Consider the following 56,603-nt stretch of genomic DNA (forward strand, 5'->3'; position numbering starts at 1 on the left):
GCCTCGCGCGCCCCGGGCCCGGGGGCGGGCCGGGGGGCCGGGGGGGGGGCGCCTCCCGTCACCCCCCGCGCCCATCTTTCCCGACACCCGGGCGCGGGCCCCGCCCTACCGCCCGCCCCCGGCTGCCGTCGGTATGGGGATGTCGTCAGGCCTGCGCGCTGCCCGCGCCGTCCTCGCCCGCCTTGGCCTGCTGTTCGGCGATCGACTTGCGCACGTCGTCCATGTCCAGCTTCCTGGCCTGGCCGATCACGTCGTCCAGGGCCTCCTGCGGAAGCGCCCCGGGCTGGGCGAACACGGCGACCTGGTCACGGACGATCATCAGCGTCGGGATCGACTGGATACCGAACGCCGACGCGAGCTCCGGCTGGGCCTCCGTGTCGATCTTCCCGAAGACCAGGTCCGGGTTGGCTTCCGCAGCCTTCTCGTAGACGGGCGCGAACTGCTTGCACGGCCCGCACCACGACGCCCAGAAATCGATCAGCACGAACCCGTTGTCCGTGACCGTCTGGTCGAAGTTCTCCTTGGTGAGCTCCACGGTGGTGCTGCTCATGATGTGCCCTCTTCCTGCTTCCTGGTTGCGGTGCTGAAGCCGCTGTTCACAACAGTCCCTGTAACGGACGTATTCCGCGCACGTACCCGTGTGGCCCTGGCGCACACCTGCGACCACACTGGTGCCCATGACGGATGAGAACACATACGACGTGGTGGTTCTGGGCGCCGGGCCGGTCGGGGAGAACGTCGCGGACCGGGCACGCGCGGCGGGCCTCAGTACCGCGGTGGTGGAGAGCGAACTGGTCGGGGGCGAGTGCTCCTACTGGGCGTGCATGCCGAGCAAGGCCCTGCTGCGCCCCGTCATCGCCCAGGCCGACGCGAGGCGCCTGCCGGGCCTGCGGGAGTCCGTGCAGGGTCCTCTGGACGCGCCCGCCGTCCTCGCTCGCCGTGATGAGTACACCTCACACTGGAAGGACGACGGCCAGGTCAGCTGGCTGGAGGCCATCGGCGCCGACCTCTACCGGGGCAAGGGCCGCCTCGCGGGCCCCCGCAGGGTCACCGTCACCGGACCCGACGGCACGGAGCACGTCCTCACCGCCCGCCACGCCGTCGCGGTCTGCACGGGCACGCGCGCCGCGCTCCCCGACCTCCCCGGCCTGGCCGACGTCGAGCCGTGGACGAGCCGCGAGGCCACCAGCGCGCAGAAGGTGCCGGGCCGCCTCGTCGTCGTGGGCGGCGGAGTCGTCGCCGCGGAGATGGCCACGGCCTGGCAGGCCCTCGGCTCGCAGGTCACGATTCTCGTACGGGGATCGGGGCTGCTGCCCCGGATGGAACCCTTCGCCGGTGAGCTGGTCATGCAGGCCCTCGTCGAGGCGGGCGCGGAGGTACGGACCGGCGTCTCCGTGAAAGGGGTCACCCGGGCGGGCGGCACCGTCGCCACCACTCTGGACGACGGTTCGACCCTGGAGTCCGACGAGATCCTCTTCGCCACGGGCCGAGCGCCCCGCACGGACGACATCGGCCTGGAGACCGTCGGCCTCGAACCCGGCTCGTGGCTCCCCGTCGACGACAGCCTCCGCGTCGAGGGCAGCACCTGGCTGTACGCGGTCGGGGACGTGAACCATCGCGCGCTCCTCACCCACCAGGGCAAGTACCAGGCCCGTATCGCGGGCGCGGCCATCGCCGCCCGCGCCCAGGGCGTCCCGCTCCTGGAGACGGACCGCTGGGGCGCCCACGCGGCGACCGCCGACCACTCCGCCGTCCCGCAGGTCGTCTTCACCGACCCCGAGGCGGGCTCGGCGGGGCTCACCCTCGCGGAGGCCGAGGCGGCGGGCCACCGCGTCCGCGCCGTCGACTACGACATCGCCTCGGTGGCGGGCGCCGGCCTGTACGGCGACGGCTACCGCGGCCGCGCCCGCATGATCGTCGACCTCGACCGCGAGATCCTCCTGGGCGTCACCTTCGTCGGTCCGGGCATCGGCGAACTCGTCCACTCGGCGACGGTCGCCGTCGCGGGCGAGGTTCCGATCGACCGCCTGTGGCACGTGGTCCCGTCGTATCCGACGGTGAGCGAGGTGTGGCTGAGGCTGCTGGAGACGTACCGTGGCTGAGGGATGTCCCTTTGTGCGTGGCTGTCCGGGCGAGACACGATGCCCCCCGCCCGGACAGTCTCACCCCGCGGTCAGGGCGCGGAGAGTTCCCCGCGGACCGTACGGGCCGCCGCGACCAGGTTCTCCAGGAAGGCGCGGGTCTCGCGCCGACCACGGGTCTCCGGCCCGCAGTCGGGGTTGACCCACAGCCGCCGGCGGGGATCGCCTCAAGTCCCTTGCGCAGCAGGGCCGCCGCCTCGTCGACGCCGGGCACGCGCGGCGGTCCGGCGCGAGCCCGCCCCCACTGCGGACAGCGTGCGAGAAGGGGCCGCGGTCTGATTTCGGGTGCCGTGGTAGCTTTCCAAGGCCAGTCGAACTCATGCCCGTCCGCCCCGTATTGCGGGAGCTTGGACAGGTATGTGTCAGGGAATCCGGTGCGAATCCGGAGCTGACGCGCAGCGGTGAGGGTGACGGGCGGGGCATCGGCCACTGGACCACACGCGGTCCGGGAAGGCGCCCCGTCCGCAGGATCCCGAGTCCGAAGACCTGCTGGCAGCCTTCGTGGGCCCCGGTCGGGGCGGCGAGGGAGACCGTGCGACCGGGCTCCGCGCATGAGCCCTCGACATCGAGGAAATCCCCGTGCCCTTCGCGTACTCCGCCACACCCCGTGGCTCCGTTCGCCTCATGCCCAGTGCCGCGCTCTGTCTCGCCGGGATACTCATCCTGGCCGCCTGCGGCAGCGGCGGATCCGCCCGCACACCCGCAGCCCGGGAGAGCGCCGCCGGCTATCCGGTCGTACTCGACAACTGCGGTACGCGGGTCGAGGTGAAAGCGGCGCCCGAGCGTGCCGTCTCTCTCGATCAGGGCTCGACCGAGATCATGCTCGCCCTCGGCCTCGGCGACCGCATGGCTGGCACGGGGACCTGGACGGACCCTGTGATGAAGGGACTTGAGAAGGAGAACGCGAAGGTCGAGCGGCTCGCCGACCGCTATCCGTCCTTCGAGAAGGTCCTGGACGTCGAACCCGACTTCGTCGCCGCCTCGTTCGGCGCCACGCTGAGCAAGGGCGGAGTGGCGCCACGCGACCAGTTCGGGAAACTGGGCGTACCGGCGTACCTCTCGCCCTCCGACTGCGTCGGCAAGGACAGCAGCGGCGGCGGCGACGGCGCCCGCACCATGACCCTCGGCATGCAGAGCGTCTACGGCGAAGTCCGCGACCTCGCCGCGGTCTTCGATGTGCGGGAGCGGGGCGAACGGCTCGTCTCCGCGCTCAAGGCCCGGGTGAAGAAGGCCACCGGCGGCATCGACGCCTCCCGGACGACCCTCCTGTACTGGTTCGCCAACTCCGACTCCCCCTACATGGCGGGCTGTTGCGGAGCTCCCGGCGTCATCACCCGAGAGGTGGGGGCGAAGAACGTCTTCGACGACACCCGCGACGAATGGCCCCAGATCAACTGGGAAACGGTCGCCGACCGGGACCCGGACGTCCTCGTCATCGGCGATCTCACGCGCCGCTCGCAGACCGCCGAATCCGCCGCCAAGAAGATCGAGTTCCTTGAGTCCAACGCCGTGACCAAGAACATGACCGCGGTGAAGAAGAAGCGGTATGTGCTGCTCAGCGGGCAGGCCATGAACCCGACCATCCGTACCGTGGAAGGCGTGGAGCAAGTCGCCACGAAACTGCGGGCGTTCGGCCTCGCCGGATGAGCGTGGAAGCGACGCCGTCCCCGGCCATCGGGAGGCGGCTTCATGCGGTGTGCGGTGTGCTCGCCTGGCCGGCGGGCTTCGCGGTGCTCCTCGCCTCCGTGGCCCTGGCCATCACCATCGGCCCGGCCGACATCGGGATGACCGATGTCTGGTCGGCCGTGGCCGCCCACCTCGGCCTTGGCGAAGCGGAGTTGACCCCCATCCGCGACGGCATCGTGTGGAACCTGCGGCTGCCGCGCACCCTGTTGGCCGCGGTGTGCGGCGCGGGGCTCGCGGTGTGCGGCGCCGTGATGCAGTCGCTGCTGCGCAACCCGCTCGCTGACCCCTTCGTCCTCGGCGTCTCCTCCGGCGCCTCGACCGGCGCGGTCCTGGTCGTCGTACTCGGCGTCGGCGGCGGTGCCCTGTCGGTCTCGGGCGGCGCCTTCCTGGGCGCGGTCGTGTCCTTCGCGCTCGTACTGGCGCTCAGCCAGGCACTCGGCGGCTCCACCGACCGTGTGGTGCTGTCCGGGGTGGCCGCCATGCAGCTGTTCTCCGCACTCACCTCCGTCGTCGTCCTGACCGCGGCGGATGCCGAGACGACCCGCGGTGTCCTGTTCTGGCTGCTCGGCTCGCTCAGCGGGGCGGGCTGGACCGATGTCCGTATGTGCCTGGCGCTGCTCGTGGCGGCGTTCGTGATCTGCGTCGCACACGCCCGTACGCTCGACGCGTTCGCGTTCGGGCAGGACGCCGCCGCGTCGCTCGGCGTGAACGTGGCCCGCACCCGCCTGGTCCTGCTGTGCACGACCGCCCTGCTCACGGCGGCGCTGGTCAGCTCGGCCGGCGCGATCGGCTTCGTCGGCCTCGTGCTGCCGCATGCGGCGCGGGCCCTGGCCGGTCCGGGCCACGCCCGGCTGCTGCCGGTTACGGCCCTGGCAGGCGCGGTCTTCCTCGTGTGGGTGGACACGCTCGCCCGCACCGTCCTCGACCCGCAGGAAGTGCCGGTCGGCGTGGTGACCTCGCTGATCGGCGTACCGGCCTTCGTCCTCGTCCTGTACCGCACCCGGAGCCTGCGCCGATGACCGTTCCGACGATGCGCACAACCACCGACGACGGGCTGCGGGCCGACCGCGTCCGCCGCGAAACCGGCGGACACCTCATCCTGGACGGCGTGAGCGTGCACCCCGAGCCCGGAGGCATCACGGGCCTCATCGGACCCAACGGCTCGGGCAAGACGACTCTCCTGCGCCTGCTCGCGGGCATCCTCACCCCTCAGGCCGGAGTGGTGACCCTGGACGGCTCACCGCTGAGCACCGTCGGCCGCAGGGACTTCGCGCGCCGCGTCGCCGTGGTCGAGCAACAGGCCGACACGCAGGTCGAGTTGACGGTCGATGACGTCGTACGTCTGGGCCGCATCCCGCACCGCAGGGCATGGATGCCACCATCGGCGCAGGACGAGGAGGCCGTACGTTCCGCGCTCGCCCGCACCGATCTGACCGACCGGGCGCACCGGCACTGGCACACCCTCTCCGGCGGTGAGCGCCAGCGCGTCCAGATCGCCCGCGCCCTCGCGCAGCGGCCACGCGAACTCCTCCTGGACGAACCGACCAACCACCTCGACATCCAGCACCAGTTGGACCTCCTCGACCTGCTCGCAGAACTCCGGCTCACCAGCGTCATCGCCCTGCACGACCTCAACCTGGCCGCGATGTACTGCGACCAGCTCGTCGTGCTCCGGCAGGGGCGTGTGATCACGGCCGGCGCCCCCTGTGACGTACTCACCGAAGAGCTCATAGCGCGGGTCTACGGAGTGCGCGCGACCGTTTTCCCGGCCGCCGAGCCGGGGGAGCGCCCGTACATACGGTTCCTGAGGACGTCAGCCTCCTCATGACCAAGATCACTGCGGATGGCCCGGTCTTGGCCCTGCGCCCCTTACGCGGTACGGTCTGACCGATATTGACGACGGCAACGCGGAAGCCGGTGGGAATCCGGCACGGTCGCGCCACTGTGAGACGAGCCACTCGCCCGGACGGGCGGGGACCTCGCGAGTCAGACCCGCAGCTGTCGTACTTGTGCACCACCGAGATGGGACGCGAACTCCCAGAGGAGGTCCTGCCATGGCGCAGACCGTCGCTCAGCCGACAGCCACCACCCCCGTTCTTCCCGCAGCGCTGCCCCTGAAGGCGATTGCCCCTTGGGCGGCCTTCTTCGGCATCCTGATGCTGGTCCTGCTCTACTTCGTCGGCGCCGAACAGGGCGCCACCGCCGTCGTCTCCGGCGAGAGCGTTCATGAATGGGTGCACGACGCCCGCCACCTGCTCGGCTTCCCCTGCCACTGACGAGGGACGCCGCAAAGCTCATGAACTCCGCAACAGTGAGAAACCTCCTCGTACGGGGCATGCTCGCCGGCCTGGGTGCCGGTCTGCTCGCCCTGGTCGTCGCCTACCTCCTCGGCGAACCCAGCGTCGACAGTGCCATCGGCTACGAGGAGGCCCACGCACCCGCGCACCACCACGAGGTCGAACTCGTCAGCCGCAGCCTGCAGTCCACCGCCGGCCTCGCCACCGGCATCCTGCTCTACGGCGTCGCCTTCGGCGGCATAGCCGCCCTCGCGTACTGCTTCGCGCTCGGCCGCGTCGGCCGCTTCACCCCGCGCGCCACGGCTCTCCTGCTCTCCTGCACGGCCCTGCTCGCCGTGTACGTCGTGCCGTTCCTGAAGTACCCCGCCAACCCGCCGTCCGTCGGCGATCCCGGCACCATCAGCAAGCGCACGACGCTGTACTTCCTGATGATGCTGCTCAGCGTGCTCCTCGCCGTCGCCGCGGTGATCGTCGGGAAACGGCTCGATCCCCGCCTGGGCACCTGGTACGCCACCGTGGCAGCGGTCGCGTTCTTCGTCCTCGCGATCGGGCTCGCGTACGCGTTCCTGCCGACCATCAACGAGGTACCGAAGGACTTCCCCGCAGCGCTGCTGTGGCGCTTCCGCACCTCGGCCCTCGCCATCCAGCTCACTCTGTGGACCGGATTCGGCCTGATCTTCGGCGAGTTGGCGCAGCGTCAGCTGGCTCCGCGCACCGAGGCGGCCCCGGCCGGCCAGGCAACTCCCGTACCCCACTGAGAGAACCGCGCCACAAGACCCAGGCAGGCGATCAAGCGCAGAGGGCCGCCGGAACCATCCGGCCGGCCCTCTTGCCTTCTTCCGAGGGCGGAGACCCGCGTGGCCAGACACCCCCAACCGCGCCACATCACACTCGGCGGCCGCGAGGCGGTCGCGCTGAGCCTGGAGGAGTACGAGCAACTGATCGCCAGCAGACGGCAGATCGGCGGTCAGAGTGCCCGTGTACGCGTCCTGGCGCAGCGGGCGAAGGAGAGCGAGGAGGTGCTGAGGGAGATCGAGGCACTGGTCGGCTGCCCGTCGCACGGCTGCCACGGCCTGCCGGACCGAAGGGCGAGCGAGGGTCGGGGCGGCGAGGCGGGCGAACCCGCGGGAGCGGCGGACGGCGACTGTCTGCGGTGTGCTCTCGCGGCACTGCTCCTTCGCCATCGGGAGTCAACGGGCAGTCCACCGGGGGTGGTTGGCGAAGAATGCTGCTCACCGTCGAGCCAGTAGGGACGGAGTCACGGGCTACTACGGGTCAGCCCCCGGCGCCGTCCTCCGACGGGCCCAGCGCTCGCCCGAGCCGAAGGTTCCAGCGTCCGGAGCGTCCGCTGACATCGGTTGCCGTCAGGGGCGGTACGTCGAGCCGCCAGAACGCCGACCCGGGCGCGTCGAGGATCTTGACGGCCATCGCCCGCACAACCTCCGGCTCCACCACGGCGAGCGTCCGTCCGTCGAACTCCGCCGATGCCTCCAGCCAGCGCGCGACCCGTTCGCACAGGGCACGTACGGACTCCCCGCCGTGCGGCGCGGCGCCGAGGTCGGAAAGCCAGAGCGCGATGCCGGCCGGGTCCTCGGCGCTCACCGCGTCGAGTGTCAGGCCCCGCCAACGGCCCACGTCGAGCCCGGCCAGCTCCGGCGTCTCGACGGCATCAAGGCAGAGGGCCTTCGCCGTCTCCCGGCAGCGCACGGTGGGGGACACCAACAGCCGGTCGGCCGGGGGAACAGCACCGGCCGCCGCCCGCGCACGTGCCGCGGCGCTCGCGTCGAGCGAGCACCCGTCGTCGAACCGGGCCTCCCGCAGAGCCCGGCTCGTGGCGGCAGAGATCAAGGTGACGCGGCTGGTCACGGGTTGAGCCCCCTCCTAGCTGTGTGCCCACGCGTCCACCCCCTCGTGGCGCGCGGCGCGCCTACGAACGCGTCTCGCGTTCCTTCTTGACGGCGCGCAGGACCACGAACTTCGGGTCGCTGGCGATGAGTTCACTGTTGCCGAACAGGCGTCGCAGCTTCACGTGGTAGCCGAGGTGGCGGTTGCCGATGACCCACAGCTCACCGCCCGGACGCAGCGCGTCCCGCGCGTCGGAGAACATGCGCATGGCCGTGGCGGCGGTCGTCGCCTGGTGCGAGTGGAACGGCGGATTGTTGAGGACGAGGTCCGCACTGCCCGCGGGCAGCTCCGCGAGACCGTCGCCCACGAGGAACTCCGCCCTCGCCTCGGGGTGTTCAGAGGGATCGATGTTCGCCCGGTAGGTCGCCTCGGCCGACGCCACCGCCTGGAACGACTCGTCCGTGAACACGATCTCCGCGCGCGGGTTCTCCAGCGCCATGGCCGTGCCGACGACGCCGTTGCCGCAGCCCAGGTCCACCACGCGCTCGGCGCCCTCGCTGCGGGGCAGGTGCTGGAGCAGGAACCGGGTGCCGATGTCGAGGCGCTCGGCGCAGAACACACCGGCGTGGTTGGTGACGGTCCGGCCCGACACGGGGCCGACCCCGTCGGGCAGAGCGTATGTGTGCGGCCACGGGTTCCGCGGCCGCACGAGCGCCGGGTACGGCGTCGTGAAGATGAGCCGCGCCTTCTTCTCGGCGAGGGACGTGCGCGTCGGGCCGATGATCCGCTCGAACAGCTTCAGCGTCGAGGTGTGGATCTCCTTGACCATGCCGGTCCCGATCACCACGGTGTCGTCGTGGACGCCGGGCGCGATGCGGTGCAGCTGGTCCTCGAGGAGCGCCAGGCTCTTGGGGACGTGTACGAGCAGCACGTCCACGCGCTCCGGCGGGGTGTCCTGGGTGGTCAGCAGGCGTACCGCGTTCTCGTCGAAGCCGGCCCGGTCGAGGTTGGCGCGGGTCGCGCGCTGCCCGAGGTACGAGTCGGAGATCGTGGTCGGCCGGTCGCAGTGCCCGGCCAGGGCCGTGGTGAGGGCGCCCCACCGGTCGCCGATCACGACCACCGACCCCGACAGATCGGCGGCGCTGTCGGCGAGATGCCGCAGCAGATACTCGTCCGCGGCATCCCATGCGCGCAGCGTGTCGCGGGGATCCTCGGGGAAGCGGGCGAGGTCGAACTCGCCCCATGACGTCTCGAAACGGTTGCTCATTGTCCCGCCAGGCTAGCGGAGGCGCAGATCAGCGGGGCCGGGGGCGTGGCCGAAGCGTCGCCGAATCGGGGCCGACCGGCCCAGCGGCCGGCCCCTGCCGTACGGCTCAGGCGTCCCCGGCCGTACGGCTCAGGCGTCCCGTGCCGTGCGGCCTCAGGCGTCGCCGAAGTCGCCCGCGAACGCGGCCGCCATCCGCAGATGCGGTCCCGCCTCCTCGTGACGGCCCTGGCGCTCCAGAGTGCGGCCCAGCATCAGACGGGCGTAGTGCTCGACCGGATCACGCTCGACGACCGTGCGCAGCTCGGCCTCGGCGCGGCCCAGCTGGGCCGAGTGGTAGTACGCGCGGGCCAGCAGCAGCCGCGCCGCCACCTGCTCGGGGATCTCGGCGACCAGGTCGTCGAGGATCTGCGCCGCGAGCGTGTACTCCTTGGCGTCGAAGAACTTCCGCGCGCGCTCCCAGCGCTCCGCCGGGGTGCCCTGCGTGTAGTAGTTGTTGGTCGTGTTCACCACTGGTGCCTCCTCGACCGCTCTCAACGGCACGGACCCGGCGCATATTCCGTCCTGGTGAGCGCGCGGGTCCACCCGTACGCGTGCCTGACGGGACGGCCTTGACGGGGCTAGGTTGTGAGCCATGAGCAATCTTGATCGCGAGGCGGTGCCGACCATGTGCGGCGGCCGGGGCTTCGTCGTGGCGGAGCCCGTACGTGAACTCCTCTCCCCCCGGCGCGTGAAGCTCGGCGGGTCCACCGAGGTCCGCAGGCTGCTTCCGAATCTCGGCCGTCGCATGGTCGGAGCCTGGGCCTTCGTCGATCACTACGGGCCCGACGACATCGCCGACGAACCCGGCATGCAGGTGCCGCCCCACCCTCACATGGGGCTGCAGACGGTGAGCTGGCTGCACGAGGGGGAGGTCCTGCACCGCGACTCCACGGGCAGTCTCCAGACGATCAGGCCCCGCGAGCTGGGACTCATGACGTCCGGGCGTGCCATCAGCCACTCCGAGGAGAGCCCGCGCCCGCACGCCCGCCTTCTGCACGGCGCGCAGCTGTGGGTCGCCCTGCCGGACAGCCACCGTCACACGGACCCGCGCTTCGAGCACCACGCCGACCTGCCCGAGGTCACGGCCCCCGGCCTGAGCGCGACCCTGATCCTCGGCGAGCTCGACGGCGCCGCGTCGCCCGGCACGACGTACACGCCCATCGTCGGAGCGGACCTCAGCCTCACGCGCGGCGCGGATCTCAGTGTCCCTCTCGAGCCGGACTTCGAGTACGCGGTTCTGTCCATGTCGGGCGAGGCCCACGTCGACGGCGTCCCCGTCCTGCCCGGCTCCATGCTCTACCTGGGCTGCGGCCGCACCGAACTCCCCCTGCGCGCCGAGTCCGACGCGTCCCTCCTGCTCCTCGGCGGCGAGCCGTTCGACGAGGAGCTGATCATGTGGTGGAACTTCATCGGCAGATCGCAGGACGATATCACCCAGGCCCGGGAGGACTGGATGAGCGGGTCGAGATTTGGGGAAGTGAAGGGGTACGACGGGGGTCCGTTGGCTGCGCCCGAGCTGCCGCCTGTGCCGCTTAAACCCCGAGGTCGGGTACGTTGAACTGCCTCTTCGTGGTGTGACCTATGCGGGGCCGGGCGCACGGCGAAGTCGGTTCGCCCGGCTTCCCTTCACTGCGATTGCAAATGCTGTTCGGGGACTGTGACCCCACGTTCGCGAGTCGCAGGTTTCGTCACCCATGGGCAGCTCTCATCAGACTTATGCTGACCGCATGCTGACTTTCCTGACGCTACGTCAGGTCCCCGCCGGTGCAGAGTCTCGGTCGACGCCCGGCCATCTGAGCTCCCGTTTCAGGGCCCCTGGCCGGGTGCCCCAACGCAGGGCGCAGGCGCTCATCCCCATGAAGCGCGATTCCTCGCGGAGCCTTGCTGACTCGAAGGGGCGTTTGTACGGTTCCCATAGATCGCCGCACCTCCATCCCGCTCCGTCGACACTCTTCACGAATGGCACTTGTGCCAGGTGAGGTCCTCCCAGTCGGCGATGATGTCGGTCTGTGCCCAGGCCGGGGTGACATGCCATTGCAGCGTGGGCAGATTGATGACACCGTCACGCGGAAGCACATGGGGATTCTGTGCAGCGACGTGTATGGCCGCCTGCTCGGCCTTCGACTTGTATGCCTGGGCTTTGAGGTACCGGCGTTGGCAGTTGGGTCGGCGCGCGATTGTTCGTCGCGCACGGGGAGCCCAAGTTCCACGATTTGGCACCTGCGGCGGTCGCGCTCCCCGCTGGCGAGGACAACGTCATCGGTCACGGTGCGGGACAGATTTATGGCGGCCGAGCCGCCGAGTTCGACGACGCGGGTGCGGGCGGCAACCGCCTCGTCGGGGCCCAGGACGAGCACACGGTGCGCCGCTGGTGTCCCCCGCCGGAGATCCGTTGGCAGAAGTGAGGATCTACCATCTTGAATTCGCTGGTCACGGGGCCGGTGTGTGTGGTGGGTTGTGTACTCGCGCTGGTCGGGGGCGATTGTCTGGCGTCTAGATCGTCTGTCAGCGCGCGATCTCGATGTTGGTCAGTACGAGCGGGGCGCGCAGGAGCGTGGTCGGGTGACGGACGTGCAGGCGGAGCTTTGTGAGGATGCGCCAGTTCTTCAGGTGGGCCACCTCGAGATCGCCGTCAAGTACGTGAAAGCCGCACCCCCAAACGGGGCGCTGCCCCGGATCCGCTGACCAGGCGAACCGCCCACTGCCATCACCCCGCAGTGGAAGACATCGACCATGCCCTCGGCTTGTCACCGCCGGAGCCGACGCTCGCCACGCCCACCTCGGACCCCGTGCTCCTTCCGGATTACGAACCCAACGTATGGCCAGGGTTGCTTGCCGTCGCCCGTTGCCCACGTCCAACACCGAAGCTCAGGGCCTGGATTGGCGGCGTGAGCGCGACGGTTCCATGACCGATGGGCGTGGTTCGGTGTCAGAGGGTTCTCGCCGCAGCGGCGTCGCGGAGGAGTCCGGCGAAGGTCAGGGCGGCGGGGGTGAGCGAGTGGTCGGCCATGCGAACCAGGAGGATGCGGCGGATGGGGGCCGGCGGCTGGAGGCGCAGGACGTTGACGCCGGGTCGGATACCCTCCAGCGCCAGGGTGGGGGCGAGGGCGACGCCGATGCCGGCGGCGACCATGGCCTGGGCTTCCTGGTAGTCGTGGGCCTCGTAGGCGATGTGGGGCTCGAAGCCGACGGCGCGGCAGCCGCGAACGAGGGCTTCGGCCACCGGGTGATGTTCGGCGCGGGTGATCCAGGGGTCGTCCGCGAAGTCGGCGAGTGAGGCGGCGTCGCGGCCGGCGAGTGGATGGTGGTCGCTGACGAGAAGGGCCGGCGGGTCATCGAGGAGTGGGGTGACGACGATGTCCTCCCGGTCGATTCGGCTCCAGTCGTAGTCCCACATCAGCGACATCTCGATCTCCCGGTTCTCCAGCAACGTCCAGAGCCCGGCGATGCGGGCGCTACGGACGGTCAGCCGTACGTCGGGGTGGGCGTTGCGGAAGGCGATCACGGCCTGCGGGAGGAGCGAGGCGCCGACGGTAGGGAAGGTGCCGATACGCAGGGTGCCCGCACGCAGACCGGCGTAGTCGGCGAGTTCGTTGTCCGCGGCCTGCAGTTCACGTTCGATCCGTTCCCCTCGTTCGGCCAGCGCCCGTCCGGCGTCGGTGACGGTGACGCCCCGGGCGTGGCGCTCTAGCAGGGGCTGTCCTGCCTCCGTTTCCAGGCGGCTGATCTGCTGCGATACCGCTGACGGCGTGTAGTTGAGGGCGCGGGCAGTCGCGGTCACCGAGCCGCGCCGGGCGACCTCCGTGAACAGCAGGATCCGCCGGACGTCGAGCATGCCGCCACCTCCAGCGTTCACTTCACCTTAATAGCCATGCAGATTTCCGAGATTGTACTTCACGCTGCCGTAACCCACCGTGGAGGACACCACGCACGGCGAGACCGCCGGTGGGCTTCCCCTTTTATGTCTGTGAGGAGTCAGTTGTGCTGCGTCTGCAGGGCGAGATGATCCGCGGAGGAACCAGCAAGTGCTGGATCTTCGACCACCGCGACGTGGCCGCCACGGGCGTGGACGTCGATGTCCTGCTGCTCGCCGCCTTCAACGCCGCCGACCCCCGCCAGATCGACGGCGTGGGAGGCGCCTCCTCCACCACCTCCAAGGCCGCTGTCGTACAGGCGTCGCCCCAGGCCGGCGTGGACGTCGAGTACGCCTTCGCGCAGGTCGGAATCGGCGACGAGCGCGTGGAATGGGCCAGCAACTGCGGCAACTGCGCCACCGCCGTGGCCCTGTACGCCGTCCACCACAAGCTCGTGCCGATCACCTCGGACACCACCACCGTCCGCATGCTCAACGTCAACACCGGGGCCCGCCTCACCGGCACGATCCCCACGCCTGCGGGCGAGGCCCCGGAAGAGGGCACGGCCGTGGTGCCGGGCACGTCGGCGCCGGGCGTTCCGGTCCTGCTCGGGTTCCAGGACCCGGCGGGCTCGACGACCGGCCGCGCCCTGCCGACCGGCCGAGCACTGGACGAGCTGACCGGCCCGGACGGCCTTGTCGAGGCATCCCTGGTGGACGCCGGCGCTCCGGCCGCGCTGTTCGAGGCCAAGGCGTTCGGCCTCGACGGCACGGAATCCCTCACTGCGTTCGCCACCGCGGTGCCCGCACTGACACTGCTGCGCCGCCAGGCAGCGCTGGCCATGGGCCTCGCCCAAGAAGGCGATCCGGTCAGCCACGCGGTGCCGAAAGTGGGCATCGTCGCCCGACCCGCCCCCTATCGCACCACACAGGGCACACTCGTCAACCAGGACGAGTACGACCTGGCCGTGCGCATGGTCTCCATGCACGCTCCGCACCCGGCGATCGGCCTGACCTCCGCCGTGGCCCTGGCCGCAGCAGCCGCCACCCCCGGCACCCTCGCCCACCGCGTCGCCCGGCAGACCGCCGACGGCACGCTGCGCCTGGGCACCCCCGCCGGCGTGATCACCACGCAGGCCGTCCCCGCACCGGACGGCGCGTCCCCCACGGTGCTCCTGCACCGCGCCGCCCGGCGTATAGCCCGAGCCGAACTCCTCGTTCCCGTCCTGGAAGGACGCCCCGCATGAGCCGCAACGACGCCGCCCCGGGTACCGTCACCGCACCACCGGGCCGCATCCGCCGGATGCTGTCCCACCTCTACGTCCAGTGCCTGATCGCCGTTCTCCTCGGCGCCGCCGTGGGCGGGCTGTGGCCGTCCTTCGGCGCTGACCTCAAGCCGCTCGGCGACGGCTTCATCGCGCTGGTGAAGATGTTCATCGCGCCGATCATCTTCTGTACGGTCGTCCACGGCATCGCCTCCATGGGCAACGCCCGCGCGGTCGGCCGCGTGAGCCTGAAGGCTCTGGTCTACTTCGAGGTGCTGACCACCGTGGCCATGGTGATCGGCCTGGCCGTCGTCAACGTCGTCAAGCCGGGCAGCGGTCTGCACATCGACCTCTCGACCCTGTCCACCAAGGGCCTGCCGCCGGAGGCGACCACGGCCCACGAGGGCTTCGCCGCCTTCCTCCTCGCCACCATCCCGGCCACCCTGGTCAGCGCCCTGACCGGCAACGAGATCCTGCCGGTGCTGCTGGTGTCGGTGCTGTTCGGATTCGGCCTGCACGCCAGCGGAGAGGCCGGTCTGGGTATCGCCCGGGGCGTCGAGAAGTTCTCCACGATTCTGTTCACGCTCATCCGTTGGATCATGCGGCTGGCTCCCATCGGAGCGTTCGGTTCGATGGCTTTCACCATCGGCAACTACGGCCTGGGCACCCTGCGCCACCTGGCCCTGCTGGTCGGCTCGTTCTGGCTGACCGCCCTTTTCTTCGTCCTGGTCGTCCTCGGGACCGTGATGCGCCTGAACGGACTGCGACTGCTGCCCTTCCTGCGCTACATCAAGGAAGAACTGCTGATCGTCCTCGGCACCTCCTCCACCGAGCCCGTCCTGCCGCGAATGATGGCCAAGCTCCAGCACGCGGGCGCCTCGAAACCGGTCGTCGGCATCACGCTGCCCGCCGGGTACTCCTTCAACCTCGACGGCACCGCCATCTACCTGACCATGGGCTCGGTCTTCCTCGCCCAGGCCCTCGGCATCCACCTCAGCCTGACCCAGCAGCTGGCCATGCTCGCCGTCATGCTCCTTACCTCCAAGGGCGCCGCAGGCGTCACCGGCTCCGGCTTCATCGCCTTGGCCGCCACTCTCAGCGCTGTCCCACACGTCCCGGTCGCCGCCCTCGCGCTGATCTTCGGCGTCGACCGGTTCATGTCCGAAGCCCGCGCCCTGACCAGCCTGGTCGGCAACGGCGTCGCCACCCTGGCCGTCGCCCGCTGGGAGGGCGAGCTGGACGAGGACCGCGCCAAGGCCGTCCTGCGCGGCGAGATTCCCTATACCCCTGCCCCCGCTCCTTCTGCGGTGCCAGCCGAGCCCGATCCGAAGGAGACGCCCGCACCAACCCACGACCCCGTCCCCGCCGCACGCTGACGTCGCACGGGAGGGGCGGCCCGGAGCAGACGCTCCGGGCCGCCCCGCCTACGTCTCAACAGGACGTCATACTCGCCGTCCGGCCTGATCAGGACCGCCTGACCTTCCCTTATACCTACTCTTCCAGCCGCTGATCAAGCCCGGCGAACGCCGCACAGAACTCCCCCATCGTCTGCCGTTTCGGTGATCAGAGATCCACGGATTCCCCGGCCAGAGCGAGGTACCTGTCCGTACGATCCGGGCCGGAGGTGCGTCAGGTGGCCAGGGATGCAGAACCGGACCTTCATGGACTGATCACGGCCCGCCGGGTCGAACTGGAGTTGCAGGCAGAGAAGTTGAGCCAGCAGCTTCAAGATGTGCGCGACGAGCTCGAGGAACTCACCGTCGCCGAGCGGGTCGCGCGTCGGCTGGCCGAGCGGCTGCGCGCCGAAACGAGGACGACGCCTGGGGGTGCCGGCCAGGTCGCGGGCCGCGCGGTGCTGCTGGTGCCGCAGCGCGAGCGGGACACCGACGAGACGGTACTGCCAGAGGACTACCAGCGGATCATGGACGTGGTGCGACGGGCGGATACGCCGGTCATGGTCAAGCAGGTCTGCGGTGAGCTGAGGATGTCCAAGAACCGGCCCGCTCGGAGGCGATGCGCTCGAAGCTGAACCAACTGGCCGAGCGGGGCTGGCTGCGCAAGCTGGCCGACGGGAAGTTCACCACCACGCTGTGAGTGTGGTCCAGCAACAGCATGCAGCCCGGGCCGTAACTCCGATGCCCTCGGCGGCAGTTGATGGATCATGTCAAAGAAAACCAGCCCCGCCGGGGGCACTGAGACGGTTGTCTACCAGTCCAGTCTGCAGCTGTCCACGGCCACACTGAGCTTCCTCGGCGACCTGCTGCGCGGCCATCTGAAGAAGATCCGCTCCCGGTGGCGGAAGCTGGCGGCCGGGAAGTTCGCCACGATCGCCCTCGCAGTTCTCCGCCATGACCAGCGGCTTGCCGACATGGCGGGCGGCAACCACATCTCCGCCACAACGGTGCGTCGTTGGGTCCTGGAGGTCATCGAACTGCTTGCCGCGCGGGCCCAGCGCCTGGAGCGCGTGCTGAAGAAAGTCATCCGAACGGGTGGCCACGTCGTCCTGATCGACGGCACTCTGATCCGCACCCGGCGCCGCACAGGAGCGGACAACCGCCGCAACTACAGCGGGAAACACAAGGCCCACGGCCTGTTCTTCCTCGCCCTCACCGACGACAAGGGCCGGTTACTGTGGCTGTCCGCGGCCCGCCCGGGACGCTCCTCGGAGATCACCACCGCCCGTTACAACAAGCTCGTCGAGCGCCTGCGGGCCGTCGAGCTGGGTGCCATCGGTGACCTCGGCTTCGTCGGCCTGGACGACGACCCGGACAACCCCGTGGTCATCACCGGCTACAAAGCCGCCCACCAAGCCACTCATCCCTGCGAAGAAGCAGATCGATAGGCTGATCGCGTCTGTCCGCGCGGTCTGCGAGCACGCCTTCGCGCATCTGAAGAACTTGCGCATCCTCACAAAGCTCCGCCTGCACGTCCGTCACGCCACCACGCTCCTGCGCGTCCTTGCTCGTACTGACCAACATCGAGATCGCGCGCTGACAGACGATCTAGACGCCAGACGATCGCCCCCGACCAGCGCGAGTACACAACCCACCACACACACCAGCCCCGTGACCAGCGAATTCAAGATGGCGGATGTCCAGTGGGCGAGTGAGTCAATGCACCGGTGGAGCGGGGTGGCCCGCCTGAAGTCCTGGCGGGTCTTCCGCAAAGCCCGGTGCAGACCGAATTTCAGTGGCGCCAATCGCCGCGGCCGTCCTCACCCTGGAGCGGCAACGCTGAATGAGCTCACTGTGTGCCGGACAGGCCGAGGACTCCCTGGCAAACGAGAGGACCCAGCCGCGAGGCCGTCTCGAATGTCGCCCAGTAAAACGAGGCCACGCCGGAGAACGTCGCCTATCTGCCGTAGAAGAGGGCGAACACGGCAGCGATGACGACCAAGGCCCCAGGGCTGATGCGTTCTCACGTGGTGAGATCGAGCGACGGAGCTCATCGCATCCCCCATAGGCCCTTGATCAAGACGGAAAGGCCGCCGACAAGCGCCAGGGCGAAGATGAGTCGCCGGATCCACTGCTCAGGAACCCTCGGCGCGAGTGCCCTGCCAATGAGCGCGCCCGTTACCAGGGCGGCCGTGGCCACCGTCCACGCCGTACCGCTCAGCTGCGGCGCCCCGTTCGCGGCAACCGAGAACACGTTAACCGTAATTCCGTAAAATTGCGCATTTGGAACAAATTCTCGCACCGGCCAGCCTGCGTTCACCGCATATAAGGAATACGGTGGCCCGCCCACACCGGCCGCAGAATTCATGAATCCGCCGACCGCGCCGGCAGCGACTGCTCCCTTGGTTCCGCTCAGGGCAGATATGCGCAAGCCTCGCATCACAAATATCACGGCAGCCGTCACCAGAATGCCGACGCCAGCCAGCAGCGCGGGTTCGGGTAGTCGGGCCGCCACCCAGGAGCCCATCGGTACGGTGCACGCGGACGCGATGACCAGGGGAATCATTGCGCCGAGCCTCACCTGTCTCCAGCCCGTGGTAATTCCGGCGATGCTTATGACGCCGGCCGCACAATTCGCGAGCACCACGCCCTGGGTGGGCCCGAGTAGTAAAATGAGCGCGGGTACAGCGACCAGCGCGAATCCCATTCCGGTGAGCCACTGCACGGATGCGCCCAGCACCACTATGACTCCCAGTAGCAACTCTGCTGCCCCGGCACCCTCCACAGAAGACTCCTCCGGTTAACCGGGATGATCTCCACCATCCTCCACGCCAGGGCTGATGCGTTCTCGGTCGGCGTGATGAGCGATTCACCCGGGAATAGTGGTAGTCAGTCGGTTTGCCCGGCTGGAAATGACGAGACGCGACCTCTGATGATCAAGGTTCTCGAAGCCATAGATCATGAACAGGGGTCGCGTTCGCGTGCCATCTTCCCTGATCGACGTCCTCGCATGCCACGAGGACGTCGACCTCCCATGCTTGCCTGCTGACCTGAGCACATTGGCCCAGGTGCTGGACGAGGTGCCCGATCCACGCCGGGTCCGCGGCCGCCGCTACCGGATCGGCTCCCTGCTCGCGCTGTGCCTCGTTGCCGTCCTCGGCGGCGCCAAGTCGGTGACCGCCATTGCACGATTCGCCACCGACAGCAGTCCTGAGCTACGCGAATGCCTCAGAGTCACCTCCACCACGCCGAACACCACCACCCTGGGGCGGCTACTGGCCCGCCTGGACGGCAACGCCCTGGACGACGCCATCGGCGCCTGGCTCGGCCGATACGCCACCGACCCCGTTCACGAACCCGGCGAACCCTGCGCGGTCTCGCCGTCGACGGCAAAGCCGTGCGAGGCTCACGCACCGACACCGGCAAGGCCGTCCACCTGCTCGCAGCCACCCTCCATACCTCGCAGACCGTCATCTCCCAGCGCCAGGTCCAGGCGAAGAGCAACGAGATCCCCGCCTTCGCCCCACTGCTGGAGCGCATCGACCTGCGAGGCGTCGTCGTCACCGCCGATGCCCTGCACACCCAGCGCGCCCACGCTGGTCGTGTCATTGCAGCCCGGGGCCACTACCTCCTGGTCGTCAAGGGCAACCAGAAAAAGCTCCGCAAGCAACTCAAGGCGCTGCCCTGGCACGAGATCCCGCTACAGAACCGCACCACGGCCACCGGCCACGGCCGCCGTGAGGTCCGCCGCCTGAAGGTCTGCACCGTCCAACCCGGCCTGCTCTTCCCCCGCGCCGTCCAGGCCATCGAGATCAAGCGCCGCCGCACCAAGCGCAAGACCGGAAAGGTCCAGACGAAGACTGTCTACGCCATCACCAGCCTGACCCCGGACCAGGCCAACCCTTCCCAGCTCGCCGAACTGATCCAGAACCACTGGTCAGTTGAGGCCCTGCACCATGTCAGGGACGTGACCTACGGCGAGGACGCCTCGCGGATACGTACCGGCACCGCACCGCGCGCCATGGCCACCATGCGCAACCTGGCCATCGGTCTGATGCGGCAAGCCGGCTGGACCAACATCTCCGCCGCAATCGATCACTACAGGTCACATCCCGAGTACGCCACCGCCATGCTCGATCTCGCCACGTGAGAACGCATCAGCCCTGACCAAGGCCCAGCCGACGACCACGGCCATATCGAGCCGCGAGACCCGGCGAGAACTCATTTCGTCCTCAACGGAATCTGGAAGTGATCACCGCTGAGAAAACCTCATTCTCCAGTTGACATGCAGAGTCCCGGTGGGAGGCTTGAAGTGAATGGTCCGCGGGGCTCACCTGCTGCGCCTAATGCTGCGGCTGACAAGGCAACGTGAAGCAGCGGCCCGGCCATTGAGGTCGTGCGGCTCCCCGATGAGTTCCTCCCCGGTGAGTATTGCGTCAATTTCGAGTGAGTATGTTGCGTAACCTACCAGTGTCGTACTGGCGCTAGCAGCCACGTGCGTCCTGTGTGCGCGTTTCACGCGGTGCATGTTGATTCATTCGTGAATTTTGTTCCTTCCATCGATATTCGAAATATCGGACAGGAGGAGAGAATCCCATGAAGGCTCTGGTGTACGACGGGCCACGTTCGGTGAACGTGCAGGATGTGCCGGACGCGAGGATCGAGCGGCCGACGGATGTGCTGGTGAAGATCACTTCCACCAACATTTGCGGGTCGGACCTGCATATGTATGAGGGGCGCACGGACATGGAGACGGGGCGTGTCCTGGGCCACGAGAACATGGGGGAGGTCATCGAGGTCGGCGATGGCGTGGACCGTGTGCGGGTGGGGGACCTAGTCTGTTTGCCGTTCAACATCAGTTGCGGGTTCTGCCGCAACTGTGACAATGGGCTGACGGCCTTCTGCCTGACCACGCCGGTGGATCCGACGATGGCCGGTGCCGCATACGGCTTCGCGGGAATGGGCCCCTATAGCGGCGGTCAGGCAGAGTTCCTGCGGGTTCCGTACGGAGACTCCAACTGCCTGGTGCTGCCCGAGGAGGCGCGAGAGAAGCAGACCGACTACGTGATGCTGTCCGACATCTTCCCGACCGGCTGGCACTGCACGGAGCTGGCCGGCGTGCAGCCGGGCGAGACCGTTGTCATCTATGGCGCGGGCCCGGTCGGTCTGATGGCGGCGCTGTCGGCAAATCTCAAGAGCGCCGCGCAGGTGATGGTCGTCGACCGTCACCCGGACCGGCTCGCGCTCGCAGAGCAGATTGGTGCGATTCCCATCGATGACTCCAAGGCCTCGCCGATCGACCAGATCAACGAACTCACCAACGGTCTGGGGGCGGACCGTGGGTGTGAGTGCGTGGGCTACCAGGCGCACGACCCTCAGGGTGTCGAGCACCCGAACCTGACGCTCAACAACCTGGTGCACTCGGTGAAGTTCACCGGGACGATCGGGGTCGTGGGTGTCTTCGTGCCGCACGACCCGGGGAGCCCGGACAAGCTGTACAAGGCGGAGGGCGAGGTCGCCTTCGACTACGGCCTGCACTGGTTCAAGGGCCAGTCGATGGGGACCGGACAGGCCAATGTCAAGGCATACAACCGACAGCTGTGCGCCCTGATAGAGCAGGGCAAGGCCAAGCCCTCATGGATCGTCTCCCACGAGCTGCCGCTGGACCAGGCCCCCAACGGGTACCAGCACTTCGACGCCCGTGACGACGGCTGGACCAAGGTCGTCCTCCACCCCAACGGCTCGAGCTGACCGACCGGGCCATCCCGGGCCAAGGCCCGCCCCGCAGACACCGGGAACCTGGCTTTCCCGCGTTGGCTTTGTTCACTAGAACCAGAACCGACAGCGCCTGGACACGACATTGGCAGCACCCGAAGCACTGCAGAAATCGAATAGTTCATGACTGCGGGCAGCGCGGGAGTCAGGCAACTCGCTGCGCCGTGGTACGTGCGCCTTCGATTCCCGGCGGACCTTTACAGCTGCGGCGCTCAACGTCGGGTAGCGCGGGGACGGTACGGACCACTGAGGTGAGCAGTGGTCAGGTAGGTGAGACAGAGCAGCACGAGTGACCATCCAGCCGCGCCGTGCGATCGACGCTGACTGCGGTGACCTGCTCGGACGCAATTATCGGCACACACAAGGCCATCGCAGACCGGGGCGGTCTTTCTGGGGTCTTCGCTTCGAGCCCGAAGGGCAGGCCGCGGCGCCGTGTTGTTGGGTGCCTACGGTGTGCTGGGCCCAGTCGGCGCTGGAGTCGACCGACGCGAGCTGAACGGCTGAGCCTTGACGGAGACGACAGCGCTGCACCTGCGGGTGCGGCGCCTTCTCCGTGTCCGCACCCCCTGTGCCGCTGCCGGTCGGGCACCGGTGGGACGTGCCAAGGTCGCCCCTGGCCGGCGACGCCACTCGGGACCCGAACGGCTGCCGTCCGTCATCTACTGGGTGTGCATGCTGATGGGCCTCGGTTTTCTGATCACCGCGGCCGGAGTGATCCGTTCCGCCACGGCTCAGCGCCGTCAGGTGGCGGCGCCGTCGCCCCCGTCCACCCCTTCCGCCACATAGCGCTCCAGCCAGGACGGAAACTCCGTCAGATCCGCGAGCACCACCTCGGCACCGTCGTTGCGCAGCTCCGTGGCATCGCACGGGCCGGTGGCGACCGCGACGGACAGCGCACCCGCGGTGTGCGCCCCGACGACGTCACCGATGTGGTCGCCGACGTAGACCTGCGCATGGTGCTTGCGCAGCGCCTCGGCCTTGCCCTCCGCCCACAGGGAGCCGAAGAGGGCGTCCACGTCGAGGCCGAGATGTTCCAGGTGCAACTTGGCGTTGGGCTCGTACTTCGCCGTCACCACGATCGCCCGGCCGCCCGCCGCGTGAATCGCGTCGATGGCCTCCCGGGCGCCGGGCAGGGCGGGCGTCGTCGCGACCGCGTACTGCGGATACAACTCGCGGAAGAGAGCGGCGGTCTCCGCCACCCGCTCTTCGGGGAACCAGTGGCGGATCTCCTGCTCCAGCGGGGGCCCCAGCCGGCTCGCCGCAAGGTCGGCGTCGATGAAGGTGCCGGTCCTGGCCGACAGCTCCTGATAGACGGCCTTGATGCCCGGGCGCGAGTCGATCAGCGTCATGTCGAGGTCGAAGCCGACCGTCAGAGAGTGTGCAGCCATGCCTGCCATTGTGCCTGCGGCGGCATCCCCGGTCAGGGAGGCACGACCCCGGCCCCCTCAGCGGGGCACTCGCCGCATGCGCCACACCAGGAACAACGCCGAGGCGACCGCGGTGACCCGCACGATTCCGGGCAGTCCGTCGGCCATCTCCTGCCCAGCCGTTCCTGGGCGATGGACTCGCCCCACCAGTCGAACCGGCCCCATAGCCACACCACCAGCCCGCCGACGACGATCCCCGGCACCCCGAGCGCCGCGAACTTGGCCTCGGCTCAGCCGCCGCGATACGTAGGCGCCCGCGTTGCGGCCTCCGTGTTGGAAACGGTGACCGTGAGCACGCCGTCGGACACCGGTGAGGTCATCACCCGTCACCTCCGTCATCTCGTGTCCTCGGGGGCCTTCCGGGTCCTTCGCCGTGGCCGGCGGACGGCCCGCAGGACTGTTGAGGTCATCGGGCAGGGTCTTCGCGCGCGACTCGTCGTGCCGGGTCGGGCCGTGCTCTGCGAGGGCTCGGGAGACCTGCTCGATCTCGTGGTTGAGGGACCGCTCGGCCATGGCCGAGGCCCCGGCTCGCTGCGCCTTCCGAACCGGCCATGCCCGGTGAGTAGGCAAACTGCCCGTTCCCGGACGGTACTCGCGTACCCGGTGCGCTCGCGTTCCCGGCGGTGGCCGTGCGGTCGGCGATCCGCCGCTCCCGCTCGCGGGCCGCCTGCCGGACGCCCTCGGGGCGGGCGCGTTCGCGGATGGCGTCCGAAGAGGGCTCGCTGCGCCAGTCCGCCTCGGCCTCCCCGGAGGTGAGCGGTCTGGCGATGTTCTCCCGGACTGCTGCTCGGCCCGGACACCGAAGAACACCTCGGCCAGCCCGCCGAGTGCCATGGCCTCCGATGATGGTGTGCCACTGGGGGCGCCGTCACGTGAGTGCCGGGGTTACAGGTCCAACTGGAGTTTGAGCAGGCATACGACTACGTCGGTGCGGGAACTCAGCAGGCCGGCCATGAGAATGCCTCGTTGGTTCTGGAGAATCCGGTAGCGGGCGTGCAGGGGTTCCACCTGGGGAATGAGTACGGCGACCTGCCTGCCGTTGCGGGTGACCTGCTCGACGTAGCCGATGACTGGATGCACCAGGGAGTGCTGAGGGCTGTCGATGATGTCGAGCCGTGGGCCGGGGTCCCATCGCGCCAGTCGGCGCGCATGGCGTCTGCTTTCGTCCGGTCGTCGAAGACGGCGACCACGACGACCTCATCGCCCAGTGAGGACGCGGCGTTGAGGGCGGCGGCGGCGACCCTGTCGACCCTGCCCAGGGGGACGATGACCAGACTGTGGCTTCGTGCGGGGCGTGGCGGAGTGCCGTCCCAACTGAGTTGGTCGCGAACGCGCGTGTAATAGCGCTCGATCCGGGAGAACAGCAGCATCAGCAGCGGCACGATGAGGACGACGATCCAGGCACCGGCCAGGAACTTGGTGGCGAGCAGGACGATTCCGGCGGCGGCGGTCAGCACAGCCCCGACGCCGTTGATCAACGCCCGGGGCAACCAGCCGTCGGGGCGTTGCATGCTCCAGTGCCGGACGAGGCCGATCTGGCTGATGGTGAAGCCGACGAAGACGCCGATGGCAAAGAGCGGGATCAGGCGCTGGGTGTCGGCGCTGACGACGACCAGCATGACGCCGGCCAGCACCGCCAGGGCCACGACGCCCCAGCGGTGGACGGGCCGCTCCGAGCGGAGGGCGAACAGGTGAGGGAGACGGTCGTCCTTGGCGAGGACGCTCATCAGGACCGGAAGGCCGCCGAAGCTGGTGTTCGCGGCGATGCCCAGTACGAGAGCGACGATGAGGCTGATGGCGTAGTAGGCCCAGCCGGTCCCGAAGGCGCCGGCGGTCAGCTGGGCCAGCAGCGTCACACCGCCGCGTGGCACCACGTGATGGCGGCGGATCAGCAACGACAGCCCGATGAGCATGGCGCCCAGCAGCAACCCCAGCATCAGCTCGGTGTGTTGCGCCCGCTTGACGCGTGGTTGGCGGAACATCGGAACGGCGTTGGCGATGGCCTCCACCCCGGTCAGCGCCGAGCATCCGGCGGAGAATGCCTTGAGCACCAGGAGCACGCCCAGCGCCTCGACGGCGGGGAAGGACTGGGACGTTCCGACCGTGGCTGCGGGATGGGCCCGAAACAGCCCCACGACGATGACACCGATCACGCTGACGATGAACAGCACTGTGGGCAGCATCAGCACCCGCGCGCTGTCCGCGATGCCGCGCAGATTGACGACGGTGAGGACGAACAGCGCGATCAGGCATACGGCCAGAAGGTGATCGGAAAGGACGGGAAACGCCGATGCGAGGCTCGCGGCGCCGGCGGCGAGACTGACGGCGACGGTGAGGACGTAGTCGATGATGAGGCTGGCAGCGGCCATCAGACTGACCGGTCTGCCCAAATCCTTCTTCGCCACCGCGTAGGCTCCACCGCCGTCCGGGTGTACGGCGATCACCTGGCGGTAGGAGACGACCAGGACGGCCAGCAACCCGGCGATGACCAGGGTGATCGGCAGCATCGCCGTGAGCGCGCCCGAACCGGCGGCCACCAGCACGACGACGATGGCCTCCGGGCCGTACGCGACCGAGCTGAGGGCGTCCAGTGATAGGGCGGCCAGCCCCTGGATCACGGTCAGGTAGGACTTTCCGCCCTCGCCGTGACGCTGTGGGACCTTGGGGTGAGGTTTCTTGGGCGCAAGCCCGAGCGTCACGTGAAACTCACTCGTTCATTTGGCGGGTGCACCCACCCATGCCGGGCCGTGGCACAACGACAATGCGCATGATGTCTCCATTTCGGTGAGAGGTATCCGCCTGATCCAGCTTCGGAGAGTCTCCGGGGACCTGCACGCCCACCGCGCTGGACGGGTGCGACGTGGAGGACGACCAGGCACAGGTTCTGGACCTGGCGGACATCCTGGGCACGTTGCTGCGGCAACGGCCCTCGCCCTACACCGGCGCCTACTTCCTGCTACGTATCGACGACCCGGCGGACGACCGCCGCATGTTGCGGCGCCTGGCACCCCAGGTGGCCACAGCGGCCAACGGGTGGGCCCCCGGAGCGGCCTGGCCGAACGTGGCCCTGAGCTATTCCGGGCTGCGTGCCCTGGGCGTTCGCGAGTCATCAGGAGAGCTTTCCGGCGGAGTTCCGCGAAGGGACGGCGCTCAAGGGGTTCGGCCGGGCGGCAATGCTCATGGAGAGCGACGTCCTGCGGGCTGACAGTCGTTTCGTCCCCGAGGCGGAGCGGTTCGCCGAGGCCCTGGAGGCGGACACCGCGCAGGCGGCAGTCGATGTGCGTGAGCACAGGAATCCGGACTGGGGGCGCGTGGAGGAGGCGCTCCACGTGTGGGAGGGCGCTGCCGACGGGGACCGGAGTCCGGTGGTGCGGCGTGGGGCGGAACTGCAGAAGCGGGCCTTGGAAGACCTCGCGACGGCGGTGAGCCGCACACCCCTGGAACGGGACGTCGGCTCTGCTCGCGAGGAGCAGCGGGTGCGGGCAACACGACTGAGATGGGGCGCGTTTCGGGTTCACCGCAGCGGACAACACTGGCTGATTTACCCGGATTCCGCCCGTTTATGACGGCCGTCTTTTTCGCTTCAACCAAGGACGTCGGCAGACGTGCGAGCGACCTGCTTGCGGAATTCAGCGACATCAGTTACCTCGACTATGTCTGCCCGGAATGCCGGCTACCGCGGCTGTCGCAGGAATCCAGGAGCCCGCCGTTGCGCCTTGGTTCGGTGCAACGGCGGGCTACGTCGGCGGGGGTGGTACTACAGCTCCCGCTCGATCTGGTGCTCGCTGACCTTGTCTTCGCGCAGGGTCGCCTCGTTCTGGACGGCGTAGCGCGTCTGCGCCCCGCTGCCCTCGGCGCTGCGGATCTCGCCCCGCTGAAGCTCGTCCTGCTGGTCCCGGTACTCCACTTGCTGTCCCTTGCGGTAGGGCATGGGGATCTCCAAATCTCGTGTGGGTCGACGAGGGCTGGCCCCGCGCGTTCGGCAGCAGGCGCCCCGCCCTCTTGGCGCCCGCGACTACCGCCAGGCGCACTGACAGCCCACCCCCAACTCCGTCCTACGGCAATTACTACGGGCCGAATGGATGATCCTTCGCCCGCCCCCGCGTCAACGTCCCCCGCAACGGACGGTGCTACGAGCCCACCACTCTCAAGGCTTGACCTTCGGCCGGACAGCCCGGTTGTTCCGTGCTCTCCGAAGAAGGCGGAGCGGCAGGACAGCCGAGGCAGTGCGCTGGGACAGCCCGCTTGCCAACGGTCCGGAGCGCGAGGTGACTTCCCCGGCGCTGTGGGGATCAGTGTGCCGTCTGGGGGCGTGGGGTTCAGCCGTGATCGTTGCCGGCCTGGCGGGGTCGGTCATCGTTGCGGTTGATGGCGTCGATGCGGGCCGCGAGGTCAGGGTGGTTGGCTTTGAGGTGGGTGTGGGTGTCGGCAAGTGGGGCGATGAGGTTGGCGGCGTCGTTGTCGGCGAGGGCTTCGGTGAGGCGGGCCAGGGGGGCGTGGGCCTGGGCGGGGAGGTCGGTGAGGGCAGTGATCTGGCCGGCGAGCTGTCGCAGGTCGGCGGCATTGGTCCGGGCCCAAGCGGTGATCGTGCGGTCGGCGGCGCGGCGGCTGCGGGTGGCTTGTACGCGTTGTTCCCTTGTGATGCCGGGGGCGCCGGGGCGTACGCGCAGGTAGCGCCGCTCCGCGGCCTGGCGGCTGGCCACGCCCAGGGGGTGTGCGAGGTCGGCCCAGCTGGATCCTGCTGCCCGGGCTGCCTCGATCAACCCGGGCTCCCATCCCGCGAGCTGGTCGCGCAGTTCACGCAGGAGGAGGAGCGCGGCCAGGGCCTGGTCCGCACTGGCTTGCCCGTCCTGCGGGTGTTTGCCGGCCTGGGCGGCGCGGACGGCTTCGTCGATCGCGCTCAGCGCTTCCGCGGCGGCGGGGAACGAGGTGGGGGCACGGCGCTTGGGAGAAGCGGTCATGGAGATCCTCTCAGACGCGTCACCCCTTGGACGACGTTTCATTTGTCATCGGTTGGATGACATGTTACAACGGTGTCAGGTGAAGCGCATTGGCAGTTTCTGCCAGACCTGTGGAGGTGTTTCGTGATGTTGATGCGCACTGACCCGTTCCGCGAACTCGACCGGCTCGCCCAGCAGCTGACGGGGGTGACCGGCACCTGGTCCAGGCCCTCGGCGATGCCGATGGACGCCTACCGCGAAGGCGAGGACTACGTGATCGCCCTCGACCTGCCCGGTGTCGCCAAGGACGCGATCGACATCGACGTCGAACGGAACATGCTCACCGTCAGGGCCGAGCGCCGCCCGGCCGCGAAGGTGGACGACGTGCAGATGGAGCTCTCCGAGCGGCCCCTGGGCGTCTTCTCCCGCCAGCTGGTGCTGGCGGACACCCTGGACACCGAGCGAATCACCGCCGACTACGAAGCAGGGGTGCTGACGCTGCGCATCCCGATCGCTGAGCGCGCCAAGCCTCGCAAGATCGCAATCGGCGGGGAGTCCGACCACAAGCAGATCAGCGGCTGAGGAGCCAACTCCCGACCGCACCTACGGCGGAGGACGGGCATCGACCTCCCCTTCCGGCCCCGTCCTCCGCACTCCGTCCTTCGCGCAACGATGCAGAAGGAGCAGTGGTGGCCATGCGATGGGAAGCATTCCTCGGCCACGTGCAGGAACGCGGCAAGTACGCCACACCCCAGGAAGCCGAACGCTCCGCACGCACCGTTCTGGCCCTGCTGGGCGCACATCTGGTGGGGGTGGTCCGGGCGGAGCTGGCCGCCAGGCTCCCGGAGACCTTCGCCGTGATTCTTCTCAACCCGCTGCAGGCCACCGAGCCGCTGTCGACCGAGCGGTTCGTGCGAGCGACCGCGGCGTGGATCGAGGGAGCCACGGAGCAGACCGCGGCCTGGGACGTCAGTGCCGTGCTGAGCGTGACCGCCGACGCCGCCGGCGAGGACCTTACCCACCGCATCCTGCTCCAACTGCCCCCGGGCTACGACCTCCTCTTCGGCCATCCCGAGCACACCTAAGCCCGTGAGCGTGCGCCGCTCACGCAAATCAGCTGGGCGGGCCGGCCAACGTTGGCCCACCCTGCCGGCGAAATCGCCCTTGAATGAGAAAGGCAACCGCCCTCCGATGCTTCCGCTGCGTGAATCGGCCGCTGCCCGGCCCGGCGTGACGTTTCAGCAGATGGTGGAAGAGAATCCGCTACGAAGGCGCGTATCCCACCGGGGAGCGGGCCGAAGACGTCACGCGCACCGTGCTGGCGGACCTGGGCCGCCGGCTCATCGGCGACGAACGCGTCGACATCGTCGCCTGCCTCCCCGTAGAGGCCGCTGTGAGGATGTTGGGGTGCCGCCTTGGGCGGTGGTCTGGCCCGCGATACGACTGGCCCTGATGTCTTGCGTTTGATCTGCCGACTGCTGCCTGAGGCGGTGCGTGCTGTCACCGAAACGGTGGGCGTGTCCCGATAGACATCTCGGGATCCGAAGAAGTCAAGTAGCAGCTGCCAATCATGAGTGCGAGGGCGGAGCGAAGGCACGTTCCTCGTCGAAGAGGACTCGCTTCTGGAGACAGTGGAACAGCTGCCCGAGCAGGCGGTTGAACAGGTGCCGTTGAGCTTGCGCGTGCCAGTCGCCGATATCCCGCCGGTGGCGGTAGTGGGACTGCGCGCCGGGTGATGAGCGCAGGGAGGAGAAGGCCCAGAGGTAGCCGGCTTGGTGGAGGCGATTGCTCTTGACCATGCGGCGTCCGACATAGTGCTTCTTGCCGGAGGCGCGGGTGATCGGCGCGGATCCGGCGTATGCCTTCAGTCCGCGGGCGTCGGAGAAGCGCTTGCGGTCGTCGCCGGTCTCGGCGAGAACTCGTGCCGCGAGTTGGACGCCGACGTCCGGGAAACTCAGGAGCATCTCGGCATCGGGGTGCTCGCGGAAGCTGGCGTCAACTGCTTCGGCGAGGTCTTCACTGGGCTGGCAGGCTGCTTCGAACTGCTTCAGCAGAGCGAGAAGTTGCTTGCCGAAGGCGTTCTTGATGGCGATTCTTGAAAACGGTTCTGACCGCAGTTCCGTGAATGCCCAGGTCAGGGGCGGCATGCCGGAACGTTTCTGCGGGGGACATCCTGCGCATGGGGGTCGAATCGTTCGCTGATGTGCTGTTCTTCGGTATCAATGCGCGGTTGACGCGCGTCACCGAGGCCGTCGAGGGCTTGGTCGTAGAAGCGGTCGCGTGCGGGCCGCCACCACGGTGTCCAGGGTGCCGCTCGCAGGCGTCGAGGGTGCACTCGTCGTACGAGCGTGGCCTGGCCGGGCTGCCGGTGAACGGGCGGGGCCTGACCGTACGGTTACGGGTCCGGCGGTTCTTCTGCGATCGCGGTCGGTGTCCGAGGCGGACGTTCGTCGAGCAGGTCGCCCAGCTCAGCGAGCGGTACCGGCGTTCCAGTCTCGGGCTCAAGCAGTGGCAGCACGCGGTCGCGGTCGAGCTGGGTGGTCGTCCTGGTCAACGGCTGTGCCGGCGGCTGCGGTTGAAGGTGGGCCGGACCCGGTTGCTGAGCTTGCTTACGGAGCCGGCCGTCCCCGAACGGGCGCCGCGTGTGCTCGGTGTCGACGACTTCGCCTTCCGTAAGGGAAAGCGGTACGGCACGCTGCTGGTCGACGTCGAATCCGGCCGCGTTGTCGACGTCTTGCCCGACCGCGAGTCCGATACCTTCGCCGCCTGGCTCACCGAGCATCCTGGCGCCGAGATCATTTGCCGGGACCGCGCCACCTCTTACAGCAAGGCGATCAAGGAGGCCGCACCGGACGTCCTGGAGGTCGCCGACCGGTGGCACCTGCTGCAGAATCTCGGTGCGGCCGTGGAGAAGACCTGCCATCAACACCGCTCCTGCCTGCGGAAACATGCGGAGGGGGAGACGGAGGTGCCGGTGACAGCGACCGTCACGATCACCGAGTTGCCGCCCGCCGACCTGCCCCGCACCCAGATCATCGAGCGCACCCGGCAGCGTCACGCCGACGTCCACCGACTGGTGAATGCAGGCTGGACCATCAGCGCCATCGCCCGTCGCCTCCACCTGGACCGGAAAACTGTGCGCCGCTTCCGCGACACCGACCTCGACATCCTCCTGGCCTCTGCCCGCGATCGTCGACCCACCGGCGTCCTCGCCCCGTTCAAGGCATACGCCACCGCGCGCTTCACCGACACCGGCGGCAGCGTCACCGCACCTCAGGTTCTCGCTGAGATCCGCGCACAGGGCTACCGCGGCAGCGTCCAGGCCATCCGCAAGCACTTCGCCGCCCTCCGTGACGGCACCGCCGAACCTGTCCGCGCCGACATCCCCAGCCCTCGGCGAATCACCTCGTGGATCATGTGCCGCCGGGAAGACCTCCGCCCGAAGCACGAGGAACGACTCCTCCAGGTCCGGCTCGCCTGCCCGGACATCACCCGGGCCTGTGACCTGGCCCGTGTCTTCCACGACCTCGTCACCCATCGACGCGGGCACCTGTTGATGGACTGGATCCGCCAGGCCGAACAAGACGCCCCCGCACCAGTCCGCGGCTTCGCCGGTTTCCTCCGCCAAGACCTCGACGCCGTCACCTGCGGGCTCACCCTGGAGTGGAGCTCCGGCGTCGTCGAGGGCAACGTGAACAGGGTGAAAACAATCAAGAGGAGCATGTACAACCGAGCGTCCTTCCGGCTCCTCCGGATCCGCATCCTCACCCGACCATGAGCTTCACGGAACTGCGGTCAGAACCAGATTCAAGGAGCGTCATCATTCTCGACAGCCGCGAGCTGGTGGGCGTACTCGGCCCGCAGGACGCTGCGTAGGCGGTCAGCCTCCTCGTCAATGCTACGGACACGACCGGCGCGCTTGAGTGCGGAGCGCAGCTGACTCGGCGACAGTCGTGAGCCTTCTGTAGGCGTCGGCGCTTTGGCAAGGATGATGCGGGCTTCCTCGCGGGCCAGTCCGCCTTGTTTGGCCAGGAAGACATCGAGGGCATCGGGGTAGTACTCGCGCAGCAGGGAGCGGATCTGGTTGCCGATCTGCTGGCGGTTCCAGACGGCGTCCTGCTGAGCCCGAGCCAGTACCGCGATGGCCTGGGCCTGGTCGGAGTCCGCTGGCAGCGGCCGGTGAACGGCCATGTCGGTTCGGAGGATGTTGGCCAGCACGAGGGCGTCGCCCGGGTCTGACTTCTTGGGAGACACGCCGTGCCGGTCGCGGTAGCGGGAGGCGGCAAGTGGGTTGATCGCGAAGACCTTGCGGCGGCCGGTCCGCAAGACTGCGACGAGCAGGCCGCGGCTGGTCTCGATGGCACCGGGATCGGCGACTCAGGGCTGTCACCGTGCTCGGCCAGGAGCTCCAGCAGTATCCGGTAGCCGGCAGCGTCATCGGTGATCCGCCGTTTGGCCAGCAGTTCGTCGGACTCGTCGACCAGCGCGATGTCGTGATGCCTCTCTGCCCAGTCGATCCCGCAGAACACGGTCACACGTTCTCCCATCGTCGAGCGTTTATCCAGGTCACGAGCTCATGCGGGTCACGCGGCGTCCTAATCCCAGGACTCGGTCGGTCCGCCACCTCGGTAGCCGTTCGCGACACCAGCGCACCCAGGGGCCTCTGTCTGCGCCAGAGCTCGTGGCTCGCGGAGGTGGACAGGAGGTCGCCCTGCGGCGGGCTCGCGCCACGACGACAACGAACGACATACGACGGTGGGTTTCACGGGACTTGGAGACGCCTGGCCGCGCCGCTCTCTCGTGAGGCCTCTCGCAGGCCGGGGAGATTCCGAGGCATCTGCCCGGCGCCCGCATGCCCCGTGGAACCCACCACCGTGACGGCGCCGCTCTATCGGGAGGCCTCGAGGGCCCGGGGCCTTACAGACGTCCGTCACCAGAGACAGCCCAGTTGCCCAACTGCGGCTTCCGGAACCACCTTCACTACGGATTCGAGGCCTTCGCGACAGACACCTTCACAGTCCTGACCGCCACACCGTTCCGGCGTCGGCCATTGGTGTTCCCGAGACGATCAGGAGACAGGCGACCATGCCCATCAAGACTCAGCGGAGGCATCCACGTCACGACACAACTGATCAGCACGAACAGGTCCTGTACAAAGATGTCCCGTGGCGGCAGTCATCACCAGCACCGGTCACGCGAAGCTTCTCCGCGACCCGGGAGGGCTATCGCCAACTGCTGTCCTGGGCACGTGCCTTCGGGCAGTTACGGCAGGCCGGAGTGAAGTGCACCGGCTCCTACGGAGCCGCCCTTACATTTAGTGGGCCTGGACCCGGGCGCAGACGGCGTCCGTCACGCCCAGGTCGAGACAGGCCGGGTCGCCCGGGAGGGTCTGCGCGATCTGCAGGAGTTCTTGCGGGGGTGACCCGCAGTCGGGCCTGGCTGAGCTGCGGCGTTCGCCGCGCGCCGGGGGAGACGAGCGGTGTCGGGACGGCGGGCGGATGGACACCCAGCTCCTCCGGGGCAACGGCGGTGTCGGGTAGCCGAATAACGGCGACGACGAGCCGTGATGGTGCCGGTACTGGTGATGCCGGGGGCGGCGTGTCTCCTGCCTTACGGTCACTCCCCCGACGCGGCACGCCAGCCGTGCCACCGGCGGACGGCGATCACGAGCGCCGGACCGGTCGGCGGTCGCTGCCGGTACGGCGCGTACTTCTCCCGCAACAGGGCGACGGCCGCTGGGTACTCGCCCTGGGTGCCGGGCGGCAGCACGCGGGCGTCACCGTCCGCGCGGACCCACCACAGCCGCTCCCAGTCCTCGTCGTACGCGTCGGCGAGCAGGCAGACAGCCGGGTGGGCCGCGATGTTGTCCAACCGTTTCAGCTGCTGCGACCTCTTCGGCTTCCAGTCGACGGCGGTGACGATCTCCTCGCCGTGGGCCGCGAAGACGACCGGCACCAGATGCGGGCGCAGGCCCGCGTCCACCGTCGCCAGGCGCGCCACCCGCGCGGTCATGAACCGGCGGCGCGCCTCGTCCCGGGCCATGTCCGGCACGGTCAGCTCCTATTCAGCGGCAGCCGCGAGCTGTCACCGGTGGCCGGACGTGGCCTCGGCCAGTTCGTCCAGGGTGCGCAGTGTCTCGTTCTCCGGCAGGGTCGGCAGATACAGCAGGACGCGTTCGACGCCGAGTTCGGCGTAGGTGTCGAGCGCCTTCCGGTCGTGCCGGCCCGCGTACACCACGACGGACGGGCGGTCACCGGCCGTCCGCCGCATACGCGCGATGCGTTCACCCAGCTTCTCGAGCGGCAGAGCGCTCGGCATCCACGCCGCACCGTACGCGGCGACGCGTTCGAAAGCGCGCTCGCTGTCGCCCCCGACCCAGATGGGGGGATGGGGCTTCTGGACCGGCTTGGGCCAGGCGTAGACGGGATCGAAGTCGACGAAGTCGCCATGGAACTCGGCCTCCTCCTTGGTCCACAGCTCGATCATCGCGCGGATGCGTTCGTCCATGAGCCGCCCGCGGACGGCCGGATCCGTCCCGTGGTTGCGCATCTCCTCGCGGTTCCAGCCCGCGCCGACCCCGAACACGGCCCGGCCGCCGGAGATCAGATCGAGGGAGGCGACCTCCTTCGCGGTGTGGATCGGATCGCGCTGGATCACCAGAGCGATGCCGGTGCCCAGGAGCAGGTCACGGGTCACCGAGGCGGCCGCGGCGAGCGCCACGAACGGGTCGAGCGTCCGGTAGTAGATCCGCGGCAGCTCACCGCCCCCCGGGTACGGGGACTCCCGCTTGACCGGAATATGCGAGTGCTCGGCCAGCAGCAGGGAGTCGAACCCACGCTCCTCCAGGGCGGGTCCCAACGCCTTGGGGCCAATGCCCTCATCGGTGACAAATGTCGATACTCCGAACTTCATCCGCGACCACCTCGTCTCGTCGGCACACCTGCTGTCAGTGTGACGCGGTCGGTCGCTCCTCGTCGGGCAGGACCTCCCGCGGCGTGGCGTCCGGACCCTATGCCCACTGTCACTGCCCGACCCACGCGTCCGCCGGCCGCTGCAGGGCCACCTCGCGCAGCGCCGCAGTGGTGAGGCGAGAACGCCGGCGATCGCACGCGGGTCGTCACGGAGCTCGTAGACGATGTCGAGCATCCGCGCCCGGCCATCGCGACCGTGTGGCACCTGCCCCAGCACCAGCTGGATGGTGGCCCGGGCACGGCCGGTGGCGGCCACCTGGTCCTCTACGTTGCGCAGTTCCTCATCGAGCCGGCCTCCGAACAGGCTGCGCTGCCCCTCGGCCGTCATCAGGACAGGCGTCCGCGTCCTCGGGGACCAGCCGGTCGATGTCCGGGACCCCGTACCCGTTGCGCAGGTGCTCCGGGCAGTCGTCGTACACGATGGCGGCCAGGAGGAACTGCGCGGCGTGGAGCATGCGGAAAGGGGGGAACTGTGCGGTGGCGTTCCTCCAAGGCCGGGTAGTTAGCGAACTTGCAGGTCATGCAAGGGATCCGTCACTGTGTGATGCCGAGTAGCGGCCGGTGCGGACCCTCTTGATCATTCCTCTCTCGGTCCAGCGGGCGAGTTGTCGATAGGTGGCGACGAGGGTGACGTCGCCGAGGAGCTCGGCGATCTCCCTTGAGCGCCACTGCCGTTCGGGTTCTGCCTGCAGGATGGCCAGGACGCGTGCCATACGGCTGCCAGCTTTGCCGTTTCCGGCCTTCTCCCGGACGGTCGTAGCAGGCAGTGCGGGCGCCGGTGACGGGGGCGACAGGAGAGTGATCGCCATCGATGTCACCATCTTGCTGCGGTCAGGACGGCCGTCCAACTTCCCTTCCGCGTAACGCGAGATGGGAGACTTCACCTTGCGGGCGCTGACACGGGATCGCCGCGCGGGCAACAGGGCCGACAGGACCCGGCGACCGATCTCCCCGATACCCTGCTCGAGGACTCCTTCCGCGCATACCAGCAGGTCTCGGGCGGTTTGGAAGGCGACGGTGAAGCCGCAGCGGTCTGGATCGGTGCCCGGCCTGGATTCCGCCGCCTCGACCATCGCCCGGCGCAGGAGCTGGTAGAGGGTGAGCAGGGACCACATCTCCTGCTCGACACCGACCGGGTCGCATGAACGCAGCACACGTCCGTGCAGGATGGTGTGACGCAAGGCGTAGTAGGCACTCTCGTGCTCCCAACGTTCGTGGTAGAGGCGCACGAGACGGTCGGCCGGGTAACGGCGCGCGTCCAGGAGTGTGGTGGCCAGGCGGTAGGAGTCCTCGAAGGTGCTCCCGTCGGCGCAGGTGATGCTCACTCGGGCTTCGATGATGCGGTCCGGGACGCCGCCGATGGCCGAGAGGTAGGAGGAGTCCTCGAGCCGCTGACGACCGGTGGGCGGCGGCGATGGCGAATACGGCCCAGGACCCGTGCGCCGGTGGCGTGCACGGCGGTGAGGAAGTCGTTGCCGTCGAAGCCTCGGTCCCACCTGAGGAGTGCAGCTTTCCTGATGACGAACAGGACCCTAGACAAGTCCCATCGTCCCAGGTCAGAGGCACTCCTCGCTTATTTGATCAGCCATCGGACAGCCCACCTCGTGAAAGCGCGAGGCTAGGCTAAATAGTCACCGTGGTCGTCCTGGAGCATGAGGCGACGTTCCTGTTCGCGCTTGGAGTAGGCGGCTGCCCGGATCGCCTCGTCGCTCTCCAAGCCCGATCCCAGTGCGCCGCCCACCGTTGCGACCGAAGCGACGAACCATGACAACGTCCAGTAGCCCGTTGCGTGCAGCGGGGTTCGTGTCATGGAAGCGAACACTTGGTCGTTGAGGATAAACAGCGCCCACACCAAGTTGATGACCATCAAGCCCACGTAGCAGACGAGCACCCCGATACCCACGGTCACGACCGTCGAGGCGTTGTAGAGTCTCGCCCTCTGCCTCGCCTCCAGCGAGCCCTCTGCTGAGCGATGCCATAGCTGCGCGTCTACGATCAGCCAGCCGATCATGACCCCGACGGACCCGATCATGGCGATCACGAGGCGCGGCGCGCTCAGGGCCTCGGCCAGGGTCCAGACAGTGGAGTTCACGGTGGCGACTGCTCCCGTGGCAAGTGCGGCCGCCAGGGCTTTCGACAGACCCGGCACCAACCGCCACGGTCGGTTGGCGCGGACCATACCGACGAGCACCCGCAGGTAACCGCGCGGCCCGCTGACGACGTACCGAAGATCGGCGGTCTCCTCCCCACCGACCGGGACCGGGTGGATGGGCGCGAGTCGACCGGCAAAGGGCCCCAGCAGCGGCTGACTCTGCGGAGGTCCTTCAGCCCCAGTAGCCTTCGGGCCTGCCAAGCCCAGCACGGCTTCTTCCACGGCCCGCCGGGCCCTCGTATACAGCCGAAAGCCCCCCAGAGAGGGAAGAGACAACAGCGCCAAGCCGTGTTCGTGACTCAGATTCACAACGAGCTTGCGCCCGTGCGTGTGCAGCGGAAGGTCGGTGAGGGCCACGACAATGTCCCAATCCTCAGCTCTTCCGCGGTCCATGATCCGGCGCATCAAGGTGGGCAAGTCCTCGGTCCCTGCGGTGAAGGGCTCACTGACCACCTCGACGTCGAACCGTCGCCCCTGGCCCGACTTGTCGGCGAGCCGAGCAGTAAGTGTCTGGGCCATGCGCTGCGCGATCTCCGTCGGCGCATCCGGATCCGCCAGGAGAGCCACGACCGTAACGCCCTGAGACGACACCCGCATGACTGGACCCTTCTCGTCGGCTGCCCCCCCCGACCGCCCGTGCCCACAGGATGCCCCCGAGGTATCGCCGACGCCGCGTGACACGCTGGCCCCTGCCAGCAGGTGCAGGCGGTACGGTCAGATCTCCTCGTCCTCGCCGTGCAGGGCCTGCCCCACCACCGGGCCACGGTTGCGTGCGCCACCGCGAACACCCGCTCCGCGCCACACCGGGCACCGCGACGAGATCGATCGGCAGCAGGCCCGCCTCCTGTTCAACCTCGTCACCGTGATCACCTTGGTCATGGGCATCACTGCCTCTACGCCGCGCTGTTCCTGATCGTCCATGTCACTGCGGCGTTCCTGCTCACACCGCAGTCGTTGAGTCCCCTCGTCCGACACCAGCACGATGCCGAGTGCCTCTCTATGGCCCGCCACCGGCCGGGGCCCTCGAGGCCCGCAGTGCGGACCAGGTTGCCCGTCTTTTCCCGGTTCTCGTGCACGAGGCGGATAGCCATGGCACCCTCACCGGCCGCCGACGCCACCCGTTTGAAAGCGTGTTGCAGAAGGCTTTGGGCCGGGCATTTCCCTTGCATGGGTGCTGTGTTGAGGGCTGATCCGTTGTGGGTGGAGACGTTCACCGGGTTGCGGATGCGGCAGTTCGAAGGCTCCTGAGAGCTGTCCGGGAACGAGGTGGTGATGGGCCGCGGACTGGTCGTCCGTGGTGCCTGCCTTTGGCGGACCGGGTGCTGGTGGTGGCTGTCTATTACCGCACGGACCTCACTATGCGGCAGCTCGCGCCGCTGTTCGGCGTCTCACCGGCGACCGGTGCCGGGTGATTCAGCGACTCGGTCCTGTGCTGGCCATCGAGCCGGTCCGACGCCCGGCCGATGCCACGGACCGGTTGCGGATCGTGGACGGCACGCTGATCCTGGTCCGTGACCGGCAGGTCGGCGCCTCCAGCCGCAACCGACGGTTCTCGGCGAATGTGCAGGAGATCATCGACGCCGCCACGAAACTGGTCATCGCCACAGCTCGTCCCGCGCCCGGCAACCGGGCAGACGCCCGCGTGTGGAGAGAATCCGGCCTGGCCGAACACTGCCAGGACGTGATCGTGCTGGCAGACGGCGCCTACATCAACACCGGGCTCGACGTCCCGCACCGCAATCGCCCAGGACGTCCCCTCCTCGCGGGCGAGGAAGCGGACAACGCCGAGCACCGCAAGGTCCGCGCCCGCGTCGAGCACGCCTTCGCCCGCATGAAGAACTACAAGATCCTCCGCGACTGCCGGCAGCGCGGCGACAGTCTCCACCACGCTGTCCAGGCCATCGCCTGCATGCGCAACCTCGCCCTCACGGCATGACCAGCAAGGCCCCGAACCGCAGCTCAACCTGCCTACCCACACCCTTATGCAACACGCTTTCAGGGGCCGTGTATCGAAAATGGATCCGGGATACTCCGGACGCTCGTGTGAGCGGGGCCCGGTGACGGAGCCTGTCGCGCGGTTCCCGGTGCGATCAGGTAATCAGGAACGGTGAACAAGGACGCGACCGACCGCTTCGTGCATGTCCGGGGCGCCAGTGAGAACAACCTGCGGAACATCGATGTCGACGTTCCGCGGGACGCGATGGTCGCCTTCACCGGCGTCTCCGGTTCGGGCAAGTCCTCGCTCGCGTTCGGCGCGCTCTACGCGGAGGCCCAACGGCGCTACTTCGAGTCCGTAGCACCGTACGCCCGAAGGCTGTTGCAACAGGTCGGCGCACCGCACGTGCAGGAAATCACCGGACTGCCACCCGCCGTGGCCCTGCAGCAGCGACGCGGGTCGCCCAGCTCGCGATCGACGGTCGGCACCATCACCACGCTGTCCAATCTGCTGCGCATGCTGTACTCCCGCGCCGGCACCTATCCGCCCCGGGCCGAGCGGCTGGAAGCCGAGTCGTTCTCACCCAACACCGCGGCCGGCGCCTGCCCGGAGTGCCACGGACTGGGCGTCGTGCACGACGTCGCCGAGGACCTGCTCGTCCCGGACCCTTCGCTGAGCATCCGCGAGGGGGCGATCGCCGCCTGGCCGGGCGCGTGGCAGAGTGCCAACCTGCGCAGTGTCGTGAGCGGCCTGGGGATCGACATCGACCGACCGTGGCGCAGGCTCAGGAAGAAGGACCGGGACTGGCTGCTGTACACGGACGAGCAGCCCTCCGTGTACATCGAGCCGGAGGAGGACCGCGTCGACTACGGCTACCAGGGCAAGTTCTGGAGCGCCCGCAAGCATGTCATGCACGTCCTCGCCGACTCCAAGAGCGAGAAGATGCGCGAACGGGCGCTCCGGTTCGTCAGGAGTGTGCCCTGCCCCGAGTGTCACGGCAGCGGACTGCGGCCCGAGGCGCTCGCCGTGACCTTCGCCGGACGTTCCATCGCCGAGATCAACGCGATGCCGCTCACCGAGGTCGTGGCTCTGCTGCGGCCCGTCGCGGGGCGGTCCGAGGCCGACGCCACCACGTCGACCGCCCGATCCGGGGAGACGACCGAGGTCGCGGTCCGGATCTGCGGCGATCTGGTCGCGCGGGTCGACGTACTGCTCGACCTGGGCCTCGGATATCTCAGCCTCGGGCGCCGCTCGACGACCCTGTCGCCCGGCGAGGCGCAGCGCCTGCGGATCGCCACCCAGCTGCGCTCGGGGCTGTTCGGCGTCGTCTACGTTCTCGACGAACCCTCCGCGGGCCTGCACCCGGCTGACGCGGAACCGCTGATGGACGTGCTGGACCGCCTCAAGGCGGCGGGCAACTCGCTGTTCGTCGTGGAGCACGACATGGATGTCGTACGGCGGGCGGACTGGGTGGTCGACATCGGCCCCGGCGCGGGTGGGGGCGGCGGACGCGTGCTGTACAGCGGCCCGGTCGCCGGTCTTGAGCGGGTCGGGGAGTCGGCCACGAGCCAGTACCTGTTCGGGCGTGCCCAGCCGCTCGATCACCGCCCGCGCGCACCGCACGGCTGGCTGCACCTGAGCGGCGTCTCCCGCCACAATCTGCACGACGTGTCCGTCGACGTACCGCTCTGTGTACTGACGGCGGTGACGGGCGTGTCCGGTTCCGGAAAGTCGACGCTGGTGACGCAGGTGCTCGCCGAGGTCGTCCGCGGCCACCTCGGACTCGTACCCGAGGAGCCCGACGAGGCGCAGCTGGAGGTCGACGTCCAGGACGCGTCGGGGGTCGAGTCGTTCGACCGGCTGGTGCGGGTCGACCAACGGCCCATCGGCCGGACTCCCCGGTCCAACCTGGCCACGTACACGGGGATGTTCGACGCGGTGCGCAAGCTGTATGCGGCGACGGACGAGGCCAGGGCGCGCGGCTACTCGGCAGGGCGGTTCTCCTTCAACGTGCCCGAAGGGCGGTGCGAGACCTGCCAGGGCGAAGGATTCGTCGCGGTGGAACTGCTGTTCCTGCCCGGCACCTACGCGCCGTGCCCGACCTGCCAGGGCGCCCGGTACAACGCCGAAACCCTGGAAGTCACCTACCGCGGCAAGAACATCGCGGAAGTACTGGCGCTGTCCGTCGACGCCGCCGCCGAGTTCCTGTCCGCCGTCCCGGCCGCCTCCCGCAGTCTGGAGACGTTGCGCGAGGTGGGACTGGGGTACCTGCGGCTGGGCCAGCCCGCGACGGAACTCAGCGGTGGTGAGGCGCAACGCATCAAACTGGCCACCGAACTGCAGCGAGCCCGCCGCGGGCACGCGCTCTACCTGCTCGACGAGCCGACGGCGGGACTGCACCCCTCGGACGTCGCGCTGCTGCTGCGACAACTGCACCGGCTCGTCGACGCCGGCAACACGGTCGTCCTCGTCGAGCACGACCTGGACACGATCGCCACCGCCGACTGGGTCATCGACCTCGGGCCGGGCGGCGGCGACGCGGGCGGGCGGGTGGTCGCGGCGGGCCCGCCGGCCAAGGTGGCGAGGGCTCGCCGCAGCGCCACCGCGCCTTATCTCGCAGCCCGGCTAGCGCGCTCCTGACGACGGCGCAAGGGGCAGAGGACTGGTCAGCCGGGTTCGGGGCGCAGGGTCGCGTGCGTCGTCATGCTGCGTTCCAGCTTGTGGCGGATATCGCTCGCGAGGTGTCCCGCCTGGGCCCACTACACGATGCGTTCGGCGATGTGGCGCATCTCGATGTCGGTGTGCTGGGAGATCTCCCGTAGGACGTCCCGGCCGTCCTCCGCGCGCAGGCCGGCCAGCGTGACGACGCTGCCGATCGCCCTGATTGCGGGCCCCGGCCGCATGCTGGTGTGCTCGGCAGACCGTGGAGTCGACGCTCAGGTCCCAACGTGATCGCACCCTTCGCGTCGGCCAGGGACTGGAGCCGGGTGGATCTGGGGCCAGGTGCCGTTCCGCTGCCATCGGCGGAGTGAAGTAGGCCGCCGACGAGGTGCCCGTGGCCCGGGTCCTTTTCCGACGGCCCCTTCCCGAACGGATCCGTGTCACGCGTGCCCGCACCGAGTGCCCAGGTCCGCGCCTCCCAGACAACCGGTGTCGCATGCGCCGCGGGGAGGTCAGGAGGGGCGAGCGGACTGCGCCGAGAGCGCGCCGGGACCGGGTGCGCGGTCGCGCAACGCGACGGCGACCGACACAACGGCGCCGCAGGAGAGGACCGCCGCGAAGCCGATCATCGCGGTCTGCACGGCGAAATGCCGCAGGGCGATGCTGAACAGGACGGAGGGCAGGCCCATGCCCAGGTACGCGACGACGAAGAACACGGCGAGGACCCCCGCGCGTGAGGCGGGCTCGGCTACTGAAACGGCACGTTCGACGCCTCCCTTGAACAGCAGCCCGGAGCCGGCTCCCGACAGGGACACGGCGACCAGGTAGAGGTAGAGCGCCGGGTGGTAGAGGGCGACGGCGCACAGGACCAGGCCGACCGGGAATACCACTGCCCCCACGGTCAGGACCCGGGGCAGTGGGAGGCGGCCGAGCACCAGCTGGGCGGCCGCCGCGGAACCGAACATGAGGAAGGCCGACAAGCCGACCACGAGGTGCGAGTCGGTGTGCAGGGTGCCATGGAGCACGCTCGCCCCGAGGGAGGAGATCAGGCCGAGGATCGCGAAGGCGAAGGCGCCCAGCGCGCCGGCCGCGCCGAACGTCCGCCCGCCGCCGGGGCGCAGGACGAACCTGCTGGGCGGTTCGGCCGCGGGCAGCTCCAGGTCCACGGTCTCCGGGGTGGACAGCACCAGCGCCAGGCACACTGCCATGGCGAGTGTGAAGATCGCCTGGGCGGTGATCAGGGGCGCGGGAAGCCACTCGGCGGCGGCTCCGGCGACCAAGGGCCCTGAGGCCAGGCCGCCGAGGTTGGCGGCGGTGGCCACGATGCCGGGCAGCACCGAACCCTTCCGTTCCGGACGGGCCTCGTGGTGGAGGTCGTGCAGGTACGTCGTCGCGGTCGAGGCCATCAACCCCAGTCCGACACCGTTCAGGATCCTGCCCGCGATCAGCCCCGGCAGGTCCTGCCACGCGATCAGTACGACCGACGCGACGATGCCAACCAGCAGCGCAGGGACGATGACGCGCCGTCGGCCGAGCCGGTCCGACAGGTGTCCCAGTCCGAGGAAGGCGGCCGCTGCGCCCACGACCATCGAGGCGTACGCCACCGTGACCGTGGTCGCGCCGAAGTGGTCCCGGGCCTCGTACAGCGGCCACAGCGGGGTCGGCGCGGTACCGAAGGCCATAAGCACGGTGAAGGCCACCGCCACGAACCAAAAGCCGGTCGTGTGCGAGGCACGACGCCGGGCGGGGGCGCGGGGCGGCAGGTCGGCGGGAGCGGATGCTGAGATCGGATGGGTCGGGTCGTCGGGAGCGTCGGCTGTGGGACGGCTCAGCGGCGTCGGAACGGCAGGCAGGGGTACCCCTCCTCGGGCGGAAGTGGATGGCGCTTTCCATTCTCCTGACCAGCCGGGATCAGTGCCAACGAATGTTTTTGCTGGGCTCGAGCACTGTGAGTGATACTTCTCGTGTGGAGCTACGTCAGCTGGAGCAGTTCATCGCGGTCGCCGAGGAGTTGAGTTTCACGCGTGCCGCCCGACGGCTGCACGTGGTGCAGTCCGGGGTGTCCGCCGCGATCCGCTCCCTGGAGCGCGAGCTCGGTTGCGCGCTGTTCGAGCGCACGTCGCAGCAGGTCCGGCTCACCGGGGCGGGCGCGGCGCTGCTGCCGGAGGCTCGGGCCACCCTGCACGCCGCCGAGGCGGCCCAGGACGCCGTGCGCGCCGCACAGGACACGCTGCGCGGCACGGTGAATGTGGGCGCCATGGCCTCGGTCGAGGTGGTGGACCTGCCTGCGCTCCTCGGACAGCTGCACGCGCTGCATCCGGCGATCGACGTCCGGCTGCGGCTGGCGACGACCGGATCGGCGGGACTGGCGCACGCACTGCTCAGCGGGGACCTGGACGTGGCTTTCCTGTCGCTGCCCGAGCACAAACCCGCCGGGATCGACGCACGGGAGCTGGCCACCGTGCCGCTCGTCCTGGTGGTGAGCGCCGCCCATCCGCTCGCGCAGCGGGGGGAGGTGGCACTTGCGGACCTTGCCGTGGAGCCCTTCGTGGACTTCCCGCCGGGCTACGGCAACCGCGAGGTGGTCGACCGGGCGTTCGCGGTGGCGGGCGTCGTACGCCGGGTGGCACTGGAAGTGCCCGACATCGACATGGGGGCGGCACTGGTCCGGCACGGTCTGGGCATCGCCTTCCTGCCCGCGTTCGCCGTTGCCCGTACCCCCGGCCTGCAAGTCCTGGACGTCCACGGCACCATGCTCCGCTGGAGCATGTATCTCGGCACGTCGTCGACCCGGCGACCCAGCTCGGCCCTGCGGGCGCTGCTCGAGCTGGTCGACCTCCATGTCATCGCCCTGTGACGCGCGGGCCGCGACCCGGGCGTCTCCCGTCGGTGGTGTCCGGCCCTCTGTGCTCGCCTGGCTCCGGCCGCGACATCTGTCGCAGCATCCGCTGATGCTCAGGCGGCCGTCGTGTCGTCCACAGGCGAAGGCGGCGTCGGTTCAGCGGGGCATCAGCCAGGTCCGCCCAGCACGATGGTCCACACTCGGGTCGCCACCTGGAGGTTGAGGCGGTCCTCGACGTTCGCGAGGTCGTTGCCGCTGATGTCGCGGATGCGCTGGAGCCGATAACGCAGCGTGCTGCGGTGGATCGCGAGGGATTCGGCGGTCTCGTCGTAGTTGCCGCCGCAGTCGAAGTACCGGGACAGGGTCTCCACCATGGCCGTATGGTGCCGGGAGTCGTAGTCGATGAGCTGCCCGAGCCACTCGTGGACGAATGTCTCTAGTTCCCGGTAATCGTTGCCAGGTCCCAGTACGCGGTAGAGGCCGAGCTCGTCGAAGAATGTCGTGCCGTAGCGCTCGTGGGAGTGGCGGCGTACTTCCAGGGCGCGCTGCGCCTCCTGGTAGCGGTGGGGGATGTCGTCCAGGGAGTCGCACAGGGCGCTCACCCCGATCGTCCCGGACCGTGTCCCGGTCTCCCGGGCGAGCGCCTCGTACAGCGCGCGGGCGTGCGGCCTGTCGTCGGCGACCAGGACCACGTGGTCGGAACGTCGGGTCAGCAGCGAGCGCATGCCCACGGCAGAGGCCGCTCGGCCCACGGTCTGCGCGAAGGAATCGTCCGCAGTGCGGTTCGACCACTGCACCACGACGATGTAGTGGCTGCGGTGCAGGTCGTGTCCGACTGCCTCGGACCGGGCGTAGGCGCTCGCCTCGTCCGTCCCTGCCAGGAGGTCGTCGACCAGCTCGCGGTGCAGCCTCAGCTCCACTTCGGCCAGATTGCGCAGGTGTGCGAGCTCCAGGGCGAGCGACGTGGCGGCGTGTTCCAGCGCGAGCACAGTGTGCTCGTCGGCCTCGCCTCGGGCATCGACCAGGGCCAGCACCCCCAGGATCTCGCCGTGCGGGCGGATCAGGGTTGTCAGCCGGTCCTTTATCCGCACCGGCCCGACCTCCCGGGCAACGGCGCGCAGCATTTCGTCCCGGCGCACGGGGTCCGGCTCCGGATAGGGGTCCGGGCGGCTGGGGCCGGTCCAGGACCTCAGCCGACCGAAGCGGTCTTCGACCAGCGCGGGGAGTCCGGTGAGCTCGTGCAGTGCGCGGGTGATGGCTTCCTCGCCGCCGCCCGAGGCGGCGACGTCGGCCATGAGGGCGTGAATGGCACGCTGGCACCTCAGCTCAGCGACGACGGAGATCAGCTGCTGCTGGAGGGCCGTCCGTTCCTCCCTCAGCCGGTGCAGCTCCAGCGCGTCCTCGCGTTGGTGGCGGTGTGTGAAGGCGGCTGACATGGCATCAGCGGTGTGCCGGACGAGCGTGGCGAGTAGGGAGCGCTCGGCCTCGGTGGGTCGGGAGCGGGACGTCACCACGAGGTAGCCATGGAGTCCCTCAAGTCCGCGTAGCCCCAGAGCCCGGCCCCAGGGTCGGCCGGGTACGGTCACATGGCCGTCTTGCCCGGCCAGCTCCCGCACCCTTCGGTCCACGGCCGAGGCATGGGTCTGCCCGTCCCCCGGGTTGGGGACCAGGTCGCCTTCGACGCTGAGGTAGCCGGCCTCGGCGCTGTATGGCCCTGCGGCGGCTATGTGGTCCATGGCCAGGCGCAGGATCTCGCCTTCGTCGCGGGTGTCGGACAGTGCACTGAAGAGCACCATCAGTTCGTGGAGGGCATGATCGGTGGGGGTTGGAACGGGGTGGGCGGAGCCCTCTCCCCGTGGCCGTGGACTGCCGCCCGGCGCTGCCCCGCGGAAGGCTGCTCTCCCGGTCGGGCAGCGGCGGTAGAGGTTGTGCGCCCGGCTGCCAGACATGGGATTCCTCCCTTCCCGGAGCCCTCAGAGAGGTGGCAGCGACCGTTCCTGTGCGCCTCCCTGCCCAATTTACCCGTGATGTCCGGAGTCTTCGTCTCGTGCTCGCAGGGCGACGCGCTCCGCTGCTCTTTGACCTGCCAGGTGCAGGCGTAGAGCTGCTCGGTTTGCGAGTCTGGGACCTGCTAGAGGCCGTCGTGCACACAGTCAGGAAGGACTGGGCGATGACCGAGCAGCCTTGTAGGCCGGTTGCCGCGTACGAGACGTACCAGGAAGCCGAACGCGCAGTCGACCACCTTTCGGACCCGGGGTTTCCCGTGCCGAGGGTGGCCATCTTCGGCACGGACGTCCGCCTCGTCGAGCAGGGCATCGGCCGCATGAACTACGCCGCGGCCGTCCTGCACGGAGCGGCGAGCGGGCACCTTCCCGGTGCGCTGATCGCCTGGCTCTTCGGCCTGGTCGACTGGCTCGACCACGTCATCTCCGCCCTGCTCCTCGCCCTGTACGGGCTGATCTTCGGAGCAGCTGTCGGCGCGCTGTTCGGCATGCCGGCGCACGCCCTGCAGGGCGTGCGCCGGGATTTCGCCTCGTTCCGCTCGATGCAGCCCAGCAAGTACAAGGTCGTCGTGCACGAGGCGGTCGGCGACGGGGCCGTACGGCTGATCGGCGGGCTGCGGACCACCGGCGGAGGTCCCATCCGTACCTGAACGAACGTGATCCGGAGAGTCGGCGCAGGCCGCCGCACCGGGAGGAGTTCCTCATGGCCAAGGCAGTGGGCATCGACCTGGGCACCACCAACTCGGTGATCGCCGCGTGGGAGGGCGGCGAGCCGTCCGTCGTGCCCAACAGCGAGGGCAACCGCACGACACCGTCTGTGGTGGCCTTCACCGATACCGGCGAGCGCCTGGTGGGCCAGCTGGCCCGGCGCCAGTCGATCCTCAACCCCAAGGGCACCATCTACTCGGCCAAGCGGTTCATCGGCCGGCACTACGACGAGATCTCCGACGAGGCCAAAGCGGTGGCGTACGACGTCGTCGAGGGCGACGGCGGGGCGGCCCGCTTCAAGGTGCGCGACAAGCTGTACGCGCCTGAGGAGATCAGCGCACAGGTGCTGCGCAAACTCGCCGACGACGCCTCCAAGCAGCTGGGGGAGCGGGTCACGGAGGCAGTCATCACGGTGCCCGCCTACTTCAACGACGCTCAGCGCACCGCCACCAAGGACGCCGGACGGATCGCGGGACTGGAGGTGCTGCGGATCATCAACGAGCCGACGGCGGCCGCCCTCGCGTACGGCATGGACAAGAAGGAGCACGAGACTGTCCTCGTCTTCGACCTGGGCGGCGGCACCTTCGACGTGAGCATTCTCGACGTCGGCGACGGCGTGGTGGAGGTGCGCTCCACCGCCGGCGACAGCCACCTGGGCGGTGACGACTTCGACCGGCGTCTGGTGGATTACCTCGCGGACGACTTCCAGAAGGAGAACGGCATCGACCTGCGCCAGGACCCGCAGGCGCTGCAACGACTGTTCGAGGCGGCGGAGAAGGCCAAGACCGAGCTCAGTTCGGTGACCCAGACGCAGGTCAGCCTGCCGTTCATCACCGCCGACGCCTCAGGCCCCAAGCACCTCACGGACTCGATCATGCGGTCCACGTTCGAGCAGATCACCGGCGACCTGGTGGAGCGCTGCCTGGGACCGGTCCAGCAGGCAATGGCCGACGCCAAGGTCGGCGAGAGCGACATCGACGAGGTCATCCTCGTAGGCGGCTCCACACGTATCCCTGCGGTCCAGGCCCTGGTCCGTCGGCTGACCGGCGGCAAGGAACCCAACATGAGCGTCAACCCCGATGAGGTCGTGGCCCTGGGCGCCGCGATCCAGGCCGGGGTGCTCAAGGGCGAGGTCAAGGACGTCCTGCTGCTCGACGTCACACCCCTGTCCCTGGGCGTGGAGACGCGCGGCGGAGTGATGACGAAGATCATCGAGCGGAACACCACCATCCCGGTGCGCCGCAGCGAGACCTTCTCCACCGCCGAGGACAACCAGCCGGCCGTCGATGTGGTGGTCCTCCAGGGCGAGCGCGAGCTGGCCGCCGACAACCGGGTGCTCGGCCGGTTCCAGCTCACCGACATCCGGCCGGCGCCGCGGGGCGAACCGCAGATCGAGGTCACCTTCGACATCGACGCCAACGGCATCCTCAACGTCAAGGCCCGCGACCGGGACACCGGCAAGGAACAGGGCATCACCATCAGCGAGAGCTCCAACCTGGACCGCAGTGAGGTCGAACGCATGGTCCAGGAGGCCGAGCGCAACCAGGGCCAGGACCAGGCACTCCGCGAGGCCGTCGACGCCCGCAACGAGCTCGACGCCGTCGCATACCAGGTCGACAAGCGCCTCGCCGAACTGGGCGACGCAGCGCCGGCACACGAGAAGGCGCGCGCCGAGATGCTCGTGTCCGACGCCCGAGCGGCGGTCAAGGAAGAGGCGGGCGTGGAGCGCGTACGGCCCCTGACCTCCGAACTCCAGCAGGTGCTAGCCGGGCTGACGGCCCATCAGGGCGCCGCCACCACGGACGGCCCCGGCCAGGACGCCGCCACCAGCGGTCCCACGAGCGGCGGTGACGGTGGCGACGATGTCATCGACGCCGAATTCGACAAGGACTGAGGCGCGCCATGCCCCGCCACCCCCAGGAACCCGACCGGGCCGCGTCGGATCCGACCGAACCGGCCCCGGAAGGCGCCGTACGCCCTCCCCACGGGGATCTGCCCCAACCGGGCCCTCCGACCCGGCCGGAAGCAGGGCACGACGAACCGGGACCCGACGCCGCCGGCCCCGCGCCTGCCGAGGACGAGTACACGACCGCGATCCAGGAACTGGAGGACCGCTGGCGGCGCGCGCTCGCCGACCTCGACAACCTTCGCAAGCGCCACGCCAGGGAACTGGAGCGCGAACGGGCAGTCGAGCGGTCCCGCACCGCGGCCGCATTCCTGCCCGTCCTCGACAACCTCGAACTCGCCCTCACCCACGCCGGGGCCGATCCGGGCGCGATCGTAGAGGGCATCCAGGCCGTACGCGACCAGGCGGTGAACATCCTCGAACTGCTCGGCTACCCGCGCCACGCGGAGACAGGCGTCGCCTTCGACCCGGCCCGGCACGAGGTGGTCGGCGTCGTCCAGGACCCCAACGCCGCACCAGACACGGTCGTCGAGGTGCTGCGCCCGGGCTACGGGGACGGCGAAAGGCAGCTCAGACCCGCCGCCGTCACTGTCGCGAAGCGGAAGTGACCGGTCATGGCACGGGACTTCTACGAGGTGCTGGGCGTGTCGCGGACCGCGAGCCAGGACGAGATACAGCAGGAATATCGCAAACTCGCCCGCAAGTACCACCCCGACGTCAACAAGGACCCGGAGGCGGAGGAACGCTTCAAGGACCTCAACGAGGCGTACAGCGTCCTGTCGGACCCGAAGACCCGGGCCCGTTACGACCGCTTCGGCGAGGACTTCCGCAAGATCCCCGAGGACTTCGACGAACGGGTCGCGGCTGGAGCGGGCGGCGGCTTCCACGCTCGGAGGACCGCGGGCGCGGGCGGCCCCCGTGTCCGGTACACCACCGGCTTCGGCGACGATTTCGCAGCGGAGGGTGTCGACATCGAGGACCTGCTCGGCTCGCTCTTCGGAGCAGGCGCCGCACCCGCCGGTGTACCAGGAGCCGACCAGGAGGCCGAACTGCCGCTCACCGTCGAGGAGGCGTACAAGGGCGGCCGTCGCACCGTCACGCTCGCCGGTCCCACCGGGCAGCCGCGGCGCTACGAGGTCGACGTGCCACCGGGTGTCACCGACGGGCAGCGCATCCGGCTGGCGGGCGAGGGCGGCCGGGGCAGTGGGGACGCCCCCGCGGGCGACCTGTACCTGCGGGTGCGTATCCAGCCCCACCCCCGGTTCCGGCTGGACGGCCGCGACGTGCACGTCCAGGTCCCCGTAGCCCCCTGGGAGGCGGCCCTGGGTGCGACCGTCCCGGTGCCCACCCCCGGCGGTGGCACGGCCAAGGTCACGGTGCCCGCGGGCTCGTCCAGCGGCCGACGGCTGCGACTGCGCGGCGAGGGCATGCCGAACCCGCGCGGCGCGAACGGCGACCTGTACGCCGAACTCCGCGTGATGGTGCCGCCCGCCCTCGGCGACCGGGAGCGCGAACTGTTCGAGGAGCTCGCTGCCACCTCCTCGTTCGACCCCAGGAGGATGCGATGAACGACCGACCCGCGGAAGCGGCAGGCATCGGCCGGGCCGGCGTGGGCGACCGTCCGGTACGGACGGGCGCCGACGTCACCGCCTCGACGACTGTCCGGTACGCGCTTGTGGCCGCCCCCAGGCTCTCGCTGGACGCCGTGGCCCGTCGCTCGGGCCTCCACCCCGAACTGATCCGCCGGTTCGTCGCCCTCGGCCTGGTCGACGCCGAACGTGACGCCGCGGGGCACCTGGTGTTCGCCCCCACGGCCCCGGCCGTCCTCGCCCGCATCCAGCGGCTGCGCTCCGGACTCTGCCTCAACTACGCATCCATCGGCCTGGTGCTCGACCTGCTCGACCGCATCAGCCTGCTCGAAGCCGCCCTGCGCGGCCGCGGCATGAGGAGTGAAACACCCCCATGGACATGAACCGTCTCACCCAGAAGTCCCAGGAAGCCCTCCAGGAGGCCCAGACCGCGGCCGTCCGCATGGGACAGACCGAGGTCGACGGTGAACACCTGCTGCTCGCACTTCTCGATCAGGAGGACGGTCTGATCCCGCGGTTGCTGCAACAGGCCGGCACCGAGCCTAAGGAACTGCGCGCGGCAGTGCGCGACGATCTCTCCCGCCGCCCGAAGGTCACCGGCCCCGGCGCGGCGCCCGGCCAGGTCTTCGTCACCCAGCGCCTGTCCCGCCTGCTGGACGCCGCCGAGCGGGAGGCCAAGCGTCTCAAGGACGAGTATGTGTCCGTGGAACACCTCCTGCTCGCCCTGGCAGAGGAGGGCTCGGCGACCGCCGCCGGACGCCTGCTCAACCAGGCCGGCATCACCAGGGACTCGTTCCTGAGCGCGCTCACCCAGGTCCGAGGCAACCAGCGCGTCACCTCCGCCAACCCCGAAGTGGCCTACGAGGCTCTGGAGAAGTACGGCCGCGATCTCGTCGCCGAGGCCAGGGACGGCAAGCTCGACCCGGTCATCGGCCGGGACGCAGAGATCCGCCGCGTCACCCAGATCCTCAGCCGCAAGACCAAGAACAACCCCGTCCTCATCGGCGATCCCGGCGTCGGCAAGACCGCCATCGTCGAGGGCCTGGCCCAGCGCATCGTCCGCGGCGACGTGCCCGAAGGCCTGCGCGACAAGACGGTGTTCGCCCTCGACATGGGCTCCCTGGTGGCCGGCGCCAAGTACCGCGGTGAGTTCGAGGAACGCCTCAAGGCTGTGCTCAGCGAGGTCACGGCCGCCCAGGGGCGCATCCTGCTCTTCGTCGACGAACTGCACACCGTCGTCGGCGCGGGCGCCGCCGAAGGGGCCATGGACGCGGGCAACATGCTCAAGCCGATGCTCGCCCGCGGCGAACTCCACATGATCGGAGCCACCACCCTCGACGAGTACCGCAAGCACATCGAGAAGGACGCCGCCCTCGAACGCCGCTTCCAGCAGGTTCTGGTCGACGAGCCGAGCGTGGAGGACACCATCTCCATCCTGCGCGGACTGCGCGAACGCCTGGAGGTCTTCCACGGCGTGAAGATCCAGGACACCGCGCTGGTCTCCGCGGCCACCCTCAGCCACCGCTACATCACTGACCGGTTCCTGCCCGACAAGGCCATCGACCTCGTCGACGAGGCGTGCGCCCGGCTGCGTACCGAGATCGACTCGATGCCCGCCGAACTCGACGAGATCACCCGCCGCGTCACCCGCCTGGAGATCGAGGAGGCGGCCCTGTCCAAGGAGACCGACCCCGCCAGCAAAGCCCGCCTGGAGGAACTGCGCAGGGAACTGGCCGACCTGCGCGGCGAGGCCGACGCCAAACACGCCCAGTGGGAGGCCGAGCGGCAGGCGATCCGCCGCGTGCAGGAACTGCGCCAGGAACAGGAGCAGGTCCGCCACGAGGCGGAGGAGGCCGAACGCGCCTACGACCTCAACCGCGCCGCCGAACTCCGCTACGGCCGCCTCCAGGACCTGGAGCGCCGACTGGCCGCAGAGGAGGAGCAACTGGCCGCGAAACAAGGGCAGAACCGGCTGCTGCGCGAGGTCGTCACCGAGGAGGAGATCGCCGACATCGTCGCCGCCTGGACCGGCATCCCCGTCAGCCGTCTCCAGGAGGGCGAACGCGAGAAACTGCTGCGCCTCGACGAGATCCTGCGCGAGCGCGTCATCGGCCAGGACGAGGCCGTCAAGCTCGTCGCCGACGCCATCATCCGCGCCCGCTCCGGCATCCGCGATCCTCGCCGCCCCATAGGCTCGTTCATCTTCCTCGGCCCCACCGGCGTCGGGAAGACCGAGTTGGCCAAGACCCTCGCCCGGGCCCTGTTCGACTCGGAGGAGAACATGGTCCGCCTCGACATGAGTGAGTACCAGGAGCGGCACACCGTCAGCCGGCTCATGGGCGCACCGCCCGGATACGTCGGCTATGAGGAGGGCGGCCAGCTCACCGAGGCCGTACGCCGCAAGCCGTACTCGGTTGTGTTGTTCGACGAGATCGAGAAAGCGCACACCGATGTCTTCAACACCCTGCTGCAGATCCTCGACGACGGCCGAATCACCGACGCCCAGGGCCGCACGGTCAACTTCCGCAACACCGTGATCATCATGACGTCCAACATCGGCTCCGAGCACCTCCTCGACGGCGCCACCGCCGAGGGCGAGATCAAGCCGGACGCCCGCGCCCTGGTGATGGGCGAGCTGCGCGGGCACTTCCGCCCCGAGTTCCTCAACCGCGTCGACGACATCGTGCTGTTCAAGCCCCTCGGCGAGCGGCAGATCGAGCGGATCGTGGATCTGCAGTTCGACGAGCTGCGGCAGCGGGTCGCCGAGCGCCGCATCACCGTTGAACTCACCGACGCAGCACGGGAGTTGATCGCCCACCAAGGCTACGACCCGGTGTATGGGGCCCGGCCGCTGCGGCGCTACATCTCCCACGAGGTAGAGACACTGGTCGGGCGTGCCCTGTTGCGCGGCGACGTCCAGGACGGCGCGACGGTCCGCGTCGACGCCGAGCACGGAGAGCTGGTGGTCACCTACGACCAGCAGGAGGGGGCCCGGGAAGCGAGGGCGGCGTGAACACCACCCGCACGACGACGGTGACCTGCCCGAACTGCGGGCGAGACAACCGGATTCCCGTGGCCGCCGAGGGCCGCCCCAAATGCGGCCACTGCAAGCATCCCCTGCCCTGGATCGTCGACGCGGGCGACGACGACTTCGCCGAGATCGCCGACAACGCCACCACGCCTGTCGTCGTCGACCTCTGGGCCACCTGGTGCGGCCCCTGCCGCATGGTCAGCCCCGCCCTCGAACAAGTCGCCCGCGATCTCGCCGGACGGATCAAGCTCGTCAAGGTCGACGTCGACAAGAACCCACGGCTCAGCCGGCGGTTCGAGGTACAGGCGGTGCCGACCCTGCTCGTCCTGGACCAGGGCGAGACGGTCGCCCGGCAGGCCGGCGCGGCACCCGCGCACGTCCTGCGTGAGTGGGTCGAAGAGGCCATGGCGGGTCGGCAAACCGCCGCGGGAGAACGGTGAAACGGGCCGGTGCCGCCCCCGACATGTAGCTGCGCCGCTGAGTGGAGGAGACCACCGCGGGCCGCAGCTGAGCAATCCCATCCACGGAAGGAGAACCCCAATGGCCACGATTCACGACCCGCACCTGGCGATGGTGCGCCCAGTGACGCCGCGTACCCCGGAGGGTTGCGAGGAGTGCCTCTTGGAGCGTTCCCCGTGGGTGCACCTGCGGCTCTGCCTCACCTGCGGGCACGTCGGCTGCTGTGACTCCTCGCCCCTCAAGCACGCCAGGCGACACGCGGGCAGCGCCGGTCACCCTATTGTCCAGTCCTTCCAACCGGGAGAGGACTGGCGCTGGTGCTACGTCCACGAGGCCATGGTCTGATGAGCGCGGCCGAGCACAAGCATGGTGCGGTCCGCGAGACACCGGACCAATACGGGGCGTTCCCACGCCTGACACCGGGGCAGCTTGAGGATTTGGCCGCGCACGGTGAGCGCCGCAGGACCGCCGAGGGCGAGGTGTTGTACCGCGAGGGCGAGCCGTTCCGGGAATTCCTCGCGATCCTCAGCGGGACCGTCGAGATCCTCCACGACCACGGCGGGCCCGACGAGCGCACGGTGGCGGTGCACGGGCCCGGCAGGTTCCTGGGCGAACTCGGGCTGCTGGAGGGCCAGGCGGCATTCGACACCGCCGTGATGCGCGAGGCGGGCGAGATCCTGGCCGTACCGGTGGAGCGGCAACGCGCCCTGGTCGGCCACGACCCCGTCCTGGGCGACCTGATCCTCCGCGCTTACCTGGGCCGCAGGTACCTGCTCATCGGCCTCGGCGCCGGCTTCCGGATCCTGGGGTCGTGTTACTCACCGGACACGTTGCGGCTGCGTGAGTTCGCCGCCCGCAACCGACTGCCCCACCGCTGGTTGGATCTGGAGAAGGACAAGGAGGCTGAGGCGCTTCTGCGTCGGTTCTCCATCCGTCCCGAGGAGACTCCGGTGGTCCTCTGGAAGGACGAGTGGGTGCTGCGCAATCCGAGCAACGCCGAACTCGCCCGGCTCATCGGGCTGCCCGCCCCATCGCCGGACGCCGGGCGGTGCGACGTGATGGTGGTAGGTGCGGGCCCCGCGGGACTCGCCGCCGCCGTGTACGGTGCCTCCGACGGCCTCACCACGGTCACCGTCGACGCCGTGGCCACCGGAGGCCAGGCCGGTACCTCGTCTCGCATTGAGAACTACCTTGGCTTCCCGTCGGGCATCTCCGGGGGCGAGCTCATCGAACGTGCGGTGCTCCAGGCCCACAAGTTCGGTGCCCGCCTCATGGTGCCGGCCCAGGTCAGCGGGCTCACCTCGCAGGACGACGAGTACGTCGTCACCTTCACAGACGGGTCCCAGGCGCGGGCGGGCGCCGTGGTGCTCGCCTCGGGCGTGTGGTACCGCAGGCTCGAGGTGCCCGGCATCGAGCGCCTGGAGGGCATCAGCGTCTACTACGCGGCGACGGTCCACGAGGCGAGTCTCTGCCAGGCGGATCCGGTCGCCGTGGTCGGTGGTGGGAACTCCGCCGGGCAGGCGGCGCTGTTCCTCGCTAACCACGCGTCCATGGTCCATCTCCTCGTCCGGGGCGGTGACCTCAACGCGGACATGTCGCGCTACCTGGTGGACCAGGTGGAACGGCACCCGAAGATCGAGGTGCTGCTCCACACCGAAGTCCGAGGCGTCTCCGGGGAGGAGAAGCTGGAGTCGCTGATCGTGGAGGACAACGCAAGCAGTGAGCGCCGCGAGCTGCGTGCCGCGGCGCTGTTCGTGTTCATCGGGGCCCGGCCGCACACGGATTGGCTCAGGGGCGTGCTGGCCCTGGATGAGAAGGGCTTCGTCCTCACCGGCGCCGACGCGCAGGCGGCGGCCGACGCGACCCTGTGGGACTCGCTCGGCCGTGGTCCGTTGCTGCTGGAGACCACCCTTCCCGGGGTCTTCGCCGCCGGCGACGTCAGGAGCGGCTCGGTCAAACGGGTGGCCTCGGCGACCGGTGAGGGTGCCATTGCAATCCGGCTCGTGCATGAGCACCGGGAAAAGACGGGCAACCTGGTCCGCACTGCGGACCCCGAGAGGCATCGGCCGGTGGGGGACTAGTCCGTGTTCTGGCGCTGACCCTCCCCCTGACGGACCCCGTAGGCGGCCCGACCCACCGCACGGTCGTCCTCCCAGCGGGCGCCCAGCGCACCGCCGACGGTTCCCATAGACGAAATGAACGGAGCGAGGGAGAGGTGTGCCCGGCATCGGGCCGGTGCCACGACGGCCGGGCGCAACTTCGGTGTACGAACGCCGCGGTGACATGGACGAGCACGAACAGCGTGTCGTAGAGGCAGGTGATGCCGATGAACAAGGCGATCACGGTAGCGAGGTCGGGCAGGCTTGGCTTGCTGCCGGGCGATAGCCGACCCAGCGTGGTGATCGACAGCAGGGTG

The 56,603-nt window shown here is 69.2% G+C and carries 49 protein-coding genes, 8 pseudogenes and 1 riboswitch; of the genes and pseudogenes, 34 read left to right on the forward strand and 23 right to left on the reverse strand.

The window, feature by feature from the left end:
- Positions 1 to 145: 145 nt before the first annotated feature.
- The gene (trxA, locus tag ACWFR4_RS38315) at positions 146 to 550 is read right to left on the reverse strand and encodes a thioredoxin (protein WP_453467124.1); all 405 of its coding nucleotides are present in this window, start codon (positions 548 to 550) and stop codon (positions 146 to 148) included.
- Between the two features lie 127 nt (positions 551 to 677).
- Between trxA (ACWFR4_RS38315) and ACWFR4_RS38320 the strand changes: the two genes are divergently transcribed.
- Positions 678 to 2,102: a dihydrolipoyl dehydrogenase family protein gene (locus ACWFR4_RS38320; RefSeq protein ID WP_453467126.1), complete on the forward strand. Its 1,425-nt coding sequence runs from the start codon at positions 678 to 680 to the stop codon at positions 2,100 to 2,102.
- Positions 2,103 to 2,173: 71 nt separating this feature from the next.
- On the opposite strand, the pseudogene ACWFR4_RS38325 reads toward ACWFR4_RS38320, so the two are convergent.
- Positions 2,174 to 2,361: pseudogene (locus tag ACWFR4_RS38325) on the reverse strand (hypothetical protein); the annotation flags it as partial.
- A 90-nt stretch (positions 2,362 to 2,451) separates the two neighbouring features.
- Positions 2,452 to 2,649: riboswitch (cobalamin riboswitch) on the forward strand.
- Positions 2,650 to 2,765: 116 nt separating this feature from the next.
- On the opposite strand from ACWFR4_RS38325, the gene ACWFR4_RS38330 reads away from it, so the two are divergent.
- From ACWFR4_RS38330 to ACWFR4_RS38355, 6 genes are all read left to right on the forward strand, one after another.
- A complete protein-coding gene (locus ACWFR4_RS38330; RefSeq protein ID WP_453467128.1) occupies positions 2,766 to 3,788 on the forward strand; it encodes an ABC transporter substrate-binding protein in 1,023 nt (340 codons plus the stop codon).
- Entirely contained in the window at positions 3,785 to 4,846 is a 1,062-nt protein-coding gene (locus tag ACWFR4_RS38335; RefSeq protein WP_453467130.1) for a FecCD family ABC transporter permease, read from the forward strand. Before ACWFR4_RS38330 ends, ACWFR4_RS38335 begins: the two co-directional genes overlap by 4 nt.
- 11 nt (positions 4,847 to 4,857) lie before the next feature.
- Positions 4,858 to 5,655 (forward strand): ABC transporter ATP-binding protein, encoded by a 798-nt coding sequence (locus ACWFR4_RS38340; protein ID WP_453656376.1) that lies wholly within the window; start codon positions 4,858 to 4,860, stop codon positions 5,653 to 5,655.
- 226 nt (positions 5,656 to 5,881) lie between these two features.
- A complete protein-coding gene (locus ACWFR4_RS38345) occupies positions 5,882 to 6,103 on the forward strand; it encodes a CbtB domain-containing protein (protein WP_266677960.1) in 222 nt (73 codons plus the stop codon).
- 20 nt (positions 6,104 to 6,123) lie between these two features.
- Positions 6,124 to 6,882: a CbtA family protein gene (locus ACWFR4_RS38350; protein ID WP_453656377.1), complete on the forward strand. Its 759-nt coding sequence runs from the start codon at positions 6,124 to 6,126 to the stop codon at positions 6,880 to 6,882.
- 99 nt (positions 6,883 to 6,981) lie between these two features.
- Positions 6,982 to 7,374 carry a hypothetical protein gene (locus ACWFR4_RS38355; protein ID WP_453467135.1) on the forward strand — a complete coding sequence of 131 codons (393 nt, stop codon included), beginning with the start codon at positions 6,982 to 6,984 and terminating at the stop codon, positions 7,372 to 7,374.
- 25 nt (positions 7,375 to 7,399) lie between these two features.
- Here the strand turns inward: ACWFR4_RS38355 and ACWFR4_RS38360 are convergent, their stop codons facing one another.
- The 3 genes from ACWFR4_RS38360 to ACWFR4_RS38370 form a co-directional block, all read right to left on the reverse strand.
- On the reverse strand, positions 7,400 to 7,990 hold the full coding sequence (locus ACWFR4_RS38360) for a histidine phosphatase family protein (protein WP_453656378.1): 591 nt from the start codon (positions 7,988 to 7,990) through the stop codon (positions 7,400 to 7,402).
- Between the two features lie 61 nt (positions 7,991 to 8,051).
- Positions 8,052 to 9,236, reverse strand: coding sequence for a methyltransferase (locus ACWFR4_RS38365; RefSeq protein WP_453467139.1), 1,185 nt, complete (start codon positions 9,234 to 9,236; stop codon positions 8,052 to 8,054).
- 153 nt (positions 9,237 to 9,389) lie between these two features.
- The gene (locus ACWFR4_RS38370) at positions 9,390 to 9,746 is read right to left on the reverse strand and encodes a tetratricopeptide repeat protein (RefSeq protein ID WP_453656379.1); all 357 of its coding nucleotides are present in this window, start codon (positions 9,744 to 9,746) and stop codon (positions 9,390 to 9,392) included.
- 121 nt (positions 9,747 to 9,867) lie between these two features.
- Between ACWFR4_RS38370 and ACWFR4_RS38375 the strand changes: the two genes are divergently transcribed.
- Positions 9,868 to 10,833: a pirin family protein gene (locus ACWFR4_RS38375; protein ID WP_453467142.1), complete on the forward strand. Its 966-nt coding sequence runs from the start codon at positions 9,868 to 9,870 to the stop codon at positions 10,831 to 10,833.
- Between the two features lie 395 nt (positions 10,834 to 11,228).
- Here the strand turns inward: ACWFR4_RS38375 and ACWFR4_RS38380 are convergent, their stop codons facing one another.
- Entirely contained in the window at positions 11,229 to 11,351 is a 123-nt protein-coding gene (locus tag ACWFR4_RS38380) for a hypothetical protein (RefSeq protein WP_382627998.1), read from the reverse strand.
- 137 nt (positions 11,352 to 11,488) lie between these two features.
- On the opposite strand from ACWFR4_RS38380, the gene ACWFR4_RS38385 reads away from it, so the two are divergent.
- Positions 11,489 to 11,680, forward strand: coding sequence for a hypothetical protein (locus ACWFR4_RS38385; protein ID WP_382628001.1), 192 nt, complete (start codon positions 11,489 to 11,491; stop codon positions 11,678 to 11,680).
- A 524-nt stretch (positions 11,681 to 12,204) separates the two neighbouring features.
- Here the strand turns inward: ACWFR4_RS38385 and ACWFR4_RS38390 are convergent.
- Positions 12,205 to 13,110 carry a LysR substrate-binding domain-containing protein gene (locus ACWFR4_RS38390; protein WP_453467146.1) on the reverse strand — a complete coding sequence of 302 codons (906 nt, stop codon included), beginning with the start codon at positions 13,108 to 13,110 and terminating at the stop codon, positions 12,205 to 12,207.
- 146 nt (positions 13,111 to 13,256) lie between these two features.
- Here ACWFR4_RS38390 and ACWFR4_RS38395 point away from each other — a divergent pair, with 146 nt between their 5' ends.
- From ACWFR4_RS38395 to ACWFR4_RS38410, 4 genes are all read left to right on the forward strand, one after another.
- Positions 13,257 to 14,375, forward strand: coding sequence for a PrpF domain-containing protein (locus tag ACWFR4_RS38395; protein WP_453467148.1), 1,119 nt, complete (start codon positions 13,257 to 13,259; stop codon positions 14,373 to 14,375).
- Positions 14,372 to 15,769, forward strand: a complete 1,398-nt coding sequence (gene dctA / locus ACWFR4_RS38400) for a C4-dicarboxylate transporter DctA (protein ID WP_382640459.1) — start codon at positions 14,372 to 14,374, stop codon at positions 15,767 to 15,769. Before ACWFR4_RS38395 ends, dctA begins: the two co-directional genes overlap by 4 nt.
- Positions 15,770 to 16,017: 248 nt before the next feature.
- On the forward strand, positions 16,018 to 16,422 hold the full coding sequence (locus ACWFR4_RS38405; RefSeq protein WP_453656380.1) for a hypothetical protein: 405 nt from the start codon (positions 16,018 to 16,020) through the stop codon (positions 16,420 to 16,422).
- A 132-nt stretch (positions 16,423 to 16,554) separates the two neighbouring features.
- Positions 16,555 to 17,235 (forward strand): transposase family protein, encoded by a 681-nt coding sequence (locus tag ACWFR4_RS38410; protein WP_453468171.1) that lies wholly within the window; start codon positions 16,555 to 16,557, stop codon positions 17,233 to 17,235.
- A gap of 602 nt (positions 17,236 to 17,837) precedes the next feature.
- Here ACWFR4_RS38410 and ACWFR4_RS38415 read toward each other — a convergent pair.
- Positions 17,838 to 18,530 (reverse strand): sulfite exporter TauE/SafE family protein, encoded by a 693-nt coding sequence (locus ACWFR4_RS38415; RefSeq protein ID WP_453656381.1) that lies wholly within the window; start codon positions 18,528 to 18,530, stop codon positions 17,838 to 17,840.
- Between the two features lie 217 nt (positions 18,531 to 18,747).
- On the opposite strand from ACWFR4_RS38415, the pseudogene ACWFR4_RS38420 reads away from it, so the two are divergent.
- The 3 genes and pseudogenes from ACWFR4_RS38420 to ACWFR4_RS38430 form a co-directional block, all read left to right on the forward strand.
- Positions 18,748 to 19,053, forward strand: a pseudogene (locus ACWFR4_RS38420) (transposase family protein); the annotation flags it as partial.
- 131 nt (positions 19,054 to 19,184) lie between these two features.
- The gene (locus tag ACWFR4_RS38425; protein WP_453656382.1) at positions 19,185 to 19,937 is read left to right on the forward strand and encodes an ISAs1 family transposase; all 753 of its coding nucleotides are present in this window, start codon (positions 19,185 to 19,187) and stop codon (positions 19,935 to 19,937) included.
- 446 nt (positions 19,938 to 20,383) lie between these two features.
- Complete coding sequence (locus ACWFR4_RS38430; RefSeq protein WP_372563945.1) at positions 20,384 to 21,538, forward strand: glutathione-independent formaldehyde dehydrogenase; 1,155 nt, start codon at positions 20,384 to 20,386, stop codon at positions 21,536 to 21,538.
- 764 nt (positions 21,539 to 22,302) lie between these two features.
- Here ACWFR4_RS38430 and ACWFR4_RS38435 read toward each other — a convergent pair.
- On the reverse strand, positions 22,303 to 22,950 hold the full coding sequence (locus tag ACWFR4_RS38435; protein ID WP_453656383.1) for an HAD family hydrolase: 648 nt from the start codon (positions 22,948 to 22,950) through the stop codon (positions 22,303 to 22,305).
- Positions 22,951 to 23,927: 977 nt separating this feature from the next.
- Positions 23,928 to 25,688, reverse strand: a complete 1,761-nt coding sequence (locus ACWFR4_RS38440) for an APC family permease (protein ID WP_453656384.1) — start codon at positions 25,686 to 25,688, stop codon at positions 23,928 to 23,930.
- Positions 25,689 to 26,135: 447 nt separating this feature from the next.
- Between ACWFR4_RS38440 and ACWFR4_RS38445 the strand changes: the two are divergent.
- Positions 26,136 to 26,555 (forward strand): annotated as a pseudogene (locus ACWFR4_RS38445) (FUSC family protein); the annotation flags it as partial.
- A 191-nt stretch (positions 26,556 to 26,746) separates the two neighbouring features.
- Here ACWFR4_RS38445 and ACWFR4_RS38450 read toward each other — a convergent pair.
- Positions 26,747 to 26,920: a hypothetical protein gene (locus tag ACWFR4_RS38450; RefSeq protein ID WP_159032399.1), complete on the reverse strand. Its 174-nt coding sequence runs from the start codon at positions 26,918 to 26,920 to the stop codon at positions 26,747 to 26,749.
- 388 nt (positions 26,921 to 27,308) lie between these two features.
- A complete protein-coding gene (locus ACWFR4_RS38455; RefSeq protein ID WP_453465473.1) occupies positions 27,309 to 27,950 on the reverse strand; it encodes a type III effector protein in 642 nt (213 codons plus the stop codon).
- Positions 27,951 to 28,076: 126 nt separating this feature from the next.
- On the opposite strand from ACWFR4_RS38455, the gene ACWFR4_RS38460 reads away from it, so the two are divergent.
- The 3 genes and pseudogenes from ACWFR4_RS38460 to ACWFR4_RS38470 all read left to right on the forward strand — a co-directional run.
- Complete coding sequence (locus ACWFR4_RS38460; RefSeq protein WP_382628028.1) at positions 28,077 to 28,511, forward strand: Hsp20/alpha crystallin family protein; 435 nt, start codon at positions 28,077 to 28,079, stop codon at positions 28,509 to 28,511.
- Positions 28,512 to 28,624: 113 nt separating this feature from the next.
- Positions 28,625 to 29,014 carry a DUF2267 domain-containing protein gene (locus ACWFR4_RS38465; RefSeq protein WP_383005084.1) on the forward strand — a complete coding sequence of 130 codons (390 nt, stop codon included), beginning with the start codon at positions 28,625 to 28,627 and terminating at the stop codon, positions 29,012 to 29,014.
- 160 nt (positions 29,015 to 29,174) lie between these two features.
- A pseudogene (locus ACWFR4_RS38470) lies at positions 29,175 to 29,322 on the forward strand (DUF2267 domain-containing protein); the annotation flags it as partial.
- Between the two features lie 175 nt (positions 29,323 to 29,497).
- Here the strand turns inward: ACWFR4_RS38470 and ACWFR4_RS38475 are convergent.
- Positions 29,498 to 30,019: pseudogene (locus ACWFR4_RS38475) on the reverse strand (transposase); the annotation flags it as partial.
- 89 nt (positions 30,020 to 30,108) lie between these two features.
- Between ACWFR4_RS38475 and ACWFR4_RS38480 the strand changes: the two are divergent.
- Positions 30,109 to 31,707 (forward strand): ISL3 family transposase, encoded by a 1,599-nt coding sequence (locus tag ACWFR4_RS38480; RefSeq protein WP_453656385.1) that lies wholly within the window; start codon positions 30,109 to 30,111, stop codon positions 31,705 to 31,707.
- 44 nt (positions 31,708 to 31,751) lie between these two features.
- On the opposite strand, the pseudogene ACWFR4_RS38485 reads toward ACWFR4_RS38480, so the two are convergent.
- Positions 31,752 to 32,476: pseudogene (locus tag ACWFR4_RS38485) on the reverse strand (IS110 family transposase); the annotation flags it as partial.
- A 652-nt stretch (positions 32,477 to 33,128) separates the two neighbouring features.
- Here ACWFR4_RS38485 and ACWFR4_RS38490 point away from each other — a divergent pair.
- Positions 33,129 to 33,239: pseudogene (locus tag ACWFR4_RS38490) on the forward strand (IS110 family transposase); the annotation flags it as partial.
- Between the two features lie 306 nt (positions 33,240 to 33,545).
- Here ACWFR4_RS38490 and ACWFR4_RS38495 read toward each other — a convergent pair.
- The 6 genes from ACWFR4_RS38495 to ACWFR4_RS38520 form a co-directional block, all read right to left on the reverse strand.
- Positions 33,546 to 33,980 carry a TIGR03668 family PPOX class F420-dependent oxidoreductase gene (locus ACWFR4_RS38495; protein ID WP_453656386.1) on the reverse strand — a complete coding sequence of 145 codons (435 nt, stop codon included), beginning with the start codon at positions 33,978 to 33,980 and terminating at the stop codon, positions 33,546 to 33,548.
- Positions 33,981 to 34,013: 33 nt separating this feature from the next.
- Entirely contained in the window at positions 34,014 to 34,841 is an 828-nt protein-coding gene (locus ACWFR4_RS38500) for an LLM class F420-dependent oxidoreductase (RefSeq protein WP_326715573.1), read from the reverse strand.
- Between the two features lie 340 nt (positions 34,842 to 35,181).
- The gene (locus ACWFR4_RS38505; protein WP_382608031.1) at positions 35,182 to 35,355 is read right to left on the reverse strand and encodes a hypothetical protein; all 174 of its coding nucleotides are present in this window, start codon (positions 35,353 to 35,355) and stop codon (positions 35,182 to 35,184) included.
- Positions 35,356 to 35,418: 63 nt separating this feature from the next.
- The gene (locus ACWFR4_RS38510; RefSeq protein WP_453465468.1) at positions 35,419 to 36,225 is read right to left on the reverse strand and encodes a hypothetical protein; all 807 of its coding nucleotides are present in this window, start codon (positions 36,223 to 36,225) and stop codon (positions 35,419 to 35,421) included.
- 293 nt (positions 36,226 to 36,518) lie between these two features.
- Positions 36,519 to 37,649 carry a hypothetical protein gene (locus tag ACWFR4_RS38515; protein ID WP_453656387.1) on the reverse strand — a complete coding sequence of 377 codons (1,131 nt, stop codon included), beginning with the start codon at positions 37,647 to 37,649 and terminating at the stop codon, positions 36,519 to 36,521.
- 117 nt (positions 37,650 to 37,766) lie between these two features.
- Positions 37,767 to 37,973 (reverse strand): hypothetical protein, encoded by a 207-nt coding sequence (locus ACWFR4_RS38520; protein WP_453656388.1) that lies wholly within the window; start codon positions 37,971 to 37,973, stop codon positions 37,767 to 37,769.
- A 246-nt stretch (positions 37,974 to 38,219) separates the two neighbouring features.
- Here ACWFR4_RS38520 and ACWFR4_RS38525 point away from each other — a divergent pair.
- Together ACWFR4_RS38525 and uvrA are read left to right on the forward strand one after the other, a co-directional pair.
- A pseudogene (locus tag ACWFR4_RS38525) lies at positions 38,220 to 38,988 on the forward strand (transposase family protein).
- Positions 38,989 to 39,159: 171 nt separating this feature from the next.
- Positions 39,160 to 41,628 carry an excinuclease ABC subunit UvrA gene (gene uvrA, locus ACWFR4_RS38530; RefSeq protein ID WP_453656389.1) on the forward strand — a complete coding sequence of 823 codons (2,469 nt, stop codon included), beginning with the start codon at positions 39,160 to 39,162 and terminating at the stop codon, positions 41,626 to 41,628.
- Between the two features lie 119 nt (positions 41,629 to 41,747).
- Here the strand turns inward: uvrA and ACWFR4_RS38535 are convergent, their stop codons facing one another.
- On the reverse strand, positions 41,748 to 41,891 hold the full coding sequence (locus ACWFR4_RS38535; protein WP_383685038.1) for a hypothetical protein: 144 nt from the start codon (positions 41,889 to 41,891) through the stop codon (positions 41,748 to 41,750).
- 270 nt (positions 41,892 to 42,161) lie between these two features.
- The gene (locus tag ACWFR4_RS38540) at positions 42,162 to 43,349 is read right to left on the reverse strand and encodes an MFS transporter (protein ID WP_453656390.1); all 1,188 of its coding nucleotides are present in this window, start codon (positions 43,347 to 43,349) and stop codon (positions 42,162 to 42,164) included.
- A gap of 266 nt (positions 43,350 to 43,615) precedes the next feature.
- Between ACWFR4_RS38540 and ACWFR4_RS38545 the strand changes: the two genes are divergently transcribed.
- The gene (locus ACWFR4_RS38545; RefSeq protein ID WP_453465463.1) at positions 43,616 to 44,506 is read left to right on the forward strand and encodes a LysR family transcriptional regulator; all 891 of its coding nucleotides are present in this window, start codon (positions 43,616 to 43,618) and stop codon (positions 44,504 to 44,506) included.
- A 152-nt stretch (positions 44,507 to 44,658) separates the two neighbouring features.
- Here ACWFR4_RS38545 and ACWFR4_RS38550 read toward each other — a convergent pair whose 3' ends face one another.
- Positions 44,659 to 46,287, reverse strand: a complete 1,629-nt coding sequence (locus tag ACWFR4_RS38550) for a PucR family transcriptional regulator (RefSeq protein WP_453465461.1) — start codon at positions 46,285 to 46,287, stop codon at positions 44,659 to 44,661.
- 374 nt (positions 46,288 to 46,661) lie between these two features.
- Between ACWFR4_RS38550 and ACWFR4_RS38555 the strand changes: the two genes are divergently transcribed.
- The 9 genes from ACWFR4_RS38555 (at position 46,662) to ACWFR4_RS38595 (ending at position 56,268) form a co-directional block, all read left to right on the forward strand.
- On the forward strand, positions 46,662 to 47,144 hold the full coding sequence (locus ACWFR4_RS38555; RefSeq protein ID WP_453656391.1) for a general stress protein: 483 nt from the start codon (positions 46,662 to 46,664) through the stop codon (positions 47,142 to 47,144).
- 53 nt (positions 47,145 to 47,197) lie between these two features.
- Positions 47,198 to 49,096 carry a molecular chaperone DnaK gene (gene dnaK / locus ACWFR4_RS38560; RefSeq protein WP_266742421.1) on the forward strand — a complete coding sequence of 633 codons (1,899 nt, stop codon included), beginning with the start codon at positions 47,198 to 47,200 and terminating at the stop codon, positions 49,094 to 49,096.
- 8 nt (positions 49,097 to 49,104) lie between these two features.
- On the forward strand, positions 49,105 to 49,716 hold the full coding sequence (gene grpE, locus ACWFR4_RS38565) for a nucleotide exchange factor GrpE (RefSeq protein ID WP_453461084.1): 612 nt from the start codon (positions 49,105 to 49,107) through the stop codon (positions 49,714 to 49,716).
- 6 nt (positions 49,717 to 49,722) lie between these two features.
- Entirely contained in the window at positions 49,723 to 50,676 is a 954-nt protein-coding gene (locus ACWFR4_RS38570; RefSeq protein ID WP_453461082.1) for a DnaJ C-terminal domain-containing protein, read from the forward strand.
- Positions 50,673 to 51,080 (forward strand): chaperone modulator CbpM, encoded by a 408-nt coding sequence (locus tag ACWFR4_RS38575; RefSeq protein ID WP_453461079.1) that lies wholly within the window; start codon positions 50,673 to 50,675, stop codon positions 51,078 to 51,080. The genes ACWFR4_RS38570 and ACWFR4_RS38575 overlap by 4 nt, the downstream gene beginning before the upstream one ends.
- A complete protein-coding gene (clpB, locus tag ACWFR4_RS38580) occupies positions 51,071 to 53,710 on the forward strand; it encodes an ATP-dependent chaperone ClpB (RefSeq protein ID WP_453656392.1) in 2,640 nt (879 codons plus the stop codon). Before ACWFR4_RS38575 ends, clpB begins: the two co-directional genes overlap by 10 nt.
- On the forward strand, positions 53,707 to 54,168 hold the full coding sequence (trxA, locus tag ACWFR4_RS38585; protein WP_453656393.1) for a thioredoxin: 462 nt from the start codon (positions 53,707 to 53,709) through the stop codon (positions 54,166 to 54,168). The genes clpB and trxA (ACWFR4_RS38585) overlap by 4 nt, the downstream gene beginning before the upstream one ends.
- A gap of 100 nt (positions 54,169 to 54,268) precedes the next feature.
- Complete coding sequence (locus ACWFR4_RS38590; RefSeq protein ID WP_453461071.1) at positions 54,269 to 54,532, forward strand: UBP-type zinc finger domain-containing protein; 264 nt, start codon at positions 54,269 to 54,271, stop codon at positions 54,530 to 54,532.
- Positions 54,532 to 56,268 carry an FAD-dependent oxidoreductase gene (locus ACWFR4_RS38595; protein ID WP_453656394.1) on the forward strand — a complete coding sequence of 579 codons (1,737 nt, stop codon included), beginning with the start codon at positions 54,532 to 54,534 and terminating at the stop codon, positions 56,266 to 56,268. The genes ACWFR4_RS38590 and ACWFR4_RS38595 overlap by 1 nt, the downstream gene beginning before the upstream one ends.
- Positions 56,269 to 56,603: the final 335 nt, after the last annotated feature.

This window comes from Streptomyces sp. NPDC055140 (assembly GCF_053607285.1).

Coding starts and splice junctions, on each gene's coding strand:
- trxA (WP_453467124.1), bottom strand. CDS start 550: ATGAGCAGCACCACCGTGGAGCTCACCAAGGAGAACTTCGACCAGACG.
- ACWFR4_RS38320 (WP_453467126.1), top strand. CDS start 678: ATGACGGATGAGAACACATACGACGTGGTGGTTCTGGGCGCCGGGCCG.
- ACWFR4_RS38330 (WP_453467128.1), top strand. CDS start 2,766: ATGCCCAGTGCCGCGCTCTGTCTCGCCGGGATACTCATCCTGGCCGCC.
- ACWFR4_RS38335 (WP_453467130.1), top strand. CDS start 3,785: ATGAGCGTGGAAGCGACGCCGTCCCCGGCCATCGGGAGGCGGCTTCAT.
- ACWFR4_RS38340 (WP_453656376.1), top strand. CDS start 4,858: ATGCGCACAACCACCGACGACGGGCTGCGGGCCGACCGCGTCCGCCGC.
- ACWFR4_RS38345 (WP_266677960.1), top strand. CDS start 5,882: ATGGCGCAGACCGTCGCTCAGCCGACAGCCACCACCCCCGTTCTTCCC.
- ACWFR4_RS38350 (WP_453656377.1), top strand. CDS start 6,124: ATGAACTCCGCAACAGTGAGAAACCTCCTCGTACGGGGCATGCTCGCC.
- ACWFR4_RS38365 (WP_453467139.1), bottom strand. CDS start 9,236: ATGAGCAACCGTTTCGAGACGTCATGGGGCGAGTTCGACCTCGCCCGC.
- ACWFR4_RS38375 (WP_453467142.1), top strand. CDS start 9,868: ATGAGCAATCTTGATCGCGAGGCGGTGCCGACCATGTGCGGCGGCCGG.
- ACWFR4_RS38390 (WP_453467146.1), bottom strand. CDS start 13,110: ATGCTCGACGTCCGGCGGATCCTGCTGTTCACGGAGGTCGCCCGGCGC.
- dctA (WP_382640459.1), top strand. CDS start 14,372: ATGAGCCGCAACGACGCCGCCCCGGGTACCGTCACCGCACCACCGGGC.
- ACWFR4_RS38410 (WP_453468171.1), top strand. CDS start 16,555: ATGTCAAAGAAAACCAGCCCCGCCGGGGGCACTGAGACGGTTGTCTAC.
- ACWFR4_RS38430 (WP_372563945.1), top strand. CDS start 20,384: ATGAAGGCTCTGGTGTACGACGGGCCACGTTCGGTGAACGTGCAGGAT.
- ACWFR4_RS38435 (WP_453656383.1), bottom strand. CDS start 22,950: ATGGCTGCACACTCTCTGACGGTCGGCTTCGACCTCGACATGACGCTG.
- ACWFR4_RS38450 (WP_159032399.1), bottom strand. CDS start 26,920: ATGCCCTACCGCAAGGGACAGCAAGTGGAGTACCGGGACCAGCAGGAC.
- ACWFR4_RS38455 (WP_453465473.1), bottom strand. CDS start 27,950: ATGACCGCTTCTCCCAAGCGCCGTGCCCCCACCTCGTTCCCCGCCGCC.
- ACWFR4_RS38460 (WP_382628028.1), top strand. CDS start 28,077: ATGTTGATGCGCACTGACCCGTTCCGCGAACTCGACCGGCTCGCCCAG.
- ACWFR4_RS38465 (WP_383005084.1), top strand. CDS start 28,625: ATGCGATGGGAAGCATTCCTCGGCCACGTGCAGGAACGCGGCAAGTAC.
- ACWFR4_RS38480 (WP_453656385.1), top strand. CDS start 30,109: ATGGGGGTCGAATCGTTCGCTGATGTGCTGTTCTTCGGTATCAATGCG.
- ACWFR4_RS38500 (WP_326715573.1), bottom strand. CDS start 34,841: ATGAAGTTCGGAGTATCGACATTTGTCACCGATGAGGGCATTGGCCCC.
- ACWFR4_RS38505 (WP_382608031.1), bottom strand. CDS start 35,355: ATGCTCCACGCCGCGCAGTTCCTCCTGGCCGCCATCGTGTACGACGAC.
- ACWFR4_RS38515 (WP_453656387.1), bottom strand. CDS start 37,649: ATGCGGGTGTCGTCTCAGGGCGTTACGGTCGTGGCTCTCCTGGCGGAT.
- ACWFR4_RS38520 (WP_453656388.1), bottom strand. CDS start 37,973: ATGGACGATCAGGAACAGCGCGGCGTAGAGGCAGTGATGCCCATGACC.
- ACWFR4_RS38535 (WP_383685038.1), bottom strand. CDS start 41,891: ATGCGGCCGGGGCCCGCAATCAGGGCGATCGGCAGCGTCGTCACGCTG.
- ACWFR4_RS38550 (WP_453465461.1), bottom strand. CDS start 46,287: ATGGTGCTCTTCAGTGCACTGTCCGACACCCGCGACGAAGGCGAGATC.
- ACWFR4_RS38555 (WP_453656391.1), top strand. CDS start 46,662: ATGACCGAGCAGCCTTGTAGGCCGGTTGCCGCGTACGAGACGTACCAG.
- dnaK (WP_266742421.1), top strand. CDS start 47,198: ATGGCCAAGGCAGTGGGCATCGACCTGGGCACCACCAACTCGGTGATC.
- grpE (WP_453461084.1), top strand. CDS start 49,105: ATGCCCCGCCACCCCCAGGAACCCGACCGGGCCGCGTCGGATCCGACC.
- ACWFR4_RS38570 (WP_453461082.1), top strand. CDS start 49,723: ATGGCACGGGACTTCTACGAGGTGCTGGGCGTGTCGCGGACCGCGAGC.
- ACWFR4_RS38575 (WP_453461079.1), top strand. CDS start 50,673: ATGAACGACCGACCCGCGGAAGCGGCAGGCATCGGCCGGGCCGGCGTG.
- clpB (WP_453656392.1), top strand. CDS start 51,071: ATGGACATGAACCGTCTCACCCAGAAGTCCCAGGAAGCCCTCCAGGAG.
- ACWFR4_RS38590 (WP_453461071.1), top strand. CDS start 54,269: ATGGCCACGATTCACGACCCGCACCTGGCGATGGTGCGCCCAGTGACG.
- ACWFR4_RS38595 (WP_453656394.1), top strand. CDS start 54,532: ATGAGCGCGGCCGAGCACAAGCATGGTGCGGTCCGCGAGACACCGGAC.